Origin of the sequence: Pseudomonas sp. B2021 (assembly GCF_018135665.1) — a bacterium.
Lineage (GTDB): Bacteria > Pseudomonadota > Gammaproteobacteria > Pseudomonadales > Pseudomonadaceae > Aquipseudomonas > Aquipseudomonas lactis.
The window spans coordinates 2836580-2884781 of record NZ_SMOF01000001.1 but is presented as its reverse complement, the minus strand read 5'-3'; the positions used below and the strand labels follow the sequence as shown (position 1 = coordinate 2884781).

Annotated in this window: 28 protein-coding genes, 1 pseudogene and 2 riboswitches; of the genes and pseudogenes, 13 read left to right on the top strand and 16 right to left on the bottom strand. The window is 61.3% G+C overall.

Features of this window, described 5'->3' with window-relative positions; translation table 11 throughout:
- The 6 genes from pepN to E1K68_RS12720 form a co-directional block, all read right to left on the bottom strand.
- Positions 1-2651, bottom strand: a 2651-nt coding sequence (gene pepN / locus E1K68_RS12745) for an aminopeptidase N (RefSeq protein WP_212614890.1), incomplete at its 3' end; no start/stop codon positions are given.
- 13 nt (positions 2652-2664) lie between these two features.
- Positions 2665-3495, bottom strand: a complete 831-nt coding sequence (locus E1K68_RS12740) for a DUF2797 domain-containing protein (RefSeq protein ID WP_032892171.1) — start codon at positions 3493-3495, stop codon at positions 2665-2667.
- Positions 3492-3752 (bottom strand): DUF1315 family protein, encoded by a 261-nt coding sequence (locus E1K68_RS12735; RefSeq protein WP_003190750.1) that lies wholly within the window; start codon positions 3750-3752, stop codon positions 3492-3494. The genes E1K68_RS12740 and E1K68_RS12735 overlap by 4 nt, the downstream gene beginning before the upstream one ends.
- Before the next feature lie 14 nt (positions 3753-3766).
- Complete coding sequence (locus tag E1K68_RS12730; protein WP_212614173.1) at positions 3767-4636, bottom strand: rhomboid family intramembrane serine protease; 870 nt, start codon at positions 4634-4636, stop codon at positions 3767-3769.
- Positions 4633-5604, bottom strand: coding sequence for a metallophosphoesterase (locus tag E1K68_RS12725; RefSeq protein WP_078467408.1), 972 nt, complete (start codon positions 5602-5604; stop codon positions 4633-4635). Before E1K68_RS12725 ends, E1K68_RS12730 begins: the two co-directional genes overlap by 4 nt.
- Positions 5604-6494 (bottom strand): NAD(+) kinase, encoded by an 891-nt coding sequence (locus tag E1K68_RS12720; RefSeq protein WP_003190745.1) that lies wholly within the window; start codon positions 6492-6494, stop codon positions 5604-5606. The genes E1K68_RS12725 and E1K68_RS12720 overlap by 1 nt, the downstream gene beginning before the upstream one ends.
- Before the next feature lie 145 nt (positions 6495-6639).
- Between E1K68_RS12720 and E1K68_RS12715 the strand changes: the two genes are divergently transcribed.
- Positions 6640-7587 carry a DUF1853 family protein gene (locus tag E1K68_RS12715; protein WP_212614172.1) on the top strand — a complete coding sequence of 316 codons (948 nt, stop codon included), beginning with the start codon at positions 6640-6642 and terminating at the stop codon, positions 7585-7587.
- A 114-nt stretch (positions 7588-7701) separates the two neighbouring features.
- On the opposite strand, the gene E1K68_RS12710 is transcribed toward E1K68_RS12715, so the two are convergent.
- From E1K68_RS12710 to E1K68_RS12690, 5 genes are all read right to left on the bottom strand, one after another.
- Complete coding sequence (locus tag E1K68_RS12710) at positions 7702-8304, bottom strand: VWA domain-containing protein (RefSeq protein ID WP_032900580.1); 603 nt, start codon at positions 8302-8304, stop codon at positions 7702-7704.
- 53 nt (positions 8305-8357) lie between these two features.
- Entirely contained in the window at positions 8358-9362 is a 1005-nt protein-coding gene (locus E1K68_RS12705; RefSeq protein ID WP_057709855.1) for an AAA family ATPase, read from the bottom strand.
- A gap of 125 nt (positions 9363-9487) precedes the next feature.
- Positions 9488-13249 carry a cobaltochelatase subunit CobN gene (gene cobN, locus E1K68_RS12700; RefSeq protein ID WP_169855292.1) on the bottom strand — a complete coding sequence of 1254 codons (3762 nt, stop codon included), beginning with the start codon at positions 13247-13249 and terminating at the stop codon, positions 9488-9490.
- A gap of 2 nt (positions 13250-13251) precedes the next feature.
- Positions 13252-14313 carry a cobalamin biosynthesis protein CobW gene (cobW, locus tag E1K68_RS12695; protein WP_003190738.1) on the bottom strand — a complete coding sequence of 354 codons (1062 nt, stop codon included), beginning with the start codon at positions 14311-14313 and terminating at the stop codon, positions 13252-13254.
- A gap of 92 nt (positions 14314-14405) precedes the next feature.
- Positions 14406-14606: riboswitch (cobalamin riboswitch) on the bottom strand.
- A gap of 64 nt (positions 14607-14670) precedes the next feature.
- Positions 14671-16038 carry a M10 family metallopeptidase C-terminal domain-containing protein gene (locus tag E1K68_RS12690; RefSeq protein ID WP_003190737.1) on the bottom strand — a complete coding sequence of 456 codons (1368 nt, stop codon included), beginning with the start codon at positions 16036-16038 and terminating at the stop codon, positions 14671-14673.
- Between the two features lie 191 nt (positions 16039-16229).
- Positions 16230-16442, top strand: a riboswitch (cobalamin riboswitch).
- A 95-nt stretch (positions 16443-16537) separates the two neighbouring features.
- Here E1K68_RS12690 and E1K68_RS12685 point away from each other — a divergent pair.
- From E1K68_RS12685 to cobM, 4 genes are all read left to right on the top strand, one after another.
- Complete coding sequence (locus E1K68_RS12685; RefSeq protein WP_003190735.1) at positions 16538-16726, top strand: CbtB-domain containing protein; 189 nt, start codon at positions 16538-16540, stop codon at positions 16724-16726.
- An 11-nt stretch (positions 16727-16737) separates the two neighbouring features.
- Positions 16738-17442, top strand: coding sequence for a CbtA family protein (locus E1K68_RS12680; RefSeq protein ID WP_034135405.1), 705 nt, complete (start codon positions 16738-16740; stop codon positions 17440-17442).
- The gene (locus E1K68_RS12675) at positions 17439-17831 is read left to right on the top strand and encodes a cobalamin biosynthesis protein (RefSeq protein ID WP_003190731.1); all 393 of its coding nucleotides are present in this window, start codon (positions 17439-17441) and stop codon (positions 17829-17831) included. The genes E1K68_RS12680 and E1K68_RS12675 overlap by 4 nt, the downstream gene beginning before the upstream one ends.
- A gap of 70 nt (positions 17832-17901) precedes the next feature.
- A complete protein-coding gene (gene cobM / locus E1K68_RS12670; protein WP_212614171.1) occupies positions 17902-18648 on the top strand; it encodes a precorrin-4 C(11)-methyltransferase in 747 nt (248 codons plus the stop codon).
- 209 nt (positions 18649-18857) lie between these two features.
- On the opposite strand, the gene nfuA is transcribed toward cobM, so the two are convergent.
- The gene (gene nfuA / locus E1K68_RS12665) at positions 18858-19442 is read right to left on the bottom strand and encodes a Fe-S biogenesis protein NfuA (protein WP_003190728.1); all 585 of its coding nucleotides are present in this window, start codon (positions 19440-19442) and stop codon (positions 18858-18860) included.
- A 215-nt stretch (positions 19443-19657) separates the two neighbouring features.
- Here nfuA and E1K68_RS27800 point away from each other — a divergent pair, with 215 nt between their 5' ends.
- Positions 19658-22333 (top strand): hypothetical protein, encoded by a 2676-nt coding sequence (locus tag E1K68_RS27800; protein WP_244858801.1) that lies wholly within the window; start codon positions 19658-19660, stop codon positions 22331-22333.
- Between the two features lie 15 nt (positions 22334-22348).
- A complete protein-coding gene (locus E1K68_RS27795; protein WP_244858800.1) occupies positions 22349-24013 on the top strand; it encodes an SET domain-containing protein-lysine N-methyltransferase in 1665 nt (554 codons plus the stop codon).
- Between the two features lie 21 nt (positions 24014-24034).
- On the opposite strand, the gene E1K68_RS12655 is transcribed toward E1K68_RS27795, so the two are convergent.
- Both E1K68_RS12655 and E1K68_RS12650 read right to left on the bottom strand, forming a co-directional pair.
- Positions 24035-25060 (bottom strand): acyltransferase, encoded by a 1026-nt coding sequence (locus E1K68_RS12655; protein ID WP_034135525.1) that lies wholly within the window; start codon positions 25058-25060, stop codon positions 24035-24037.
- Between the two features lie 82 nt (positions 25061-25142).
- Positions 25143-27434, bottom strand: coding sequence for a fatty acid cis/trans isomerase (locus E1K68_RS12650; protein WP_137204769.1), 2292 nt, complete (start codon positions 27432-27434; stop codon positions 25143-25145).
- Between the two features lie 166 nt (positions 27435-27600).
- Between E1K68_RS12650 and metH the strand changes: the two genes are divergently transcribed.
- A complete protein-coding gene (gene metH / locus E1K68_RS12645; protein ID WP_057709853.1) occupies positions 27601-31311 on the top strand; it encodes a methionine synthase in 3711 nt (1236 codons plus the stop codon).
- A 122-nt stretch (positions 31312-31433) separates the two neighbouring features.
- Here metH and E1K68_RS12640 read toward each other — a convergent pair whose 3' ends face one another.
- The gene (locus E1K68_RS12640) at positions 31434-38606 is read right to left on the bottom strand and encodes an NEL-type E3 ubiquitin ligase domain-containing protein (RefSeq protein WP_212614170.1); all 7173 of its coding nucleotides are present in this window, start codon (positions 38604-38606) and stop codon (positions 31434-31436) included.
- Positions 38607-38801: 195 nt separating this feature from the next.
- Here E1K68_RS12640 and E1K68_RS12635 point away from each other — a divergent pair, with 195 nt between their 5' ends.
- A complete protein-coding gene (locus E1K68_RS12635) occupies positions 38802-43634 on the top strand; it encodes a hypothetical protein (protein ID WP_212614169.1) in 4833 nt (1610 codons plus the stop codon).
- 61 nt (positions 43635-43695) lie between these two features.
- Positions 43696-43914: a DUF2970 domain-containing protein gene (locus E1K68_RS12630; RefSeq protein WP_003190718.1), complete on the top strand. Its 219-nt coding sequence runs from the start codon at positions 43696-43698 to the stop codon at positions 43912-43914.
- Here E1K68_RS12630 and E1K68_RS12625 read toward each other — a convergent pair.
- Positions 43911-44978: an ABC transporter substrate-binding protein gene (locus tag E1K68_RS12625; RefSeq protein WP_137204772.1), complete on the bottom strand. Its 1068-nt coding sequence runs from the start codon at positions 44976-44978 to the stop codon at positions 43911-43913. The genes E1K68_RS12630 and E1K68_RS12625 overlap by 4 nt on opposite strands.
- 425 nt (positions 44979-45403) lie before the next feature.
- Between E1K68_RS12625 and E1K68_RS12620 the strand changes: the two genes are divergently transcribed.
- From E1K68_RS12620 to E1K68_RS27790, 3 genes and pseudogenes are all read left to right on the top strand, one after another.
- Positions 45404-47062: a nitrite/sulfite reductase gene (locus E1K68_RS12620; protein WP_003190712.1), complete on the top strand. Its 1659-nt coding sequence runs from the start codon at positions 45404-45406 to the stop codon at positions 47060-47062.
- Positions 47046-47540 carry a DUF934 domain-containing protein gene (locus tag E1K68_RS12615; protein ID WP_003190711.1) on the top strand — a complete coding sequence of 165 codons (495 nt, stop codon included), beginning with the start codon at positions 47046-47048 and terminating at the stop codon, positions 47538-47540. Before E1K68_RS12620 ends, E1K68_RS12615 begins: the two co-directional genes overlap by 17 nt.
- A 222-nt stretch (positions 47541-47762) precedes the next feature.
- A pseudogene (locus E1K68_RS27790) lies at positions 47763-48202 on the top strand (2,4-dienoyl-CoA reductase); the annotation flags it as partial.

Below are 48202 nucleotides of genomic sequence, written 5' to 3'. Positions count from 1 at the left end.
AGGCTCTTGCTGACCACCTCAAACACATCGCTGGACAGCTCACCCGCGCCCAGGATGCGCTCCAGCTCCGCTTTCATCAGCGCCTGCCGTGCGCTGTCGTATTTACGCCAGCGGGTCAGCGGCGCCAGTTGGCGCGAGGCAATCTGCGGGTTCAAGGTATTGAGCTGGATCACCAGATCCGCCAGGAACCGGTAACCCGAGCCATCCGCCGCATGGAAGTTGATCAGGTTCTGCCCGGCAAATGCGCCCACCAGCGCGCGTACCTTGTTGGGGTTCTTGATGGTGAACGCCGGGTGCTGCATCAACGCCTTGACCCGCGCCAGCCCGCCCGGCAAGGTGCTGCCGGCCTGTACGCTGAACCATTGGTCCATGACCAGCGGGTTGTCCTTGAAGTTTTCGGCAAACACCGCCAAGGCCTGGGCTTTCTCTGCTTCAAACGGCGAGTTCACCAGCACCGCCAACGCCGTCAGGCGTTCGGTCATGTTATCGCTGGTGTCGAACTGATCCAGGGTGGCCGCCAATACTTCTGGCTTGCCGCTGAGCATCAAGTACGACAGCGCGATGTTCTGCAGCGCACGCCGGGCGAAGTGCTCGGCCTCTGCCACATATGGCGTTTGCTTGGACAGCTCGCGGTTGGCCTGGTAGCGCAGCCACAACCCTTCGAACAGGTTGTCGGCCAGTTGCTTGCGGGCAAACTCGCGGGCAGCGTGGATGGCGTCCACATCCGCCACTTCGCTGATTTCCGTGAGGTAGGCTTCGCTCGGCAGCGAGAGCATTTCGGCGACCATGGCCTGGTCCAGGCTTTCATCGCTCAACACCGTGCGCAGCGCGTCGATCAAGCGTTGATCGAGCTTCAGCGGCTGGCCCGCCTGATGCTGGCCGATCAGCTCCTGCAGCACCTGCACGGCCAATTGCTGGCCGGCATCCCAGCGGTTGAAACCGTCGCTGTCGTGCTGCATCAGGAACATCAGTTGATCACGGCTGTAGGGGAAGCTGAGCTTCACCGGCGCCGAGAAACCACGCAGCAACGAAGGCAAGGGTTTTTCAGCGATGTCGACGAAGGTAAACGTCTGCTCCGCTTCGGTCACCGAGATTACCCGCGAAGTGTCGCCCGCCGTCGCTTCACCGGCCAGGCGCAAGGCAATGCCGGCGCCCTGCCCGTCCAGCAAGCCCAGCTCCACCGGGATCACAAAGGGCAGTTTCTCGACCTTGTCCGGAGTGGGCGGGCAACTCTGGCGGAAGGTCAGGCTGTAGGTCTTGGCCGCTGCGTCGTAGGCCTCGCTGACCGCCAGGCGCGGGGTGCCGGCCTGGCTGTACCAGCGCTTGAACTGGCTGAGGTCGGCGCCATTGGCGTCTTCCATGGCCTTGATGAAGTCGTCGCAGGTCACGGCCTGGCCGTCATGGCGTTCGAAATACAGGTCGCTGCCTTTGCGAAAGCCCTCGGCGCCGAGCAAGGTGTGGATCATGCCGACTACTTCCGAGCCCTTTTCATACACGGTCAGGGTGTAGAAGTTGGAGATCTCGATAAAGCTGTCGGGGCGCACGGCATGGGCCATGGGGCCGGCATCTTCAGCGAACTGATGGGTACGCAAGTACGCCACGTCCTGGATGCGCTTGACCGTGGCCGAGTTCATGTCGGCAGAGAAGCCCGAGTCACGGAACACGGTGAAGCCTTCCTTGAGCGACAGCTGGAACCAGTCGCGGCAGGTCACGCGGTTACCCGACCAGTTGTGGAAGTATTCGTGGGCGACGATGGCTTCGACGCGCTGGTGAGCGGCGTCTGTAGCGGTTTCGGCGCGGGCCAGCACGGCGCTGGAGTTGAAGATGTTGAGGCCCTTGTTCTCCATGGCGCCCATGTTGAAGTCGTTGACCGCGACGATCATGAAGATGTCCAGGTCGTACTCGCGGCCGTAGGTCTCTTCGTCCCAGCGCATGGATTTTTTCAGGCTGGTCATGGCGTGCTGGCACTTGTCGATATTTTCCGGTTCGACGTAGATGCGCAGCGCGACTTCGCGGTTGGTCATGGTGGTAAAGCTGTCTTCGACGCACCACAGGTCACCGGCCACCAGCGCAAACAGGTAGGCCGGCTTTTTGAACGGGTCTTCCCAGGTCGCCCAGTGCCGGCCGTCTTCACCAGGGCCGCTGGCGATCGGGTTGCCGTTGGACAACAGCACCGGATAGCTGTGCTGCTCGGCGATCACCGTGGTGGTGAACACGCTCATCACATCCGGGCGGTCGAGGTAATAGGTGATCTTGCGGAAACCTTCGGCCTCGCACTGGGTGCAGAACATACCGCTAGATTTGTACAAGCCTTCCAGCGCGGTGTTGGTTTCCGGGTGGATCTTGACCGTGGTGTCCAGGGTGAAGGTTTCACTCGGGGGCTGCAGGGTCAGGTGGCTGTCAGTCAGCTGGTAATCGGCGGCGGTCAGTTCCTGATCCGCGAGGGTGACGCTCAGCAACTCAAGCTGCTGGCCATCGAGCACCAGCGGTGGCAGGCCGGTACCACGCTCGGGGTTGCGGCGCATCACCAGCTGCGCGTGGACCAGGCTGTGGTCCTCGAACAACTCGAAGGTCAGGTGCGTCTCGTCGATCAGGTAGTCCGGCGCCTGATAGTCCTTCAGGTAAATCATCTTCGGTTGTTCGGTGCGCATGCTGGGGATCCTTCTACTGATGCACGGCGAGCTGGTAGGCCGTGTATTTACGAATGTTGATGACGCCGGTGTCGAAGATCAGGTATTGGCCCTTGATCCCCAGCAGCGTGCCTTCGGCAATCGGGTTCTTGTCCAGGTTGAAGCTGACGATCTTGGTCGGATACTGCTCGACCGGGTAGCGGATTTCAATCGGCTCGATGTCGGCAATGGTTTGGATGGCTTGCAGGCCAAAGCGTTCCTGCAAACCCAGCAAGCCCTCGGCGCAAGAGGCGAACAGCTCGTCACGCACCTGCTTGAGGTCCACCGATTGCGCATCGCCCTTGAGCAAAGCGCGCCAGTTGGTCTTGTCGGCCACCTGGCTGCGAAACAGGTCTTCGACGAAGCCCGATTGCTGGCGCGTCGCCACGCGCATGATCGGCAGCGCCTGGCTGGCGCCCTGGTCCAGCCAACGGGTGGGCAACTGCGTAGCCCGCGTAATGCCGACCTTGATCCCCGACGAATTGGCCAGGTACACCACGTGGTCGGTCATGCAGAATGTCTCGCCCCAGCCCGGATCGCGGCAGGTGCCGGCGTCGTAATGGCAACGCTCGGGGCTCATGATGCACAGGTCACACTGGGCCAGCTTGGTCATGCACGGGTAGCAATAGCCCTGGCTGAAGCTGGTCTTGGTCTTGCGCCCGCAATGGCTGCAATGAATCGCGCCCAGGTATTCCAGGCGTACATGGGTGCCGATCAACGGATTGACCGGCACCTCTGTGCTTCCTAAGCGAAAGGCGTATTGAACGGTCGGCTCACCGAGTTGCGCCGACATTTTGCTGACTGCACCGCGACCAATTTCAATCAATGGATCGCATCCGATTTGAACAGGATATTCGGTACTGGCGCGGATTTGGACGCGCACTCCTGCGGGCCCATATAACCGGTGCGCTGTTCTTCGGGCAGGTTCTGAATCTCCCAGGCGATCATCGCTTGCAGCGACAGTTCGCGCTGCTCGGCGGTGAGCTTGCGGCCATCGGACCATTTGCCGATCTCTACCGCGAGCTTGAGGCTCTCGTAGATGTCCGGGGTGATGTTTTCGATCATTTCAGCAAAAGAGGACATAAGGCTCTTCCTTATCAAAGAGACGCTTTGCGACGGTTGTACAAACCGCCGAGCAAACCCGTCAAGCAACCGATGACCAAGCCGCCCACATGGGCCGCGTTGGCGATTTCGCCGAAACCGATCATCGAGACCAGCCCCGACAGGCAGAGCAGCAACCACACCAGCATCATCACCAGCACCCCACGGGGCAGGCGATAGGCCGGGTTGGGCGACAATAATTGAAAGATCCAGCAATGCCCGAGCAGGCCATACAACACGCCGGACAAGCCGCCAAACAAGCCGGGGCCGCCGTAGGCGTATTGCGCGTAGTTGGAGACCAGGCTGAACAACAGGGTCAGGCCCAGCAGGTTGATGCTGCCCTGGCGCGCTTCAATGCGCCGACCCAGCTCCCAGTACCACATGCCGTTCATCGCCAGATGCAGGATGCCGAAGTGGATCAGCATCGGCGTCACCAGGCGCCACCACTGCCCCGAGGCCAGGGTGTCGGCCAGCGGCGTGAACTGGATGTACTCGCCCAGCACCCGGAACGGCAGGAAGGTCAACCAGGCCATGGCTTGCAGGTTTTCACCCAGCAGAGTTACGGCAGCGACGATGAGACTGGCCAACAACACCAGAGCGGTGACCGGGCTGTGGCGCACCTGCTGAACAAAACCTGGCCGCGCAACGGGCGCCTGCTCAGGAATGTCCAGTTGCTGGTCCGGGTCGCCTGCTGGGAAGCGCTGATACAACACGCGCACATCGTCACTGATGGCCTCGGGCACCCACAGCACCTGTTCACCCGACTCTTCGCTGACGCGGTGCGGCACCTGCATGCGGTGCAGCAACTTGACGAAGCCCCCCAGGTCGACGCTCAGGGGCAGGCGCAATACAGCTACGGTACTCATGGAATGGCCTCTGGTCGCTCAACGTCGACCCATACAAATTTACGCGGATCCAGTTGGGTTTCCTGGTCCAGTCGATACGCCACCAGCTTGCCGTAGAGCACGGCACTGTAGTCCAGGCAGGCCAGGTTTGGGCGGATCGGCGCGGGTTTGCCGCTGCGCCAGTAGTGGCCGACGAACAACAGCGGTTCATCGACGCCATAGCGCAGCAGGGAATTCTTTTCAGTGGACGATAGCGGCGTGCGTGCCACCGGCTCCGGCAAAGCATCGGGCTGGAACACGATGTCGCCGTAGGTCTTGGGGTCGTCTTCCCAGAACTTGGTGCGAAAGAACGAACGCGTCAGGCCATCGCCACCAGTCAACGTCAGGCCGTCGGGCAGGCGCATATCGGTACCGCGCAACAAGCGATCGAACGCGTTGCAGGCGAAACTGCCCGGTACGGCAGCGGCTTGCAGGAAGTGCGGGTCGATGCAGCCATCCGGGAACGTCGCGCGCAGCGGCTGAATAAAACTGTCGTCCCAGCACGCGTGCACCACGCGAAAGCGCCCGGCGTCGACAAACAGCGGCATGTCGTAGAACCAGCCGAGGAAGTCGTGCCAATCGGCCGGGTGGTGTTCGAACTGGGTCAGGGTCTCGTGGATCAAGCGGGCGTGGCGCGGGTTGTGCTCACGCACAAACTGCTTGCCGCTGCCCGGCGGGGCCGGCGTGGTCCAGCCCAGCGCATTGAACTCGTGGTTGCCCATGATGCACAGCGCCTGGCCGGCCTCGGTCATGTCGTGGACGATATGCAGCGCCTCGCGGATGCGTGGGCCACGGTCGATGATATCGCCCAGGAACACGGCCATGCGTGACGGATGGCGCCAAGTGCCGCCCTGCTTGTGGTAACCCAATTGGTCGAGCAAGTGCTCAAGGGTATGAGCGCAACCGTGCACGTCACCAATCAGGTCGTAGCTACGCGCGGGATCGAGCATCAGTCGCCTCCACCTCCCAAGCGGCTGCCCCAGCCCAACTTGGTGCGGCACACTTCGTAGTAGTTGTGATCCAGCGGGTGGATCAAGCGCAACTTCTGTGCCTTCTTGCTCACGGTGATGGTGTCACCGGGGGCGCAGGTGAAATGGTTCTGCCCGTCGCAGGAGACTTGCGGGTAGATTTGCATGTCTTTGGACACCACGATTTTCAGCTCACTGTTGCCATCGACCACAATTGGCCGACTGGACAACATATGGGGGTACATAGGCACGATCACAATGGCATCGAGCTTGGGGTGCATGATCGGGCCACCGGCCGACAGCGCGTAGGCGGTAGAACCGGTGGGCGTGGCGACGATCAGGCCGTCGGCCTTCTGGCTGCAGACGAACTGGCCGTCGATGTACAGCTCGAACTCGATCATGCGCGTGGACTTGCCAGGGTGCAGCACTACATCGTTGAGGGCATCGCCCTGGCCGATCGCCTCGCCGTGGCGGCGCACTTCGGCTTGCAACAGGAAGCGGTTCTCCACCAGGTAATGGCCATCGAGCACCTTGGCCACTTCGACTTCCAGCTCATCGGGGCGGATGTCGGTGAGGAACCCCAGGCTGCCGCGGTTGATCCCCAGCACCGGCACGTTATGCCGCGCCAACGCCCGGGCAGCGCCGAGCAGGCTGCCATCGCCGCCGACCACGATGACCATGTCACACACCTCACCGAGCATCTTGCGCGACGAGGTTTGCAGGCCGTGGCCGGGGAGGATTTCAGCGATGGTGTCTTCGAGGATCACATGCAGGTGGCGCTCGAGCAGAAACTTCTTCAGCCGGCGGACGGTGTCCAACACCTGGGTACTGCCCAGGCGACCGATAATGCCGATATTGCGAAAGTGCTCCATGGGGCTCCTGCGGGATCTGGGGGTGAGGCAAAAAGAGCGATTATGGGCGAAAGGCCGCCTCAGGCAAAATCCTTTGTCGCCGCCACGCCTTGATGACAATGGTTCTCAGGCACCTTGCGGGCGCTGAAAAGGCTATGCTCGGAGCATGACGCCATTCCCCGACTTGCACACCCTGCCCCGCCAACTGCGCCACCCCGAGGTGCGCGACCTGGCGTGGGTGATGCTCGCGCCGCCGATGCTGGCGCAAACGCCGTGGCCGCAGCGCCACCCGCTGGCCGGCAGTGACTGGGTGCAGGCCCCTCACCAGCTCGAAGCCTGGCTGCGCCAGCTGGACCAGGACAGCAGCGCGTTGCAGCAGTGGCTGAGCCTGTCACGTACCCGGCGCCTGGGCCTGTACTACGAACGTTTGTGGCAATTTGCGGTGCAGCATGCGCCGGGCTTGGAGTTGCTGGCCGCCAACCTGCCGATCCGCCGAGCCGGGCATACCCTGGGCGAGCTGGACATGCTGGTGCGCGACCGTGATGGCGTGCACCACCTTGAGCTGGCGATCAAACTCTACCTGGGCCCGCAGGACGGCAATGGCCAGGACACTGCGCAATGGCTGGGGCCTGGCTGTCATGACCGGTTGGACCGCAAGCTGGCGCACCTGGCCCAGCATCAACTGCCGATCTCCGCGCGGGCAGAGAGCCGCGAAGCCTTGGCGGCGCTGGATATCCAAGCGTTCGATGCGCATTTGTGGCTCGGCGGCTATCTGCTCTACCCCTGGCCCGGCGCGGCGCAATCCCCCCTCGGCGCTCACCCGCAGCACCTGCGTGGGCGCTGGTTGCATCAGCGCGACTGGACAGACTTTGTCAGCACTCGCCCGGCGGGTCGCTGGCAACCCCTGCCCCGCCATGCCTGGCTGGCGCCCGCGCATTACCCGGCTGATGAAGTGTGGAGTGAGGTGCAGATGCAAGACTGGCTGGCAGAGCTGGACCCAATGGCGCCGGCGCAGTTGCTGGTGCGCATGGTGCCGAACGGTGAGGAGTGGGAGGAAGCCGAGCGGTTGTTTCTGGTGGCCGATCTTTGGCCGAATGTGCCGGGGACAGGCTGATACTGGTGTGGTGTGTTTGAGGGCCTCATCGCAGGCAAGCCAGCTCCCACATGGGATAGGCGGCGAGGTCAAAATGTGGGAGCTGGCTTGCCTGCGAAAGCGATAGCCCAGACGCTACAGCTTATCGATATGCTGATAACCCAACTGCAACCCCACCGCCAATTCCTCAGCCCGCCCCAACCTGATCGGCCCGCGCTCGATATCAATCAACATGCCTGGGCACTCCAATCGCGGCAGCGCGCCCATCGCCTTGAGCCGCCCATCGGTCACTACCAGCAACTTCTGCTGCTCGGCGGGATAGCGCTTGCGCCGTGCCGCCAACCAATGCCCCGCTTCGGTCAGCGCAGCCAGCAATGGCGTCCCGCCGCCCGCGCCCAACTGCGCCAACCAATCGGCCAAGCCTTTCGCCGCCTTCAAACCTTGCACCTGCCACTTCGGCGATTGCCCGCTGGCCGTCAACAACGCCATGCGCGCCCGTTGCCGATAAGCATCGTCAAACAGCTGGGCCAGCAGCCCCTTGGCGTCGGTCAACGCCCGATGGCGGCGCGTGGACGCCGAGGCATCGACAATCACCAGCCACAGCTCAGGGGCTGACCGGCAACGCAAATGGAACAGCAGGTCCGCACGACATTGCGGCCGACCGCCGAGCAACGTGCCCGGCCAATTGATCGCCCCGCGCTGGGCGCTGCGGGCCTTGCCCTGCCGGCCGGTGTTCAATCGCCCCACCTGGGGCCGGGCATCCGCCCCCGCGTCAGGACGGGGGCGGATGCCTAGGGCTTTTTTGGCCAGGTGGGTACATCGCGGCGTACGCCCGTGGGCAAGGCGGGTGCGGGCATATCGCCCCACTGGCCTTGGCCGGGCGAGGTGTCAGAGGGTGACGACGACGGCCCGTCATTCGGCTGGGGCGGCGAGCCTGGCGGAGTCTGTTGCTGACGACGATGGCGCAAGGCAAATTCTGCCACCGCATCGATATCTTCCTGCTCGATAGCGGCCGCACCACGCCACGCCGCATGGGCACGGGCGCCACGCAACCAGACCAGGTCGGCACGCAAGCCGTCGACCCCAGCGGCAAAGCAGCGCTCGGTGATGCGCGCCAACGCCTGGTCATCCAGGGCGATGCTGTCGAGCCGTGCCCGCGCCTGGGTGCAACGTTCGCGCAAGGCGGCTTGGGCTGGCGCCCACTGCGCGCAGAACGCAGCTGGGTCAGTGTCGAAATCCAGGCGACGCCGGATGATCTGCCCGCGCTCGGCGGGCAAGGTCTGCCCGCTCAACGCCACGTTGAAGCCGAAGCGGTCGAGCAACTGCGGGCGCAACTCGCCCTCCTCCGGGTTCATGGTGCCGATCAGTACAAAGCGCGCCGCATGGCGATGGGAAATCCCGTCGCGTTCGATCAGGTTGGTGCCGCTGGCGGCTACGTCCAGCAGCAGGTCCACCAAGTGGTCGGCCAGCAGGTTGACTTCATCCACGTACAACACGCCGCCGTCGGCCTTGGCCAACACGCCGGGAGAGAATTGCGCGCGACCTTCGCCCAGCGCGGCATCCAGATCCAGGGTGCCGACCAGGCGCTCTTCTGTCGCGCCCAGGGGCAAGGTCACAAACTGCCCGCTGGCCAGCAGGTCCGCCAGTCCACGGGCCAGGGTGGACTTGGCCATGCCCCGTGGCCCTTCGATCAGCACGCCGCCGATCTTCGGGTCGATGGCGGCCAGGCACAGCGCGAGCTTCAAGTCATCGGCGCCGACCACGGCGGACAGCGGGAAATGGGGAGTATCAGTCATAGTCAACTCTTAATAGCTCGTTCCAACGCTCCCGCGTGGGAACGCTTCGCTGGACGCTCGGCGTCCGTTCTTGTGACGCAGAGCGTCACGGGCTGCATTCCCACGCGGAGCGTGGGAACGATCACTCAGCTGTCTTCTTCTATGTCCAGCAACAGGTTTTCCAAGGCTTCGCGGTACGCCCCCGGAGCCTGCCACAAGCCACGTTGCTGGGCTTCGAGCATGCGCTCGGTCATGTCGCGCAGGGCATCGGGGTTGTGCTGTTGCACGAAGGCACGGGTGTCGGGGTCCAGCAGGTAGGCATCGGCGAGCAAGGCATATTGATGATCGTCAATCAGCGCGGTGGTGGCGTCGAAGGCGAACAGGTTGTCCACGGTCGCGGCCATTTCAAACGCGCCTTTATAGCCATGGCGCTTCACGCCTTCGATCCACTTGGGGTTGGCCGCACGGGAACGGATCACCCGGTTGAGCTCTTCCTTCAAGGTGCGGATTTTCGGCACGTCCGGCTGGCTGTGGTCACCATGGTAGCTGGCGGCCTTTTCGCCGCTCAGGGTTTCCACGGCGGCCAGCATACCGCCCTGGAATTGGTAGTAGTCGTTGGAGTCGAGCAAGTCGTGCTCGCGATTGTCCTGGTTCTGCAACACCGCCTGCACCTGGCTCAACCGCTGGGCAAATTGCTCGCGGGCCGCAGTGCCTTCGTCAGCGCCACCGTAGGCATAACCACCCCAGTTCAGGTAGACCTCGGCCAAGTCCTCGCGGCTCTGCCACAAGCGCCCGTCAATCGCGCCCTGCACGCCCGCGCCATAGGCACCCGGTTTGGCGCCGAAAATGCGCCAGCCGGCCTGCTTGGCCGCGGCACCTTCATCCAGGCCCGCCTCAAGCAATGCTTGGCGTTCACTGCGTACTTTGGCGGCCAGCGGGTTCATGTCGTCGGGTTCATCCAGGGCGGCCACCGCCTGCACCGCCGCATCGAACAGGCGGATCAGGTTGGCAAACGCATCGCGGAAGAACCCGGATACTCGCAGGGTCACGTCCACCCGCGGACGGTCCAATAAGCTGATCGGCAGGATCTCGAAATCGTCCACCCGCTGACTGCCAGTTGCCCATACCGGGCGCACGCCCATCAGTGCCATGGCCTGGGCGATATCGTCACCGCCGGTGCGCATGGTGGCAGTGCCCCACACCGACAGGCCGAGCTGACGCAGGTGGTCGCCGTGGTCTTGCAGGTGCCGCTCAAGAATCAGGTTGGCCGACTGGAAACCGAGACGCCACGCCGTGGTGGTTGGCAGGTTGCGTACGTCCACGGTAAAGAAGTTACGCCCCGTGGGCAGCACATCCAGCCGACCGCGACTCGGCGCACCGCTGGGCCCTGCCGGGACAAAGCGCCCACTCAAGGCATCGAGCAAGCCGCGCATCTCCGCCGGCCCACAGGCATCCAGGCGTGGCGCGACGACAATGCGCAGGCTTTCGATCACCGACTTCACCTCCTGCCAGCCGGGCTCTTCCAACTGTTCGATGGGGCCTTCCAACGCCTGCTCGATCAAGCGCGCCGCGTACAACTCCAGACGTTCGCGGGTATCCCCGGCCGTACGCCACAGCTGATCGTCAATCTTCTGCAACACCAACGGGCGCCGCCCCGTCCAGGGCTCGGCCAGTGCACAATCGAGCGGATCAAACCCCAGGTCGAATGCCTTGGCCAACACGCGCAGCAGACTCGACTGCGGGCCCCGGCCATCGCCACGGGGAATGCGCAACAGCGCCAGCAAGGTGTCGATACGCAAACGGCCCTCGGGCGACTCGCCAAAGATATGCAGGCCATCGCGGATCTGCGATTCCTTCAAGTCGCACAGGTAGGTATCCAGGCGCGGCAGCCACACCGCCGCGTCCGCCTCACTGCCCAGTTCAAGCTCCTGGTCGATACGGGTTTCGCGCACCAGCTTGAGGATGTCTTTTTGCAGCTCCAGCGCACGGCGCGGGTCGAGCAATTGCGCCTCGTAATATTCGTCGGCCAATAACTCAAGGTCACGCAGCGGGCCGTAGGTTTCGGCGCGGGTCAGCGGCGGCATCAGGTGGTCGATGATCACCGCCTGGGTGCGCCGCTTGGCCTGGGCGCCCTCACCCGGGTCGTTGACGATAAACGGGTAGATATTCGGCAGCGGCCCCAGCAGTGCATCCGGCCAGCAGTGCTCCGACAGGCCCACGCCTTTGCCGGGCAGCCACTCCAGGTTGCCGTGCTTGCCCACATGGATCACGCCGTGGGCGCCGTAGGTATGGCGTAGCCAGAAATAGAACGCCAGGTAGCCATGGGGCGGCACTAGGTCCGGGTCGTGGTACACGGCGCTGGCATCCACCTGGTAACCCCGCGCCGGCTGGATGCCGACGAAGGTCAGGCCCAGGCGCAGGCCGGCGATCATCATGCGGCCATCGCGGCACATCGGATCGTTTTGCGGCGCGCCCCAACGCGCCAGTACGGCCTGGCGATTGGACGCTGGCAAACGATCAAACATCGCCTGGTATTCCACAAGGCCCAGGCTTTGATGGCAGGGCCGCAGGTCGAGGCTGTCGAGGTCGTTGGTGACGCCGCCGAGCAGTTCCTGGATCAGCGCGGTGCCACTGTCGGGCAACACATCCGCCACCGGGTAGCCTTCGGCTTGCAAGGCGCGCAGGATATTCAGGGCTGCCGCCGGGGTGTCCAGGCCCACGCCGTTACCGATGCGACCGTCGCGGGTCGGGTAGTTGGCGAGGATCAGCGCAATCCGTTTCTGGGCATTGGGCACCCACGCCAACTCGACCCAACGGCGTGCCAGCTCAGCGACAAAATCCATGCGCTCGGGCGCTGCGCGGTAGCACACCACATCCGACTGGCTGCGCTCGCTGCGCCAGGCCAGGTCCTTGAAACTGATGGGCCGGCTGATGATGCGCCCGTCCAGCTCCGGCAAAGCGATATGCATCGCCAGGTCACGGGGCCCCAGGCCTTGTTCGCTGGCCTGCCAGCCGGGTTGGTTGTCCTGGGCGCAGATCGCCTGGATTACCGGGATATTGCGGCGAAACGGGCGCAGGTGCGGCGCTTCCGGGCTGGACTGGGCAAAGCCGGTGGTGTTCAGGATCACCGAGGCTTGCACATCGTCCAGCAGGTCCTCAACCACCGTGAGGCAGCCGGGCTCTTTCAGACTGGCCACCGCAATCGGCAACGGGTTGAGGCCCGCCGCTTGCAAGCGCTGACAGAACACATCAATAAAGCCGGTATTGGCCGCCTGCAAATGCGAGCGGTAGAACAGCACCGCAGCCACGGGCCAATCAGCGTGCCAATCGGCCTGCCAGTCATTGAGGCGGGCATTGGCGTTGCGCGGGTGATAGATCGCCGTGCGCGGCAGGGTTTGCGGCTCGGCCCAGGCATAGTCGCGGCCCAGGTGGGCACTGGCCAGGCAGTGATAAAAATCCAGGGCATTGCCCAGGCCACCTTGGCGCAGGAAGTGCCACAGGCGCTCGCGGTGTTCGGCCGCAACGGTGCTCAGGCCGCTGAGTTCCGGGTCTGGGCGGTCGTCACCCGGCACCAGGATCAGGGTGACGCCGCGTTCGGCCAACTCCACCAGGCGCTCGATACCGTAGCGCCAATAGCCGATGCCGCCGTGCAATGACAGCAGGATGACCTTGGCGTGGCGCAATACCTCGTCGACGTACAGGTCGACCGAGGCATGGTTCTGCACCTGCATCGGGTTGGCCAGGCGCAGGCTGGGGTAATCCTCCGGCAATTGCTGGGCGGCTTCGGCGAGCAGCGCCAGGCTGGAATCACCGCTGCACAGGATCACCAGCTCAGCAGGGGTTTGGCCAAGGTCGGCAATATTGTCGTCCGCGACGAAACCACCGGGTTGGGTCCTGAGCAGGTGCATGGTTAAACGCTGAGGGCGGCGCGCAATTGCGCTTCAAGGCCCACGGCGTCCAGTTCCTGGCCGATCAGCACCAGGCGCGTAGTGCGTGCTTCGTCAGCACCCCAGGCGCGGTCGAAGTGCTTGTCAAAGCGCGTGCCCACGCCCTGGATCAGCAGGCGCATCGGTTTGTTGGGGATCGCGGCGAAACCTTTCACACGCAGGATGCCGTGCTGCACCACCAATTGGGTCAGGGCGTCGAGCAGCAGCGCTTCATCGGCTTGGGGTAAGTCGATGGAGATGGAGTCGAAGGCATCGTGGTCGTGGTCATCTTCACCTTCGTGGTGATGGTCGTGATGGCTATGGCGCCCGTCGATATGCTCCTCGGAACCGGCGCCCAGGCCGATCAGCACGTCCAGGGGCAGGCGACCGCTGCTGGCTTCGATAATCTTCACCGCGGGCGGCAGTTCTTCGGCGACTTCCAGGCGCACACGGGCCAGGTCTTCGGCGCTGATCAGGTCGCTTTTGTTGAGGATCACCAGGTCGGCGCTGGCCAGTTGGTCGGCGAACAGCTCGTGCAACGGCGATTCGTGGTCCAGGTTCGGGTCAAGTTTGCGCTGGGCGTCGACCTGGTCCGGGAAGGCGGCAAAGGTGCCGGCGGCCACGGCTGGGCTGTCGACCACGGTGATCACCGCGTCCACCGTGCAAGCGCTGCGGATTTCCGGCCACTGGAAGGCTTGCACCAACGGCTTGGGCAGGGCCAGGCCCGAGGTTTCGATGAGGATATGGTCCAGGTCACCGCGACGGGCGACCAGTTCGCGCATCACCGGGAAGAACTCTTCCTGCACGGTGCAGCACAGGCAACCGTTGGCCAGCTCGTAGACGCGGCCATTGGCTTCTTCTTCGGTGCAACCGATAGAACACTGCTTGAGGATTTCACCGTCGATGCCCAGCTCGCCGAACTCGTTGACGATCACCGCAATGCGACGGCCCTGGGCGTTGTCGAGCATATGGCGCAGCAACGTGGTTTTGCCCGAGCCAAGGAAGCCGGTAACGATGGTGACGGGAAGTTTGGCCAGTGTTTTCATCGGATGCCCTTTGGGGCGGGCATACGGGACGACAGGCCCTGCGGCGGCGCGCAGCAGCGGATTTCGTCACCGGATCACCCCGCCCGGTTGAATTGGAAAATCAGTGGCGAGGCAGGTCTCCTGGCTTGGGGTGTGCAGGTCTTGCGACCAACGCTGACTGCGCCTTCCCGCCCTATCGGCAGTGGCGTGGCAGTCAACTGAACCCTTCACAGTTGCGGGGGCAGCCGCGGCTTGAACCGCGTTCCCTTCTTAGCTTCGGCCTGGGCCGAAGAACCTCGAGGGTGCAAGGCTACGCAGTGCACGGCAGGCGGTCAATGCTCAAGCACCTACCGGCAAGTCGGTCCAGGCAGCGGCCAACTAGGCGTAGCGCTGCCTGCCAGGATTGGCGGTGATGATGTCGGGCACATTGATCGGGCCGTAAGCCTTGAGGAAAAAATCAAATCGGCCATTCCCTGTGAGGTCGATGGCCAGCCTAGACAGGTTAGTCGTACGGTTGTAATCCAGAATCGCTTCACCTGGTTTGCCCGTCAGCCGCCTGACGAACCTCAGGGCATCAACCCCCGCGTTGCCCAGCAGGTTCGACAGATCGATTCTGTCCACACCCGTGACAAAATCCATAATCTGATCGGGATATTCCGGCGTGGAGTCGCTGGCATTGTCGTAAGCGAAGGTGTCAGCGCCCCCCGCACCTCGGAGTCGATCCGCACCCGCCCCACCTTTAAGCACGTTGTTTGCTTGGTTACCAATGATCGAGTCATGCCCGGAGCCGCCGATTGCATTCTCCAGCGTAACCCCCTTGGCAATGGAAACATTCCCCACCAGGCCGCCAACATCCGAAAAGGACTCCGCCCGCAAATTGATAGTCTGGTTTTGGTGATACTTGGAAAAGTCCAACGTATCGACACCACCACCGTCCCATACACAAAACAAGGCCGTATCGTGACGCGAGTTCAACTCCAGATAGTCTCGTCCCGCATTGGAGTTGAAGCCATAGGTGGTATCTGAATTGCGCGTCGTGTTATTGGCACCATAAACCCGCTGCGCAGCGGCGATATCATCCATCATCGGCGCCGACGGTAACTTTCCATTGAAGTGTTTACCCGCTTCAGGTGCATCGAAGTAGCTCATCACGCTGTAAGCCCGCGTATCCTGAGCATATAAGGCGTGATCGCGGTAATTGGGATTACCAAAATTATAGGTGCCTGGGTGTAACAGGCCCAGGTTGTGCCCAATTTCATGGGTCAGGGTCATTCGCCCATGATTGTGCAGGGCCGGGTTAGTATTGGTGCCGAATCGGGGATTGATCAGCACTTTACCTTCCTGGCCCGGATACTGGCCGAAGGCGACCTCGTAGTCCGTGCTGTTGGAAAACGCCAGAAGCCCCTCGGGGCGACGACTGCCTTCCTGGAATGAAACATTCGCGACATCCTCCCACGATTGCATCGAGCGCCGGGCCTGCTCTTTCTGGGTCGCATTGAACGCCGTGTGCCCTCTTGCGTGCTTGTTGAATGAATAGGAGATCTGCGTGATGCCGTCGCGATTGGCGTCAAACCAACGATGGCCGGTTCGAGTGATTTGACGCGCGGCCTGATCAACCGTGAAAGAGGGTTTATCAACGTTCGATTCAGAGGGGTCGTTGGGCCTTAGGGTCGCATCGGCCACCGCTGATTGCTGATCGCCAGCAAGCGGCGCATGAAAACTTTGCAGCGTATTGGAAAGTCGCATAAAGCCCACCGTTAATTTCAATGTTGCGCGGGGAGATAAACCGGGTTTCCTTCTGAGTTATCGAAAAAAGCGCAGGCGTTCCCAAACACTTCATACATCGCGTGTCTGCCTATTGCGTCTGCAAATACTTCATCGCCGTGTACTTCGTAGGTGCCCTCATCCAATTGACGCTGACCTGCACACCATGCTCTCCTACACACCTTGTTTCGGGTGCCCTTCACAGGGTGAAACGGGAAACCGGTGCGTCAAATCCAATGACAAGTCCGGTGCTGCCCCCGCAACGGTAAGCGAGCGAAGCGTCATGGCCACTGTGCTTTTGCATGGGAAGGCGATGCTTTCAGGAGGACTCTTTGATGAGCCGCCCCTCGCAAGCCCGGAGACCGGCCCGAAAAATTCAGATAACAAACCCGCGGTGGGCGGGCGCTGTTCGAACCCTGCGTGCCTGGCGCGTGGGGTTTTCATGCGCTCGTTTCACCCTGACACCTGAAAGGGACGCGCCATGTCGATCATCAGCAGCACTTCGCACACCGCCACTAGCACCGCCACCCTCAGCCAACGCCTGACCGCCGCCATCGGTGCATCGATCCTTGGCGCTTGCCTGGTGTATTTCGCCGGGTTCTCGCATATCGAGGCGGTGCACAACGCCGCCCACGATACCCGCCACAGCGCCGCGTTCCCGTGCCATTGAGAGCTGCCGACATGATCAAGCGTATTGCGCAAACCGCAGGGTTCACCGGACTTCTGGCTGCCTTGCTGCTGACCCTGCTGCAAAGCTTTTGGGTGGCACCGCTGATTCTGCAGGCGGAAAGCTTTGAAAAAACCCCGCCAACCGCCGAAGTGGTGCATGAGCACGCCGCTGGCGCCGCAGCTCACACCCACGACGCCCAAGCCTGGGAGCCTGAAGATGGCTGGCAGCGAGTGCTGTCCACCACCGGCGGCAACCTGGTAGTGGCGGTGGGATTCGCGCTTATGCTCGCCGGCCTCTACACGCTGCGCGCGCCAACCCGCACCGCCCAAGGCCTGCTCTGGGGCCTGGCCGGCTACGCGACCTTTGTACTGGCGCCCACCCTGGGCCTGCCCCCGGAGCTGCCTGGCACCGCGGCGGCTGACCTGACGTTACGCCAGACCTGGTGGATCGGCACCGCAGCGTCCACCGCCGCCGGCCTGGCGCTGATCGTGTTCGGTCGCAACTGGCTGTTGAAAGCGCTTGGGCTGGCGATTCTTGCCGTTCCCCACGTCATCGGCGCGCCGCAGCCGCAAGTGCACTCGATGTTGGCCCCCGAGGCGCTCGAAGCGCAGTTCAAGATCGCCTCGCAATTGACCAACGTGGCCTTCTGGCTGGCCCTGGGCCTGATCAGCGCCTGGTTGTTTCGCCGCAACCGCGACGACCACTACTCGGCATGATTCTGGTTGTCGGGCTTGGCTGCCAGCGCGGCTGTGAGGTTCACAGCCTGCTGGCATTGCTGGACAGCGCCCTGGCCGAGGCCGGCATTGAGCGCTCACGCGTGACCGCATTGGCAAGCATTGACCGTAAACGCGATGAGCCTGGGCTGCTGGCGCTGGCCCAGCGCTTGAACCTGCCCTTGCAGTGCTTGAGTGCCGAACAACTGGTGGGCTATGAGCATCGGCTGAGCCATCGCTCAGCGCTGGCCTTTGCCCACACTGGCTGTTACGGCGTAGCCGAAAGCGCCGCCCTGGCCCTGGCCGAGCACCTGTCCAATGGCCCCGCGCGCCTGCTGATCACCCGCCAGAAAAGCGCACAGGCCACCCTTGCATTGGCCTGCGCAGGTTAAAATCCCGATAATTGCCGCTTTCGATCATGAGCAATCTTCATGCTCGCCCGTTTTTCAACAGGACTTCTCCATGACCGTCTACTTTATCGGCGCCGGCCCCGGCGACCCGGAATTGATCACCGTCAAGGGCCAGCGGCTGATCCGCAGTTGCCCAGTGATCATCTACGCCGGCTCGCTGGTGCCCGCCGCCGTACTGGAAGGTCATCAGGCGCTCCAGGTGGTCAACAGCGCCGAACTGCACCTGGAGCAGATCATCGAGCTGATCAAGACGGCCCATGCCCAAGGCCAGGATGTCGCGCGGGTGCACTCCGGCGACCCAAGCCTGTATGGGGCGATTGGCGAACAAATCCGCCATTTGCGCGAGCGGGGCATCCCGTTCCAGATCATTCCAGGGGTCACGGCGGTCGCGGCGTGCGCGGCCTTGCTTGAAACCGAACTGACCCTTCCGGACATCGCCCAAAGCGTGATCCTGACCCGTTACGCCGATAAAACCAGCATGCCCCCCGGTGAAGACTTCGACAGCCTGGCGCGGCATGGCACCACCATGGCGATTCATCTGGGGGTCAATCACCTGGACAAGATCGTCGCCGAACTGCTGCCACACTACGGCGCGGATTGCCCGATTGCCGTAGTACACCGGGCCACCTGGCCGGATCAGGATTGGGTGGTCGGTACGCTGAGTGACATTGCCCAGAAAGTCGCGGCCAAGGGGTTTCGGCGTACGGCATTGATTGTGGTGGGCCGGGTGTTGGCCAGTGACAGTTTCAGTGAGTCGTCGCTGTACCGCGCAGGGCATGCGCACCTCTACCGCCCCTGAAGAAATGCAAACACCTATGTGGACCTGGCTTGCCTCAAGGCTTTTTGTAGAAGCGGGCTTGCTCGCGAAAAACTAACAGGCGCCGCGTTCATTCAGCAAGCACGCGTCATCGTTGATGTTTTTCGCGAGCAAGCTCGCTCCTACAGAAAAGGCATAAAAAAACGGCGCTCACGGGGCGCCGTTTTTTATGTTCGCAGTGAACACCTTACTCAATAGTAGGCGTTTTCTTTCTGCGTGTGGTCAGTCACATCTCGTACGCCCTTGAGCTCAGGAATACGTTCCAGCAGCGTGCGCTCGATGCCCTCACGCAAGGTCACGTCCGCCTGGCCACAGCCCTGGCAGCCGCCGCCGAACTTCAACACGGCGATACCGTCATCCACCACGTCGATCAGGCTCACCTGGCCGCCATGGCTGGCCAGCCCAGGGTTGATCTCGGTTTGCAGGTAGTAGTTGATGCGCTCATTCACCGGGCTGTCGGCATTGACGTTCGGCACCTTGGCGTTGGGGGCCTTGATGGTCAACTGACCGCCCATGCGGTCGGTTGCATAATCGACCACGGCGTCGTCCAGGAAGGCTTCACTGAAGGCGTCAATGTAGGCGGTGAAGCTTTTGAGCCCCAGGGCGGTGTCTTCAGGTTTCTCTTCGCCAGGCTTGCAGTAGGCAATGCACGTCTCGGCGTACTGGGTGCCGGGCTGGGTGATAAAGACGCGGATACCGATACCCGGGGTGTTCTGCTTGGACAGCAGGTCAGCCAGGTAATCGTGGGCGGCGTCGGTAATGGTTATGGCAGTCATGGAAACTCCTCACAGGCTTGCCCGCAGTTTACGCCAAATTATTACGCAGGTACAAAGTCCGAGTATTTTTGTCAGGAAAGACCTGATCCTGCTGACCGAAGGCCCCCGCTGCACCGGCCCATTTGTGCAAAAACCTGTGCCTACCTATATAGCCCCCGCCGCAAAACCCGGCTCAATAGAGTGAATCCTCTTCCACTATGGATTGTGAGGATCGAATGAATAATGCGCTGCAGCGTTTCTATTTCAAAGGCTTGCCTGAACAGCAAGCGCATCTGGATCATCTGATTGACTTTGTAACGGAACAAAGCTCACTGGCAGTATCCTCCACCGAGCTTTATTACTTTCCCCCGTTGAACTCCGAGCTGAATCGCGAGTGCAAAGAAGCCGTTCGGGTCCTTGCAAAACTGGAGGCCGATGAAGACTTCCAGCAGTTCCTACGGGAAAAACCTGAACGGGATGACTCCATTCTGGGCCGGGACTTTCTTTATGACCTGCTCTCAACCCTGCTCAGCAGCGCCCGCTCGCCGATACCCGACCCTCCCGAAACGTTCAGCATTGCCGACCATTCGGTGATCCTGCGCCATATACCCACCTATTGGTACATCGACGCCGACGTGTTGCTGGATATCAACCGGCGTGTGGGAAACGGCGTCAAAAGCGACGGTTCGGTACGGTTTGACCTGGTGCTCAAGTACTACTCGATCCTCCCGGCGCAACCCAAGCCCCCCGAACAATGGAAAGCGGTTCTCCAGGGTTTGCAGGAACACCACACCCTGAGAAAACTGGGCCACGATGGGCAGCCCAGCGATTTGCAGCATGTGCTGGATGCCCCTGCCGACCAGAAGATCAAGGAGGTTATCCGCGAGATCGAAACACACACCCGACAATCGCTGTTCCGCCAGGTATTGCCCGAAACGTTCACCGCCTCACAGCAGGCCATGCTCACCACCACGCCAACCGTCCTGCTTGAACAGCTTCTCAATAGCCCCGACAACCTGGCGCTGGGCGAACGAATCGCCAAGGCACTGGACTGGTATGGCAGCCAGAAGGACGAAATCTGCCCCCAACCGGTGCGGGTGAAATTGCTGTGGCGAGCGCTGTGGCTCACGATCATGCCCAACACCGAGTCGCCGATGGATAACGAATTGAAGTTATTTATCGAGCCTGGGGCGTCTTACTCGTCGATCCGCCACTCCTTGATCAGCCGTTATGAACACAGCTTGTCGATCAGCCCTGCCGCGGCGCAATTGGCGGTGTGCGTCGTCAAGGCCAATGTGGCCAGCGAAGTGTGGGTGGCTGATATCCCCGATGACCTGCCGTACGCCGCCAGCAGTACCTGGGTCAATTTCAGAAGCGGTTTCCTGCTGGCCGAAGCGCTTGCACCCGGCTCATCGCGCCAGATGAGCTTCGAGCAGTTGCTCAACCTGGCGGCGGAACATTTTCGCGCCAGTGGCGATAACGTTGAACAGCAGGCCTTGGTCGCCGCCGCGAGGCTCGGCCCCACGGTCCAATGGGCGCAGGCCAATGGCTTGATCGCCAGCCGAACGTCAGGCCCTACCCGCGATGAGCTGACTCAAGCTGTCACCGCACTGGAGCAGCATGAATACGAAATGTTCAACGCGATTCAGGGCCTTGCGCTCGACCTGCCCGGGCGCTGGCGCTATGCGTCGGACTCGGAATACGACAAGACCTTCCGCGAGGCCCTCGAACAGCCGAAAAACGCCTATAAAACCCTGATCAAGTCATTGCTTGCGCACCTTGGCAGTGCGACCCTGGATGTGAATCAGGACGAGATCACCGTGTACTCCTTGAGAGAAGCGCTGGACAAGGTGCCTATCGAGTATGAAACCCAGCGCAAGACCGATGCCGTGCGTTACCGGGCAGGTTTCATCCTGCGCATCGTCAAGCCCCGCTCGCCCTTTCATGCCACCTACATCGAAGTGTTCCCCTTCGCCGGCGTGATCCGTCACCGTAAAGACATCAAGACTCTGCCACTGAACGGCAAAGTGGTAGAGCTACGAGACGCAATGAGCTGGTGTAAATACAGATTGGCCACCGAAGTGCCCTTTGACCGGCAAGCCTACCGCGAGAACAAAGCGCCCACGCCAGGCAAAAAGGCTGAGTTGATCGTTGAGCAAGTCGGCGAGACCTTGCCTGGTATCAAAACCGCCTTGGCGCGCGCGTCATCGTTGCAGCCCAACACACTGTATGCGCCACGCAGTGAAAGGCTGGCGAGCATGATCGCCCGCGAGCTGTTTTTCTGTGACGAAGCAGCCCTGCTGGAAAAAACCCGTAAAGCCACGCGGGAGGTGGACATCGGCGCTGAAGTGCTCGAAGACCTCGCCTTCTGGGGCAAGATTTTTCTGCCGTTCTGGGGCGGTATCGACGACATCGGCTCCGGCGACCCCCAGCGCATCAAGTCCGGCGTCGCCAGCCTGTTCATCGACATCGTGCTTTTCGCCTTGCCGGTCGGCCGATATGTGTCCGGCTCTGCCCGCCTGGCTATTCAGGCCGGTAAAACCGGGCTGCGCCTGGCGCTGCCAAAACTGGCGAAGCTCACGGGAAAGCTGGTGATTGCCACCCTGCAGGAACTCAACCCCTTGGCCGCCCTGCCCAGCCTGCTCAGACTGGCACGTTTCGGCCTGCTCAAGCTGGGCCGCGGCTTGATGCGCCAGGCACAACGCGGTATTGCCCAACTACGGGATGGGACCATCGCCGCCCGGCACATGCGCTCGGTCGACCCTGGCACCTGGAAGCCACTGCAGACGGGGGACAAACTGTTTACCGTCGACGGCTTCGCCAACATCCCGATGCGCAACGTCGGCAGCCTCGACGCCCCCGACTATCGCTTGATAGATACGGCCTCCAATAAAGCCTTCGGGCCGCGCTAGCGAGAGCCGATCACGGTGATCAGCAATAGCAGCCCGCTGATCCGTCGATACGCGGTCGACCCCGAGTTGATCCGTGGCCTTAAGCCCGACGCACGCGGGATCTTCTCCCGAGTGGACTACAACCAGAAATATATCTGCAATATTGATGATAAAGGCAAGATCGCGGTGTACCAGATCCGCGACAACTCCTATGGCTTTATCCAGGAAGCCGCCGCTGGCGCCGACAACAGCTTTTCCATTGTCCTGGTCAATCCCAAAACCAACCGGGACTTGTCGATCACGCTGTCCTCGGTAGAGCCCGGACATTGGTACTCAGGCCAGATCAAACTGACAGGCGGCGCGCCGGATGCACCCAGCATGGTAACGCCATCGGTGCTGTTGAAATGGACCGAGGCCAGCGAAGACGCCCTGAAAAAAACCATGGACACCTTCGTCAATACTTACAACCTGGACCCCAACGCCTTTCGGCAGTTTGTCAGCACCCGCAACACCCTGACGCGCAGAGGGCAACAGATGCTCGACCGTGCGGGAACCGCCCGTACCAGCGTCACCTACGATCATCTGGAGCGCTGGAGCAAGGCATCCCAACGCGAGCGCAACAGTCTCACCCTCGAAGGATTTGCCGCCGATCATAATCTGGACCCGGTGGCCTTCGCCGAGTACGTAAACCTGGATGGCAGCTACCGAGCGCCAGGCAAAGTGCTCGCCAAATATGCGCGCGGCGAGGAATTCGACGACCTCAAACCCGAGCACCTGGATGCGTGGAACAAGCACTACAACGCCGCCAACTCAAAGGTATCCATGCGCGCGTTTGTCGAACAGAACAACCTCAACCCCGTCATCTGGAGCAGCTACGTCAACGACAATGGCAGCATGACCCGTGCCGGCAAAGACAGGTGGCTATTCGGACAAAGAAGCCCCCAGGACCAGCCGGTAGCCAGGAAACGCCCCGCGCCGCCCACGCCCGGCAGCTCAAAACGCCCACGCCTGGAAGAGGACGCGGTACCCACCCGGCGCCGCTCCAGCTCGATCACGGCGTCCTTTGATCATAAAATCAACAATAACGCACCGATCCTGCAGGACCCGACAGACATCAGGCGCAGTTTGACCCTTGAGCTTGAAGGCCCGCTGCACAGCATCGAGATTACCGACGCCAACCGTTTTTTTGACGAGTTCACCGGCCTGCAACATGTTGAAGTCAAGGAAGCCGCGACCAAAAGTATTCGTGAATGGATTTCCAAGGAGGGCAGCCATCATCGTCGGCTTGATCGCCTGGTGGAGGTCAGGAAACTGGCGGATGGCCCGGAGCGCGGCCTGTCGGTGGTGGCCAGAACCGATATTAAGCGTTTCGACGTGCTTGGGCCGTACACGGGCAAACTGCATCTGGATCAAGCCTCGATCAATACCGAGATCCTGGAAAAAGGCGAGGCGGCTGTCGGTACGTATCTATTCCAGACCCACACTCAAGGCGCGACCATCAGCGGCCACGGCAACAGCAATACGCTGAGCCTGATCAATGCGGTCAAGGTGCCGAACCTGCCCGACGTGGGCATCGAAAATGTCGGCGCCCTGTATGTAGGCAACTACATGGTGTTTTTAATCGCTTGGCGAGATATCCCTGCCGGGACCGAGTTGCTGATGGACTACGGCAAGGCCTACTGGAAGTACATAAGGCCTTGAACCCCACCCCAGGCGGCAGTCCTAGTGCCTTTGCCTGGAAAAGGGCATCGACTCATCTAGGCCGAACCAATGCTTGATCCGGCGATGCGTGCCCTTCTCCAACACGTGGTAGCTGAAAAATGCACCGAGCGCGATGACGACGATGCAGACAGGCACCATGGTGTAGGGGCCTACCCCACGATGCTCGATGGCCCAGCGTCCAGCGCACAACACCAGTACATGAAGCAGGTATACCGAGTAGGAGCAGTCCCCCAGCATTTTTATAAAGCGCGAGCCGTGGAAGTACGGCTCCAGCGCCACACAACTGATCACCAGCACGGCGCTGGGCACGCCCCACTCCAATGCGCGGGGGACATCCGCGCCCTGATAAATCGCCGCCAGCGCCGCCACGATACCCAGCAACGCCAGCCACGGCCTGGCCCGACACAGGCCACGGCGGTACAGCATGCCGATCACCACGCCCATGAGGAACTCCAGCACAATGTCATTGCGGTAAAACCCGTCGGCCAAGTCAAAGAAGGGGCCAATGACATAACACACCAGGTACAACAACACGGCCACTACCCATAGCCGATAGGCTTCACGCACCAGCAGCGCAACAGCAAACAGACAGTAGAACAGCATCTCGAAATTCAGCGTCCAGCCGACATCCAGCAGTGGATAGACGCCATAGCCCGCCGGGTTCTGCGCGGGGATAAAGAGCATCGACAAAAGTACATGGCTCAGTTCGAGCTGAACGTCTGGAAACATCGAGGGCATGGCCATCACCAGCAAGGCCAACAGCAACGTATAGAACCAATAAGCCGGAGCAATCCTGGCCAGGCGCATGAGCATAAAGCGCCAAGGTGTCAGCGCTTTATCGGCACTTGCGAGGAAAATCACCAAGCCGCTGATGACGAAGAACACATCCACGCCAGCGCCGCCTTTTTCCACTAACAGGTCCTCCAGCGCGTTGTGGGCCTCAAAGTTGAAAAACAGCTGCATGACGTGGTGCCCCACCACCAGCCATGCCGCCAACGCGCGCAGCAACTGCACTGAAATCAACATCGGCATCCCCTTTCCAGTCCGTAGGTAGATATCCGACTGCTTCAGCCCCCGCGTGGAGAAATGACCGGATCAATAGCTGTAGTTATAGGTTCTCATAGCGGTTCATGTCCAATACGCCCTCTTCCACCGGCGTGGTTTCGTGGATGTATTGCGACAAGTCGTGGAAGTACTGCCAGAACAGCGGGTGACTGCGGCGCACACCCCAGCGGTCGACGATTTTCTCGAAGCTCTTGGCGTCCTTGGCCTGCTCCATCTGCGCGACAAACTCAGGCACTTGCCGGGCGGGAATATTGAACATGAAGTTCGGGTAGCTGCTGAGCACGCCTGGGTAGATCGTCACCGTGTCCAGCCCCGGCTGATAGCGATACGCCTCTCCCAGCAGGAACGCCACGTTACTGTGGGCACGGTTGCGCAGCAGGCTGTAGACCTCGCGCTTGCCGCTGGCGGTTTCGATGCGCAGCATGGTGGCTTCGGGCAATTGCTCGATCACCTTGAGCCCCGCCGCCGGCCGCGAGGTCAGGCGGCTCAGGGCTTGCTCGGCATCCTGCAAGGCCGGGTCAATGCCGTCGCGGGAGCAGAACGCGCCGCTGCAGCGGTTGATCGGGTCGGGGCTGGCGTTCAAATGGCCGTAGCGGGTCAGCAACTGGTCGGCGAAGTCACGCTTGGGGTCCTTCTCGCTCAGGTGCAACCCACTGGCCTTGTCATCGTCAATCGCCTCGTAGTCCAGCCACAACTTGAGCTTGCCGCTGTTCTGGTACCAGTCGTCCATGAAGTCTTCGCGGGTATCCGCTGGCATCAAGCGCAGGAAGTTCTGCTCGGCGCCGTTGCGGATCAGGTCGAAATACAGCCGGGTCTGGGCCTGGTGCGAGACGTTGCCAAACACATCGAAATTCACCGCCAACTGGTAATAGGTGCGTTCCAGCAGTGGGTAGTCGAACAGCCACATCGTCTGCGGGACTTCGCCAATCAGGCCCTTGGTCACCGAGGCGCTGTCGAAATGGCGGAAAATGCTCAACAAGGCGTTGTCATTGCCCGCCCACAACGTCGACCAGCTCGGCGCCGGCAGGTCTGCATAGTTGTCACGGCGCAAGGCTTCGTACTGGTTGCGCTTGTCGCGATAGGCCAGCCACAGGCTGAGCACGCTGCCCACATCGTCATTCTGCCCGGGCATGGCCAGCAACGGCGTGGCCTGGCCGCGATAACGTGCATCGGTGATGTACAGATCGTGGTCGGGGTCCTGGAACAGCGTCCAGAAGTTATCGCGGATCACGTCCGTGGCGATCTGCCCACGGCACACCGGCCCGCGAATGAAAGTACGCACGAAGTATTCGGCGTTATCGAGCATGAACTGGTAGCGCGCTTTGGCCGGGATCGCTTCGAATGTCGCGAACGGGTTGGCACGGCTGCCAGGGCCGTAGCCTGGCAAGGCCGTGACCTGCCAATCGCCGGCGTAGAACAGCGCCTTGATCCGCGCCATCTTCGCCGCGCTGAAGGGGTAAGTGATGTGGGTTTTATGCACGATCACACCCTGCACCGGCCACAGGCGGTAGTACACCTGGGTGCCTGGGTCGTCGTTGGGGCGACGGGTGGCGATCAGGTCAATCGGCTGGCCACTGGGCGTACGCGAACGCACCCACTGAAAGTAATGCCCCGGCTCGCCATTCTCGAAATAGATATGCGCCAGAAACAAATGTTCGAACAGCCAGCGGGCCACCAGGCTTTCCCGGGCGCCGGGCTGGTTGAACAGGTTTTCCCACTGCTGCACTTGCAGGGCTTCCTTGGCGCTGGGTGCCAAGCCTTGCTCATCAATTGGCGCACCGGAGGCCAGCCAGCGTTGCAACGTCTGGTATTGCTGGTCGGTCAGGCCGGTAACCGCCAGCGGCATGCCTTCCTTGGGGTGAGCGCCGGCATAGGCATTGAACTCGCCGGGCGTCGCGCACATGTTTTCGCGGTTGAGCCCCAGCACAATGTTGTCGGGCAGCTTGGCATTGGGCGCCAGCGGCGCGTTGTGCCCCAGCTCCAGCATGCGCGCCATCAGCGCAGCCTGGCTGCCCTGGGCGTCCAGCACCGAATAGAAGCCCTTCTGCTGCCACGCCTGTTTACCGAATGCGTCATAAAACAAGCGGGTGGTGGGCGTGGCCTGGCTGCGCTCGCCGTCATACACCGGCATTTTGCTTGCACCCCGCGCTGCGCCTTCGGCACTGCCCAGGTTGAGCTGGCAGGCGGAGTCATAGCAGGCATGGCAGGCCACGCATTTTTCAGTAAAGATGGGTTGGATGTCGCGGGTGTAGGAAATCGCCGAAGCGGGACCTGCCGCCTGAGCGCTGCTGGCTATCAAGGCCAGGGCGGCGCTGACGATTAAACGAAGTGACATGTATCCGGTCCCGATTCAAGGCGTGCGGTGTTTGAAGTGGCGTGATTCTACCGGGCCATGCACCCCAGCAACATGAGCGATATTCATGCAAAAGCTCTACATGCTCCAAAAGCCCGCAGGTTTGTTATGATTCACGCCCTCCGAAATGCCTGACCAGAGTAGTCCCATGTCCGACCGAAGCGTTCGTCTGCAAGCCCTTCACCACGCCCTCAAGGAACGTATCCTGATCTTGGACGGTGGCATGGGCACGATGATCCAGAGCTATAAGCTCGAGGAGCAGGACTACCGTGGCAAACGCTTCGCCGATTGGCCGAGCGACGTCAAGGGCAACAACGACTTGCTGGTGCTCACCCGTCCCGACGTGATTGGCGGCATCGAGAAGGCGTACCTGGACGCTGGCGCCGACATTCTGGAAACCAACACCTTCAACGCCACGCGCATCTCCATGGCCGACTACGGCATGGAAGAGCTGGCGTATGAACTGAACGTGGAAGGCGCGCGCCTGGCACGTAAAATCGCCGACGCCAAAACCCACGAAAACCCGGCCAAGCCGCGCTTCGTGGCCGGCGTGCTGGGCCCCACCAGCCGCACCTGTTCGCTGTCGCCAGACGTGAACAACCCTGGCTACCGCAACGTCACCTTCGATGAACTGGTGGAAAACTACACCGAGGCCACCCAGGGCCTGATCGAAGGCGGCGCCGACCTGATCCTGATCGAAACCATCTTCGACACCCTCAACGCCAAGGCCGCGATCTTCGCCGTGCAAGGCGTGTTCGAAACCCTGGGTATCGAACTGCCGATCATGATTTCCGGCACCATCACCGACGCCTCCGGCCGTACCCTGTCGGGCCAGACCACCGAAGCGTTCTGGAACTCCGTGGCCCACGCCAAGCCGATCTCGGTCGGCTTGAACTGCGCCCTGGGTGCCAGCGAGCTGCGCCCCTACCTGGAAGAGTTGTCGAACAAGGCCAACACCCATGTGTCGGCGCACCCCAACGCGGGCCTGCCCAACGAGTTCGGCGAGTACGACGAACTGCCGTCGCAAACCGCCAAAGTCATTGAAGAGTTCGCCCAAAGCGGCTTCCTGAACATCGTCGGCGGTTGCTGCGGCACCACGCCAGGGCATATCGAAGCCATCGCCAAGGCCGTGGCCGGTTATGCGCCACGCCCGATCCCGGAGATTCCCAAGGCCTGCCGCCTGTCGGGCCTGGAGCCGTTCACCATCGACCGCAGCTCGTTGTTCGTCAACGTCGGCGAGCGCACCAACATTACCGGCTCGGCCAAGTTCGCAAGGCTGATCCGTGAAGACAACTACACCGAAGCCTTGGAAGTCGCCCTGCAGCAGGTGGAAGCCGGCGCTCAGGTGATCGACATCAACATGGACGAGGGCATGCTGGATTCGAAGAAGGCCATGGTGACCTTCCTTAATCTGATCGCCGGCGAGCCAGACATCTCCCGCGTGCCGATCATGATCGACTCCTCCAAGTGGGAAGTGATCGAAGCCGGCCTCAAATGCATCCAGGGCAAGGGCATCGTCAACTCCATCAGCATGAAGGAAGGCGTGGAGCAGTTCATTCATCACGCCAAGCTGTGCAAGCGCTACGGCGCGGCGGTGGTGGTGATGGCTTTCGACGAAGCCGGCCAGGCCGACACCGAAGCGCGCAAGAAGGAAATCTGCAAACGCTCCTACGACATCCTGGTCGATGAAGTCGGCTTCCCGCCGGAAGACATCATCTTCGACCCGAACATCTTCGCGGTCGCCACCGGTATCGAAGAGCACAACAACTACGCCGTCGACTTCATCAACGCCTGTGCCTATATCCGTGACGAACTGCCCTACGCGCTGACCTCCGGTGGCGTGTCCAACGTGTCGTTCTCGTTCCGTGGCAACAACCCGGTGCGCGAGGCGATCCACTCGGTGTTCCTGCTGCATGCGATCCGCGCGGGCCTGACCATGGGCATCGTCAACGCCGGCCAGTTGGAGATCTACGACCAGATCCCCGTCGAGCTGCGTGACGCCGTGGAAGACGTGGTGCTCAACCGCACGCCGGACGGCACCGACGCCTTGCTGGCGATTGCCGACAAGTACAAGGGCGACGGCAGCGTCAAGGAAGCCGAGACCGAGGAATGGCGTGGCTGGGACGTCAACAAGCGCCTGGAACACGCACTGGTCAAGGGCATCACCACGCACATCGTTGAAGACACCGAGGAATCGCGCCTGTCGTTTGCGCGCCCGATCGAAGTGATCGAAGGCCCGCTGATGTCGGGCATGAACATCGTCGGCGACCTGTTTGGCGCCGGTAAGATGTTCCTGCCCCAGGTGGTAAAATCCGCCCGCGTGATGAAGCAGGCGGTGGCGCACTTGATCCCGTTCATCGAGCTGGAAAAAGGCGACAAGCCCGAAGCCAAGGGCAAGATCCTGATGGCCACGGTCAAGGGCGACGTGCATGACATCGGCAAGAACATCGTTGGCGTGGTACTCGGTTGCAACGGCTATGACATCGTCGACCTGGGCGTAATGGTGCCGGCGGAAAAAATCCTGCAAGTGGCCAAGGAGCAGAAGTGCGACATCATTGGCCTGTCCGGCCTGATCACGCCGTCCCTGGATGAAATGGTGCACGTGGCCCGCGAGATGCAGCGCCAGGATTTCCACCTGCCCTTGATGATCGGTGGCGCCACCACCTCCAAGGCGCACACGGCGGTGAAGATCGAGCCCAAGTACAGCAATGACGCGGTGATCTACGTCACCGACGCCTCCCGCGCCGTGGGCGTGGCCACGCAGTTGCTGTCCAAGGAGCTGAAGGCCGGTTTCGTCGAGAAAACCCGCCTGGAATACATCGACGTGCGTGAGCGCACCTCCAACCGCAGCGCACGTACCGAGCGCTTGAGCTACGCCGCCGCCATCGCCAAGAAGCCGCAGTTTGACTGGAGCGACTACACGCCAGTGGTGCCGACCTTTACCGGCGCCAAGGTGCTGGACAATATCGACCTCAACGTGTTGGCCGAGTACATCGACTGGACACCGTTCTTTATCTCCTGGGACCTTGCCGGCAAATTCCCGCGCATCCTTACCGATGAAGTGGTGGGTGAAGCCGCCACCGCGCTGTACGCCGACGCCCGGGCCATGCTCAAGAAGCTGATCGACGAAAAACTCATCAGCGCCCGCGCCGTGTTCGGCTTCTGGCCGACCAACCAGGTGCAGGACGATGACCTCGAAGTCTACGGCGACGACGGCCAGCCGATTGCCCGGTTGCATCACCTGCGCCAGCAGATCATCAAGACCGACGGCAAGCCGAACTTCTCCCTGGCTGACTTCGTTGCGCCCAAAGACAGCGGCGTAACCGACTACATCGGTGGCTTTATCACCACCGCCGGCATCGGTGCCGAGGAAGTCGCCAAGGCGTACCAGGATGCTGGCGACGATTACAACTCGATCATGGTCAAGGCCCTCGCCGACCGCCTGGCCGAAGCCTGCGCCGAATGGCTGCACCAGCAGGTGCGTAAAGAACACTGGGGCTACGCCAAGGATGAGCAACTGGACAACGAGGCGCTGATCAAGGAGCAATACAGCGGCATCCGCCCTGCCCCCGGCTACCCGGCGTGCCCGGACCACACCGAGAAGGCGCAGTTGTTCCAACTGCTCGACCCCGAGGCCCGCGAAATGCAGGCCGGGCGCAGCGGGGTGTTCCTCACCGAGCACTACGCGATGTTCCCGGCGGCGGCGGTCAGTGGCTGGTACTTTGCCCACCCGCAGGCGCAGTACTTTGCCGTGGGCAAGGTCGACAAGGACCAGGTGGCCAGCTACACCGCGCGCAAAGGCCAGGATCTGGCCGTGACCGAACGCTGGCTGGCGCCGAACCTGGGTTACGACAACTGACAGAGCGAGGCCGAACTCGGTCAAAATGTGGGAGCGGGCTTGCTCGCGAATGCGGTGCTTCAGTCAACTTATCAGTGACTGACACTCTGCTTTCGCGAGCAAGCCCGCTCCCACATTAGTTCTCAGCGGATACTGGCCAGGCGTTGTATCTCCATGCGCGACAGTTGCATCAACTTCAGGTTACGCGCGGTCGCCCGCTCCACTTCCAGGCGATTCAGCGCTTCTTCGTAGCGGCGCAGGCTCTGGGCATCGGCACGCTCGGCGTGCTCGTCCTCCAGCGCTTCATACTTCTGCGCAAGCTCCTTGTTCAGCGCATCGAATTGTTCGGGATAGCGCTCTTGCAGGTACCGAGCCCAATGATCCTGGGCGACCAGGTACTCGATGAACTCATCGGAGTCTTCCTGGACGATGATGCTGGCCTGGATCTGCGCGCGCCGGGTGCCCTCGATCGGGCGACCAAACGCCATGTACTCCGGTTGCCCCGGCAGTTCTAAACCGTCGGGCCAGCCATGGGTCAAGCCTATGCGATACCTCAAGCGCTCCTCGGCCCGGTCCAGGCCCGTGGCCGACGCTTCGGCCAATTGATCGACCCGGTCGAGCCGGAACAACTGCCGCGATAAATCCAGCAGCGCTCGCCCTCGAAGATCGGGCCTTTGCAACGGGATGCCGTGCAAGGCACGGTGTTCGAATACACGTACCTCCATCTGACTGAAGGTGAGGATACGCCCGTCGATACAGGTGCCGTGGGTTTCGGCCTCGACGAACAACAGGCTGCGTAACTCCGCATTCGTGGTGGCCACCTCGATCACGTCCCACACCCGCTGCGTGAGACCGGCGCGGTTGAAGTTGAACTCCGAGGTCAGGCGCAGGCTCGACATCAACCAGAAAAACCGGTCGTGTCCAGGGGCTTGTGCCAGTTGCTCCCACAGCGCCGTGCGCTGCGCGATCTGCCTAGGGTTGGAACCCTCCAGCCAGGGCTCCAGCGACGCCGGGGCAACAGCGAGCTGCGGCTCGGGCAACGCCTCCACAGGCTCGACGCCAGCCCCCCCATCACCGTCCGGGTCTGAGTCGGAGCTCGAATCGGTATCGGAACTGGCGTCTGAATCCGTGTCGGCACCTGCCTCGAAGCGCCGGTGCCAACGGTCAAGTTCTGCCCTTGGCAACCCCATCAATTCAGTCAATTGGTGCCTGTCGGCGTAACGGTACAGGGCCTCGCGCGCGGCCGGCGTCAGAGTGTGGTTACCCGACAAGTCAGTGCCTGCTACCAACGCATCATGGGCGCCACTGAGCAGGCTGGGCGGCAAGTTGGCTAACACATTGCCACTCAGGTCCAAGTGGGTCAGGTGTGAGGCGGCCAATACCCCCTCGGGCCATGTTGAAAGGCTGTTGTAGCTCAGGTCCAGCGTTTCAAGGCGGCTGAACGCGCTGGCATCGAACCTCTCCAGGTCGTTGTGGCTCATGTCCAGCCAGCGCAGGCGCTCGGCGCCCACCTGAGTTGGCAGCGTGGGTGCCTGCGTGAACAGGTTGGTGGCCAGTTCCAGCCGTTCAAGTTGCGCCATGCCTGCGACCGCATCGGGCAGTACTGATAGTTGGTTAGCGCTGAGTATCAAACGGTTTGCCCGCGTGAAAGCGCCTAGAAACTCGTTACTGCCTTGGGCCGTCAGCCTGACACCGGTTAAATCGAGTGTGCGGACATGCTCGAAGGCCATGTTGAGCGCGGGCAGATCGCCGGTCTTCAGCCCCTTCAGGCTCAGTGTGTCCCCCGCCTCACCGGTGTGCCCCGCCGTCACGCCTTGCTGCCAGGACAAACGGATAGACTCTGCCGCTCGCGTACGGGTAAAAGCAATGGTGTCGCCATCGGCGACTCGGATTTCTCGGCTGAATACCCAGCCGTTCAAGGTTCGCGTGAGCACCTCAAAGGTCCGCTGCCATTGACTGAGCAGCGTATCGAGTTGCGTGTCGCTCATGCCGGCTTGGCGCAACTGCTCGATCCTTGCCGCCCCTTGCTCATCGTTCAGCCCGGCATTTACGCGCCGCAAACGCACGACGAAACTGGCAGTCTCCTCAGGGTTTTCAGGCATCTGCCGCCAGAACAGTAAATACCGTGATAACGACGCGGCCGTCTCCGTCGGCGGAAATGTCCAGGGCTCTTGTGCCAGCGCAAAACGGCTCAAGGCGCCCTGAGGCAGCCCCCTCTCCCGCTCGATGCGGTTGCGCGCCCTATTCAATGCCGCCTCGCCTTCAGCGCTCAACGGGTTACCCGCCAGTTCGGTGCGCAACAGCATATCCGGGTGGCTGAGGGCGCTGGGGGCAAGGCTCGTCAACGCGTTGTCACGCATATCCAGGCAGGCTAACTGCGCAAGGTTTTCGGCGCCAGTCGGCCAGGCCTGCAACCGCGTATCGCGCAGATTCAAGGCCGTCAGCTTCGTCATCGCACTGACATTCAATCCACCCAGCGGGTTGTACTGCAGGTTCAACACTTGCAGATTCTTCATCCCATCAAATTGAGCCTGCACCGCAGGGGTCACCACGATAAGGTTATCGGACAGGTTCAGGTGGGTCAGGGACGGCAGCACGTCGGCGGCGACAGGCACGTCGCTGAGGTAGCTGTAACGCACTTCCAGTTGCTCTACGCCGCCAAACGCACGGACGAAACCTTTGAGCTGGTCGGCGGGCACATCCTCCAGCCAGCTCAGCTTGAGGGTTTTCACATGGGAAAAAGTACCGGCAGGCAACACGGGCAACTCGTCAATTTTCTCGCTGCTCAATTCGGCAGCGGTGGGCAGGTCAAAGGCCGGCAGTTCGAACACCGAACCATCAAAAGTATCGCCCTGCCCGCTGATCTCCTCGTCGAGCTTGACCCCGTAGCGCTTACTCACGGCCCAGGTCCAGCTTTTTTCAAGCGCCGTCAAGATGCGTGCGTTATACCCCGCCTCCCAGCGCTCTACACGAAACTTATGCCTGATGCCCGGAAGCGTTGATGGCTGATAAAACTGTTTGAAGATACCCAGGTGTTCTTCGCGCAGCGCCTGGAGCGCATTCATGCGTGTTTGCGGGGTCTTCCAGGTGCTCATGAGCGCGTCGGTCACTCGCTCGGCGACCGTCTTTTCGCCCATCAGCAACGCCAGTTCTCCCTGGGCGAAACCTTTGACCATTTCATCCAGATTCATGAGGTGCGGACCAGAGCTCCCCGCGTAATTCTTGACGTGTTCGTAGGCCGGTTTGAACGCTTCATAGCTCAGTTGCGACCAGTCCAGCGACAGCCCTCGCCACAGCCGTTCATACCCGGTGTAAAGGCTGTCTGGGAGCTTGAGCACTCTGGTTTGTGCCAGGTCCAGGCGCTCCATCTGCGCCAGTTGATGTACATAGGCTGGCCATTGCAACGTCACATTGGGCGCAACGACTCTCAACGTTTTGAGCTGCTGCAGCGGAGTAAGGTCAAGGCTGTCGAGGCGCGCGCTCTGATAGCCAAAGTAGCCGACCTCCAAGCGCTCAAGGCCGGTCAATGTTGCCAGCCTGGCGGGAAATTGCTCCGCCAGCTCAGATGTCCTCAACGTCAGCCTCAGGTGCTTGAGCCCCTCCAGGCGCGCCAGCGAGACCGGCAAGTTGGTCAGCAAGGGACGTGGCACGCGCTCTGCGCGCAGGCCCTGGGTGGCTTCGATGGACAGGCTTTCAAGCTTGGGAAAATAGCGCAGAAACTCGTCGATATTGCCGTCATGCAAGGCGGCACCGCTGACGTTCAACTCGCGCACATGGGAAAAGTTCGCGGTCAGGGGCGGCAGCGGCGTATCCAGGTTCAGCGACAATACCTGCGCGCCGGGCACCTTGCCGGCCAGCACAGCCTGGCGCCAACTGCGCTTGAGGGCCTGGGCGGCCAAAAGGTGGTAATGGCGGTCGGCCGGCGCTGCGCGACTGATCCAGCCATCCAGAGTTGCCTGCATCTGGCGGTTTTCTTCAAACAACGCCCTGAGTCGATTCGCAATCGCCCGGACATCGTTGCCCGCCTGCCGCAGCTCAAGGATAAAGTCATCAACCTGGGCGTCCGTCAAATCAGGGTAGATCTTGCGCACCTCGCGGATAATCGCCTGGCGCGGGTCAGGCATGCGCCCACTGGCGTAATACCCCTTGAGTACGCCATTGACCCGCGCAGGCGCCTTGAACCACTGCGTCTTGGGCTCCAGCCACACGGCCGCTTGTAGACGATGCTTGTCGGCCTGCGCGATGATTTTCGCCTGCAGCGCCGCCTGCTGGCTTACCTGCGGCACCCCCAAGCTCTGGCGCGCATCATCGGGGAGCGCATGCATCAACGAAGCGAAAAAGTTATCGCCATTCCTGGGCAGACTATTGAGGGCCTCACCGCGTTCATCGAACGCCTGGTAACCGGGGCCTTGCTTGACCAGGTACTTTTTTGCGCTCGCCGCCTGCGGGCCGATACTGTCGAGCAATGCGCCGTCGATACGGCCGTCACGTACCTCCAGGCGTAACGTCGACGGCCAGCCCGGCAACGTCTCAAGGGTATTGAGCGCCAGCCGGCGACTGTCCGCCGTGGCGATGGCCTCACGGCGCAGCCCGGCATAGGCACGTACCAGGCGCCCTTGGCGGGCATACCAGCGGGCCTCCTCCAACATGTTCAAGGGCACACGCGGTGCGGTCTCGAAGGATGCCAGCTCGTCGGCACTGGCGTGCTCGAGCACAGCTTGCGCCGCCGAGTCACTGAGCCCCGGGCAGTTGCGCTGCAGCCGGCGGACACGCGGGTCCACCGCTTCGGTACCGGCATAGATACTGTCGAAAATCGCGGGCTTGCGTTGGCGCGCGTGGTCGGCAAGCTGCTTGTTGAACTCAAGCTTGCGCGCCTCGCGAACCCGCGCAGCCTCGGCGCCAAGCAATTGCACACGTTCGGACTCATCCAGGGCCTCCAGAATACGCTCGGGTAGCTCGCCGCCCAGGATATGCTGGCGGCTGACCTTGATGGTCGCACCTGTACGCGAACGCCCCACGCCGTACCTGACCGGTTTAGCCGTCAGTGCTGGGCCGTCGATGATTTCCAGCGCCCGCCCTTGTGGCCAGCGAGGCATTTCCACAATCAGCGGCAACGCATACAGGTACAACTCATCAATGGGTTTGGCGCCTTCCAGTTGTTCGATCACCGCGGCGGCGGCGGTGTCCGTGTTGAACAAACGCATTGCCTCCAGCAGCTCAGGAGGCGCGGGCGTACGCTCAACGTGCATCTTGCGCAGGGTGTTGTCGCTGACGCCACTGACATCGGCCAACGTGAGCAACGCCTGGTCGGTGAAAGCCTCGGTTGCATGCCCTATTCGCCGCAACAGCGTCAGGCGGTCCCACTCCAGCGGCCGCTCCAAGGTGTGCTGCCAGGCACCGTGGCCGTTGTGCTCAAGGAGCGGCTGGTAAGCCTGGGGATCGGTTGGGTGCTTGATCCGCCATTGTTGCAACGACGTGTCGAATGACTGCTCGTAAGCCTGGGCGCCCAGGCGGATATAAGTCTTGCCCTCTTTCGTATACTGGCCCAGGTCATTGGGGCTCAGCGTGGGCTCAAGCGTCACCGGGCTGGCATAGCGCTCCAGGCTGGCCCTCCACAGCCGGGTTCGACCATCGGGCAGCTTCACTTCATTCAATGCTTCGATCACAGGCTGCGCCTTGGCCGCCCGCCAGCGGCTGACTCCTGCGCCCACGCCGGCCATCACCGCGATCTGCGCAAGGTTCTCGGCGACGTCGATCAGGTGTGCCTTGGCCGCTTGCAGGTCACCTTCGCCCCATTCAACCGCGCCTTCCAGCGTCTCATACAGCAACTGTCCAGCCATCACAGTCATCATTACCTCGCCCAGCACCGGCACGAACATCGAGGCCATGTTCAGCCCGAGCATGCCGATCTCCAGCAGGTGCGCAAGCTTGGCCTCACGCGCCTTGGCATCCACATCGGCAGCAGGCACTGCGTGGGCGCGGGCGTCGGTGATCAACTGCTCGCGATGTTGCTCATAAAAGTACTTCCAGGGGTCGATGTTCGCCGCCCAGATGCCCTTGCCGGCCCGGGTACGTGTGGAAGGTGAAAGATACGGGTCGTTGTTGGGTTCCAGTTTGGCTGGCTTCTCGGGCGGCAACTCCTTGATGCCGGTGATGAAGTGCGGGGTGGTGAAGTCCAGGAGTTTTTTCCAGGGCGAGCGCCAGATGTCAGTGGGCGAATCGGCGGCTTTCTGGGTGAACTGACTGAAGTAATACGCTCTTTTTTCATAGGGTACGAACCGGCTGAAAAACGCCTGGTACGGCGTCGGTGTCGCATCAGCAGGTTTAGCCGCATCGCGCTCGGTGAACAGACGCTTGAATTGCGCTTCCATCTGCGCCCAAGTGTAGCGCTTGAGCGGGTGCACCGGGTCCTGGGGAATGTAGATGATCAGCTCATTGGGGTAGGTGTATTTTTTACAGATCAAAAACACCATGCAGCCGGTCATTCTGAGCTTCATCAGGCCCAGGGTCCTGAACCACACTTGTTTGTTGCCCATCCACGGATGAATTTCACCCTCGATCACCGACAGGATCATGCGCTGGTCGGCGGGCAGGATATCCCCGGTCAACACGGCCTGCTCGGCGGCGGCCTTCAATGCAGCCTTCTGGCTGGCGATAAAATGCTCGCGCAAGGTCGCTTGCGCCTGCCCCTCCTCAGGGTAAAAAAACGTCTGCAGATAAGCTTGGTACTTGACGCCGATATCCAGGCTACGGCACAGGCTCAGGAACTGGCTGACTTTAAGGTTGACCGTGACTGAATGGTAGGTGCCGGGGGTGTCGGTTGCTTCCACGAACCCCGAAGTCTTGTGGTAAGCCCCTTCCTTGCACTCATCAGCCTCGAAATTGTGCAAGGCCGCATCCAGCATCGACAGTTTCAGGAACTGGAAGTCCGAGATTTCTGTCTGGAGAACCCCAATCGCCAGCGGCCGGCGCAGGCATAGCAAGGTTTTATCGACGTCGACCTCTACTTGGTACTGATCCTTCAGTGCCTTGAGCAGCAAGGGCCTGGCGAAGTCGTTGACGTCCTGGAAGCTGGCCATGGTTTTGTCCAACTGCGTCTGTGCACTGAAGCTTTCCAGAAAGCTGGCCGCCACCGCCTCGCGTTGCGCAGGTGAGGCTTTCTCAAGCCAGGTGGGCGGCGATGTGGTGGCGTCCTTGAGCGCTTGCCTGCGCGCAGGCAGGGCGTCGATCAGCCACCGAGGGCTGGCGTGTTCGAGGAAATCGCCATGCAGGCTCTGCGTCGCAGCAGGCGAAGAAGGTTGGGTTGCATCAGCCATCGTGTCACTCCTTTGAAATGGAGTGTCAGCACATCACGCGGGCCGTCACCTCAAGAGGTGCATATGTCGCGCGCGCGGGGCCACGCAGTAGCGGCGGTATCCCTATACCGTCCGCAACGTGACGGAATTGGATTTGCTATCGCTGGTCGGCCCATAGAGCCGCCCCCTTGAATCAATACAGACAAAGGACTTTGCATGCCCAACCCAACCCCCTCGCCCTTCACAGCCCTTGAGCAACTGCCCGCCCAAGCGGTCCATGCCCGCTTCGCCACGCGCCCGGCCTTGTATTCGGTGGTGTTCAATGCCCTGCGCAGGCGCATTCTGGAACACTACCCCACGCTGCAACTGGACCTGCGCGCGGTCAAGCTGGCCACCCCTCACCCTGAGGGGCACTACACCTACCCCTCGTTGATGGAAGTGGCGATAGCCCATGCATTGAACCCGCAACCGCTGGACCTGCACCCACAACGCGAACTGCCTTACTACCTGACCCAGCAAGCCCCCAAGATCCTCAAGCCACAGGCGCCGGCACTGATCGACATGCAGGTCATCGCACGCATCCTCGATGACCTGCCCGAGTCGCTGTCCCTGCACTGGCAGCATGACCTGGCGGACTATTGGAGTGAAACCGACAGCCATGACAGCAGCCGCTGGCAATGGTTGGCCGAGTTTCTCAACGGCCAAATGACTGCGGCAGCAGCGCGCCAATCCACCTTGAATCAAACCCAACGCGACATGCTGGCGGTTGTCGCCGCCTGGCCGGTATTGCAGGAGCGCCTGCCCCGTTCTACCCCCGCCACCTATGTCTTCTTCATCGAAAACACCTTTCATAGCGCCGGCAAGGAAGCGCTCCTGCTGACACCCGACCTGCTGCTGATGCGCGATAAACAGGTGCTGCTGTACAGCCTGGCCGGGACCATCGAAGCCTTCGACTCGATCGACGCCTTCGGCGAAGCCTGGGCGACGAGGATGCGCGAGCGCTTTGCGTTCGATAGCCTGACCTGGCGGCGCAACGAACCGAACGGCAACGTCTTCGAACAACAAGCCGGCTTGATTCTCAACCAACACCTGGAAGACCTCGCGACGCTGACGTTCCAGGGGCAAGAGGAAACCGCCCTGGGCAGGCGTCTGGAAACCCTCACTGACCCGGCAGTTTTCTTTACCCAGGTGCGCGTCCCCGCCGCCCCGACGTTGCAAAATGTCAGCGACCGATTGCCGGACTGGCTCAGCCAGGCTGATAGCGCAGACCGCTTTGCCTACCACCGCCACCTGCAGGACATGGCTCAGGTGCTGCAGCAGAACCAGGGGCAATCGTTCAACCAAGGGATCGAGGACCTCTACAGCTTCAGCCGCACCACCTTGCGCAAACAGATGCAAACCGATCACGGCGACTGCGATCCCGACGAGGTCGTGCTCGACTTCATCGTCAGTGCCGGCTACCCGGGCGGTGCAGGTATTGTCGAACATGTGCGCCTGTCGCTGACCGAGCTGGCGGTAAAGAACCTGTCCGGCAAACCCAGTGGCACGTTGAAAATCCTGGCCAAAGGCGCCCAGGCTTTGCCGGTCTGGCTCACAGAAGACTACTTGCTGGGCACCACAGGACTGATCCAACGCGTAGATATCGGCACGGCCTACCCGCAGAAAATCAAGGACACGCTGCTATCCGACACCGCCGATGCGCGACGACGCGAAGCACTGTTTACCCGGGAGCTGAAGGTCAAGCTGCCAATGCAGGCGCTTGAATACAAGATGCGCCGGCAGCATGGCGTCAGCATCGCGGGCTATCGCTATGTGAAGGCGTTGATGGGTGAAACCCCGCTGGATCGCTACGTCGACGGCCAGGAGATCGTCCTGCGCCCACTGGCGCTGTGCCGCAAGGCCGGCGCCACACCTGATGAAGTCTGCAATACGTTTATCATCGAACCGCGTGATACCCGTATCGGCCCGCACCTGCTCTATCAACCGCTGTACGCCGATACGCTGCATGAGTTCCCCACCCGCCAGGCGCTGCTCGATGCCCTCGCCAGCCCCGGCGCGTTGCAAGACAGCGTGCTGATCTGGCTGAGCGACACGGCCCGCCCGATCTACGACCACGGCGGTATTCGCGAACCTCACCTCATTCGCTTCCTGCCGGGAGATGAGTTCAGCGTGCCTGAAAAACCCGAGCCCGCCACCCTGGCCGTCGATGAAGGTGCCGATGAATGGATGCAGTCGCAGATCAACGGTCAGTTGCTCAACCACCTGTTCGGCAGCACGGCACGGGCGCTCGTGGACCTGGCCGACCGCGAGTCGGTGTCCAACCGCGAAAGCCGCTGGGCCATTGTGATGCAAGGCGCCTGGTTACTGTTCAACACCCTGTTGCTGCCACTGGTACGGGGCCCGGCGATGCTGGTTGGGTGGTTCATGGTACTGGTCAGCAGCCTTGCGCAAGACCTGGCAGGCCTGGACAGCGATGATTCGACCACCCGCGAGCTGGCGTTGATTGATCTGTTGCTCAATACCGCAATGATATTGCTACACGCCGCCTCGCCCTCGGCGCAACCGCTCCGGGAGCCTACTGCGCAGGACCACGCCCTGCACCTGGAAACCTGGCGGCGCCCTGCCGGCCTGCCACGAACGCAGAGTACCGTGCCGGTACGCAATGGCCCGGTCGCACTCCCCGGAGAGCCTCCGGCCACGGGCCATACCGCCCTTGACTTCAGCCGCTCGCTTGCCAGCCCCATGGCCAGCGCACAGTTGCTCAAGGCGCTGGTTCAAGTGCATGTGCCCTGGCCCGAAACCTTACCCGCGCCGCAGCCAGCCGGTGCGCTGAAGGGGCTTTACCGCATCGACGGGACCTGGCATGCCAGCGTCGGCGGCTTGCTGTTCCAGGTAAGCATTGTGCCGGGGTTTGGCGAGGTCTATCTGGTACATCCGCAGCACCCGCAGCGTCCGGGTTTCAGGTTGATCAGCGACGGTCAGGGGCATTGGCGCCTGGACCGGCATGCCAGGCTGGAGGGGGGCATGCCCAGGGAACGGCTAAGCGAGTGGCAAAAAAAACGCAGGGAAAAATTGGAGCAACTGAGTTCAGGATTGGAAGCCCTGAGCATTGATGCAAGTGCATTGACGCCTCAGGCGCAACAGCTCAAAGATGCCGTAAGTCGCGCCAGGACCCAACTCATCGAACACAAACAAGCCTTGCGAGCTGACTGGGAAAGGCTCGACAGCCCTGCATTATTTGCCGCCCTGCGCCCCAGAATCGTTGAGCGCCATGAGCAAAGGCAACGCTCGGCAGCACGTGCCGCAACCGATTGGAACATCGCCGTCGACAACTACCATGAAAACACACAAGTGTATTTTTCGACGCAGGAAAGCTCTCTGGCAATGGCCCGAGAACTGCTGGAACTGGACAGAACACAGGTTCAATACAAACAGGTACAAGATGTCGCGACCGAAAATATTTACGATCACTTACTATTTTCATATTCAACACTGCATCAGAAAATCCAAAACACGCTGCAAACCGGGCGCGGCGAAAGTCTTCCCGAGCTACTGCTACGGGTCGACGCAGAACTGCCCAACCACGTCACGGACGCCTATGAGCAGTTCATCAGCGGTGCAACACAGCGGCTGAAACTGCTCAAGGAAATGGCCAAGATTGCAGAAAAAACGGAAGCCATTTTGCGACAGACCAGCCCGACAATGAGGACTAAGCTCTCAAGCAAAATCACCTCCAAAAACACGATTTCTGCGCGTGTTATAGAGCAGCATCTGTTGTTGGCGTTTGTTGAGTTGATCATCGACCGCGCCCGCGACACCGATAGCCCGAAGGAGCACCCTTTCCTTGAAGTGCTCACCGATCGGCGAGCGAGCGCTTCCATACTCACTCATACCGAAGTGCTCGCCACCAGCGGTTACTCACCGGCTGAACAAATGGATGTACTCAGGGATGCACTCCAGCAGTACGGTCGCCTGGAAAACGCCGTTAATTCGTTATCTGAAATGGGTTCCGAACTTGTGCGAGAAGAATATAGAGCCTCGTTCCTGGAGCAGTTCAGCCTGGCCCGCACTGCGTTGGAGGCGCAACTGGCCGAGTTGATCCTGTCTGAAGAGGGCTTTGTCCCCAGGCGCCCCGCCAATCGCGCCGCCCGGCAGAGACCGGCCAGCCGCAGAGTCATCAGAACCCGTAACCAAGAGACGCTTGTGGGTGACCTGCGCCCGAGCGAGCCTGGTGTCGAAGGCAGTTTCGTTGACATCAAGAACCCCCTCACCGGGCAAACCGTCGCCACTTATCACGAACACGCCAATGAAGGTGTGTGGAACATCGTGGAACCTGCGCGACCGCCCCAGCCTACTGTGCCTGCGGTACGCACGATGAGAATGATCAAGGCGCAGGGACAAACCGTCAGGGACGAACGCACGGGTATCGATGCAAGCATTCGCTTCCAACAGCGCAAGCTTGAGGATCCCAGCCGACGCGACGTACTCGACCCGCATGAGTGGGATGTGATGCTGAGCCAGCATGCAGCAAAGTTCCAAGCCCTTGCAGAGGAACTCACGCGTGATCACAAGGCCAATGACGAGGGTATGGCACTGCGCAATGCCTATCTGGCTGAGGCGAACGCCGCCACGCAGCAAGCCCGCACAGTGTGCGCCGAAGGGTATAAACAGCAGCGCCCCAAAGCCGCCAATGTCGCCTACCTATGGCGTCATGGCTTTGTCGATATCAACCTGGTACGCAGCCGTGTCAGTTTGAAGGCCGGTGACTTTTTGACGGAGTATGCAATCCGCGACAAAAACCGGATCAACGCGGGCCAACGGGGCGAAGAAACGGTGTTGTGGTACGCCCACTTCCACTACCCCGCCGCGGATACCCCGCCCTCCACACCGGCATTCGGCCATCTGAAAACCATCGCCGAGCGCCGCTTCACCCGCAGAGAACTGATCGAACAGGCGCGCTCCGACAACCGCGCGGTGGTGAACCTGGAAAAAGCCGAAATCAGGCCGCCGCTGGACCAGGAGCTGTTTCTTGGGCTGGAGGTACTGTGACATGAGCAGACGCCGTCGGGTTGTCTATGCTCTCTAGGACCACCTTGCAGACGAGGGCTGTATGGACGAGCCTACTGACAACAAACCACCCACCTTCTGGCAGATGGTGCACAGCGTCATGGCAGCGGCTTTTGGTGTACAGAGTGGCAAGAACCGCGCCCGCGACTTTACCCACGGCAAGCCCAGCCACTTTGTGCTGCTGGGTATCCTGTTCACCGCGGTGTTTGCCTTGACCCTGTTTGGCATCGTCAAGCTGGTGCTGCACCTGGCCGGGGTTTAACGCAGCAACAGTTGCAGGCTGAATGGGTAACGGTAGGACGCGGGCTTGCCCACCGCTGACAACGCGCGAAAATCCACCGATGGCAGGGGGCCCGATAGCCGGCGTGCCTGGGCGGCGTCGATCAACTGGAACAACGCCTGCTGGCGGTTGCGACCGCCACGGGCGCCGATATCCACCCCCTTGGCCTCATCATGGATCAACACCATTGCCCAGCCACCCAGGGTGAAATGTCCCGCCACCAGGGTACTCAGGCGCCCATCAAGGCGTGCCGCGAGGATCTGAGGTGAGCTGTTGGCCGCACTGAACAACACGTCTTTGCCGGGGACGCGGCCAGTGTCTTGCAGGGCCTGCATGGCACCCAGCGCCATTTCATCGTTGGCCGACCAGACCAGCGCGGTCTGCGGGTAGCGCTTGAACAGTTGGCTGGCCTGCTCGAATGCGCGCTGGCGGCTCCACTCACCGTACACCAACTGGCGCAGGCGCACTTCGGGGTGCTCGGCCAGGGCACGCTGCATACCCTGTACCCGCAGTTGCGCGACCGGCGTGGTCTTGGCGCCGGAAAACGCCAGCAGGTCAAGTGGGGTGCCCGGAGCGACCGGGCCGTGCTGGCGCATCAAGTCGGTGAGCATCAGGTAGCCCGCCTGCTCGTCGTCGGCAACCATCGTGCCGATCAAGCCGGTATCGTTGTAGGCGTCCAGTAGCTGCACCTGGTCGGGCGTCAGCGCGTTACTGACGATCAGTAACTTCACTCCGCTGCCTTGGGCCATGCGCATGATCTGCGGGGCGACGTACTGTTCATTGACCAGCACCAGGTAATCGGGCCGTTCAGTGCCCAGCAGTGCCTCCCGCGCATGGGCCAGGGTGGTTTGGTTGTCGCGCTCGGAATAGCGCACGCGCAAATCCAGGCCGAGGTCCTTGGCACCGGCCTGCATGAATTGCGCGTAACTGACCCAGAAGGTTTCCGAAGACCGGCCAGGGTTGAGAAACACCACCGACGCAGCCTGGGCGATTGCCCCGTACGCCGACCCCAGCAACCACACACACGCCATCAGAACCTTCAACATGGTTGCCTGAACCTTGAATATAGAGCGCCATGATAGTGGCAATTAGATATTCAATCGAGGCTCAATCAACCTGCTGCTTTACTGGTGGCTAACCCAGAACACGGCGGTTCCCACCACCAGGATGATCAAAAATAAAATGGCCCAGGCGTCCACGGTACTGTCGGGTTTACGGGCTTTGGTGGAATTGCTCATCGCATCGCCTCTTGTCGGTTTTATAGGTGACTGCACTCAGACTCGATCACAGTAAAGACCACACTTGTCCCCATGACAAATGTGGGTATGGCGATAACGGTTCTCATTAGTCAGTTTGGTTATTTACATATACCCAAACATCACTTTTGCGCATATACGCAAACTGGTATCGTGCGCCGGCTCCGTTGGGAGTGCGCGGCCGTGCGCGCAGATTTGCCGAGAACAGGACCTATATGTACGTATACGACGAATACGATCAGCGCATCATCGAGGACCGCGTCAAGCAGTTCCGTGATCAGACCCGACGCTACTTAGCAGGTGAACTGAGCGAAGAAGAGTTCCGCCCTCTGCGCCTGCAAAATGGCCTTTACGTTCAGCGCTTTGCGCCGATGTTGAGGGTGGCCGTACCCTATGGCCAACTGACGTCGCGCCAGACGCGGATGATGGCCAAGATCGCCCGCGACTTCGACAAAGGCTATGCCCACATCAGCACCCGCCAGAACGTACAGTTCAACTGGCCGGCCCTGGAAGATGTGCCGGATATCCTGGCTGAACTGGCGACTGTGCAGATGCACGCCATTCAGACCAGCGGTAACTGCCTGCGCAACGTGACCACCGACCAATTTGCCGGCGTCGCTGCCGACGAGTTGATCGACCCACGGCCGTGGTGTGAAATCGTGCGTCAGTGGACCACCTTCCACCCTGAATTCGCCTACCTGCCGCGCAAGTTCAAGATCGCCATCAATGGCTCGACTTCCGACCGTGCGGCCATCGAAGTGCACGACATTGGCCTTGAGCCGGTGTACAACGCCGCCGGTGAGCTGGGCTTTCGCGTATTGGTCGGCGGTGGCCTGGGCCGTACCCCGGTGGTCGGCGCCTTTATCAACGAGTTCCTGCCCTGGCAGGACCTGCTGAGCTACCTCGACGCCATCCTGCGGGTCTACAACCGCTACGGCCGTCGCGACAACAAGTACAAGGCCCGGATCAAGATCCTGGTCAAGGCGCTCACTCCTGAGGTGTTTGCCCAGAAAGTCGATGCCGAAATGGAACACCTGCGCGGCGGCCAGACCACCCTGACCGAAGCCGAAGTACACCGCGTCGCCAAGCACTTCGTCGACCCTGAGTACAAGGCCCTGAGCAATCAGGACGCCGAGCTGGCCGCACTCGACCAGCAACACCCAGGCTTCGCCCGCTGGCGCACGCGCAACACCCTGGCGCACAAGAAGCCCGGCTATGTGGCCGTGACCTTGTCGCTCAAGCCTACCGGCGTAGCGCCAGGCGACATCACCGACAAGCAACTGGACGCGGTCGCCGACCTGGCCGAGCGCTACAGCTTCGGCCAGTTGCGCACCTCCCACGAGCAAAACATCATTCTTGCGGACGTTGAACAGAGCCAATTGTTCACCCTGTGGGGCGAGTTGCGCGAAGGCGGCTTTGCCACGCCGAACATCGGCCTGCTGACCGACATTATCTGCTGCCCGGGCGGCGACTTCTGCTCCCTGGCCAACGCCAAGTCGATCCCGATTGCCGAGTCGATCCAGCGCCGTTTCGACGACCTGGACTACCTGTTCGACATCGGCGAACTGGACCTGAACATCTCCGGTTGCATGAACGCCTGTGGTCACCACCACGTCGGCCACATCGGCATCCTGGGCGTGGACAAGAAAGGCGAAGAATTCTACCAAGTGTCCCTGGGTGGCAGCGCCAGCCGCGATGCGAGCCTGGGCAAGATCCTCGGCCCATCCTTCGCCCAGGAAGCCATGCCGGAGGTGATCGGCAAGCTGATCGACGTGTACATCGAACAGCGTACCGAAGATGAGCGCTTCATCGACACCTACCAGCGCATCGGCATCGACCTGTTCAAGGAGCGTGTCTATGCAGCGAATCATTAAGAACAACGCAGTCGTCGACGAAACCTGGCACCTGCTGCCCAAGGACGCGAGCTTCGACGGCATCTCCAACTGCGACGACCTGATCGTGCCGCTGGCACTGTGGCGCGAGCACGGCCACGCGCTCAAGGCCCGCGACGGCGGTTTGGGTGTTTGGCTGGACGCCGATGAAGAAGCCGAAGAAATCGGTGATGATGTGCAGCACTTTCAGGTCATCGCCCTGAACTTCCCCGCCTTCACCGACGGGCGCAACTACTCCAACGCACGCCTGCTGCGTGACCGTTATGGTTACAAGGGTGAACTGCGTGCCATTGGCGACGTGCTGCGCGACCAATTGTTCTACCTGCACCGCTGCGGGTTCGATGCCTTCGCCTTGCGCGCGGACAAAGACCCGTACGAAGCGCTGGAAAGCCTCAAGGATTTCTCGGTGACCTATCAAGCGGCCACCGATGAACCTTTGCCGCTGTTCCGCCGCCGCTAAGCTCCTGTCCCTGTAGGAGCGAGCTTGCTCGCGAAAAACCTGAACGATAACGCTGACATCCTGAATGAACGCGTTGTCCTCGAGTTTTTCGCGAGCAAGAACTAGGCGTCCCCCTCGCTCCTACAGCTCCATCGCCCGTCAATCCTGTGTGATCGACTCCCGCTTGACATTAAAGTTAACTTTAAGCTTAGCCTGAGACCTCCCCTGCTCAGGAGTTAACCCATGTCACCGTTCGAATCGCTGCAACTGCCCAACGGCCAAGTCATTGCCAACCGCATCGCCAAGGCCGCGATGGAAGAGAACATGGCGGACCTGCATCAGGCGCCGTCCCAAGCACTCAAGCAGCTGTACAAGACCTGGGCCGACGGTGAGCCCGGCCTGCTGCTGACCGGTAACGTGATGATCGACCGCCGCGCCATGACCGGCCCTGGCGGTGTCGCGCTGGAAAACGAACAACACCTGGCCAGTTTTCGTGAATGGGCCGACGTAGCCCGAGCCAAGGGTGTGCACTTCTGGGTACAGCTCAGCCATCCGGGCCGTCAGACCATGGCCAACCTCGGTCAACAAGCGTTGGCACCCTCGGCTATTGCGCTGGATGTGGGCAGTTTTTCCAAGATGTTCGCCAAACCCAAGGCCATGACCGAAGACGACATCCAGGACGT

Excerpts from the sequence above, each read along its gene's own strand:
- E1K68_RS12735 (WP_003190750.1), bottom strand. The coding sequence starts at position 3,752 with ATGTCCTCTTTTGCTGAAATGATCGAAAACATCACCCCGGACATCTAC.
- E1K68_RS12730 (WP_212614173.1), bottom strand. The coding sequence starts at position 4,636 with ATGAGTACCGTAGCTGTATTGCGCCTGCCCCTGAGCGTCGACCTGGGG.
- E1K68_RS12725 (WP_078467408.1), bottom strand. The coding sequence starts at position 5,604 with ATGCTCGATCCCGCGCGTAGCTACGACCTGATTGGTGACGTGCACGGT.
- E1K68_RS12720 (WP_003190745.1), bottom strand. The coding sequence starts at position 6,494 with ATGGAGCACTTTCGCAATATCGGCATTATCGGTCGCCTGGGCAGTACC.
- E1K68_RS12715 (WP_212614172.1), top strand. The coding sequence starts at position 6,640 with ATGACGCCATTCCCCGACTTGCACACCCTGCCCCGCCAACTGCGCCAC.
- E1K68_RS12705 (WP_057709855.1), bottom strand. The coding sequence starts at position 9,362 with ATGACTGATACTCCCCATTTCCCGCTGTCCGCCGTGGTCGGCGCCGAT.
- cobN (WP_169855292.1), bottom strand. The coding sequence starts at position 13,249 with ATGCACCTGCTCAGGACCCAACCCGGTGGTTTCGTCGCGGACGACAAT.
- cobW (WP_003190738.1), bottom strand. The coding sequence starts at position 14,313 with ATGAAAACACTGGCCAAACTTCCCGTCACCATCGTTACCGGCTTCCTT.
- E1K68_RS12690 (WP_003190737.1), bottom strand. The coding sequence starts at position 16,038 with ATGCGACTTTCCAATACGCTGCAAAGTTTTCATGCGCCGCTTGCTGGC.
- E1K68_RS12685 (WP_003190735.1), top strand. The coding sequence starts at position 16,538 with ATGTCGATCATCAGCAGCACTTCGCACACCGCCACTAGCACCGCCACC.
- E1K68_RS12680 (WP_034135405.1), top strand. The coding sequence starts at position 16,738 with ATGATCAAGCGTATTGCGCAAACCGCAGGGTTCACCGGACTTCTGGCT.
- E1K68_RS12675 (WP_003190731.1), top strand. The coding sequence starts at position 17,439 with ATGATTCTGGTTGTCGGGCTTGGCTGCCAGCGCGGCTGTGAGGTTCAC.
- cobM (WP_212614171.1), top strand. The coding sequence starts at position 17,902 with ATGACCGTCTACTTTATCGGCGCCGGCCCCGGCGACCCGGAATTGATC.
- nfuA (WP_003190728.1), bottom strand. The coding sequence starts at position 19,442 with ATGACTGCCATAACCATTACCGACGCCGCCCACGATTACCTGGCTGAC.
- E1K68_RS27800 (WP_244858801.1), top strand. The coding sequence starts at position 19,658 with ATGAATAATGCGCTGCAGCGTTTCTATTTCAAAGGCTTGCCTGAACAG.
- E1K68_RS12655 (WP_034135525.1), bottom strand. The coding sequence starts at position 25,060 with ATGTTGATTTCAGTGCAGTTGCTGCGCGCGTTGGCGGCATGGCTGGTG.
- E1K68_RS12650 (WP_137204769.1), bottom strand. The coding sequence starts at position 27,434 with ATGTCACTTCGTTTAATCGTCAGCGCCGCCCTGGCCTTGATAGCCAGC.
- metH (WP_057709853.1), top strand. The coding sequence starts at position 27,601 with ATGTCCGACCGAAGCGTTCGTCTGCAAGCCCTTCACCACGCCCTCAAG.
- E1K68_RS12640 (WP_212614170.1), bottom strand. The coding sequence starts at position 38,606 with ATGGCTGATGCAACCCAACCTTCTTCGCCTGCTGCGACGCAGAGCCTG.
- E1K68_RS12635 (WP_212614169.1), top strand. The coding sequence starts at position 38,802 with ATGCCCAACCCAACCCCCTCGCCCTTCACAGCCCTTGAGCAACTGCCC.
- E1K68_RS12630 (WP_003190718.1), top strand. The coding sequence starts at position 43,696 with ATGGACGAGCCTACTGACAACAAACCACCCACCTTCTGGCAGATGGTG.
- E1K68_RS12625 (WP_137204772.1), bottom strand. The coding sequence starts at position 44,978 with ATGTTGAAGGTTCTGATGGCGTGTGTGTGGTTGCTGGGGTCGGCGTAC.
- E1K68_RS12620 (WP_003190712.1), top strand. The coding sequence starts at position 45,404 with ATGTACGTATACGACGAATACGATCAGCGCATCATCGAGGACCGCGTC.
- E1K68_RS12615 (WP_003190711.1), top strand. The coding sequence starts at position 47,046 with ATGCAGCGAATCATTAAGAACAACGCAGTCGTCGACGAAACCTGGCAC.